Consider the following 57671-nt stretch of genomic DNA (forward strand, 5'->3'; position numbering starts at 1 on the left):
CAGCGACACCGCCAAGGACGCCAGGAAATAGTCACTCGGTCGCGGTCAGGCGTCCTCTTCGCGGGACGTCTCGGCCGCGATCGCCCGCTTTTCGTGCGGCGCGATCTGGTGATCGGGGGCGTGCTTGGCGGCCTTCTCGGCCTTGGACGCGGCCACCCGGGGTTCGGGCGGGGTCGGCGATGGGGTCTGGGGTTCGGACATGGCGATCAACCTCCGATCAAGCACAGCTTCGCAACACTCGAGTTCGGATCCGGTTCCACTCTGCATTGAAAATATCGCCGATTGACGAACGGCGATTGGAAGACTAGATCGCCGCAATCTGGTCAATCTTGGCGGTATCGTGTTCTGAATTGAACTGGACCGATACTTTGCGTCAATCGCGTACACACGCCGTTAACTAAAAAGTGCGGCGCTGAGTCACCCTTTTCACATGGCTTGAGGAGGCGCATATGAGCGATATGAGTAGCTCTACCGCTCCCAGCTTTCTGACCGGCCTCAAGCGTGGCGTCCTGCATCGTTGCCCCAACTGCGGCGAAGGCCGGCTTTATTCGCGCTACCTGAAGGTCGATCACGACTGCGAGGTCTGCGGCCACGAGCTGGCCCACTACCCGGCCGACGACGGCCCGGCCTATTTCACCATCCTGATCATCGGCCACCTGTTCGTGGCTCCGCTGCTGTTCTTCCCGTTCATCTGGAAGGCGCCGCCGCTGCTGGTGGTGCCGTTGACGATCATCCCGCTGGGAACCCTGACCCTGGTGCTGCTGCCGCGCGTCAAGGGCGCGGTGATCGGCGCGTTGTGGGCGCACAAACTCCGCAAGGCCGAGGATGTTCCCGGGCTATAGGCCCTGAACTTCACCGGAACCGACAAGCGGCGCCGCACATTCCCCTCCCGACACCGCGACCCTGGCCAAGCCTGGGACCGCGCACCACGGGAGAACGAAATGCTCGGTACGATCCTCATCATCATCCTGATCCTGGCCCTGATCGGCGCGCTGCCGACCTGGGGCCACAGCCGTTCGTGGGGCTACTTCCCCAGCGGCGGCCTGGGCCTGGTCCTGGTCATCCTGATCATCCTTGTGCTGATGGGTCGCCTCTAGAGCCGCGCGCCCTCGCCCGACCCTTGCGGTCGGGCGAGGCTTGCCGTCGAACCCCGTTCGCCTAAGGTGCGCGCCCAAGGGACATGGCGGGGACGACGGAATGACCAGCGACGCGGCGGCGAGCCCGCCCCAACTGACGTCGATCGCCCGGGCCAAGGCCATATTGGGCGGTTCGGCCGGCAACCTGGTCGAGTGGTACGACTGGTTCGCCTACGCCGCCTTCACCCTCTATTTTGCGCCGCAGTTCTTTCCCAAGGGCGACCAGACCGTGCAGCTGCTTCAGGCGGCGGCGGTGTTCTTCCTGGGCTTCGTGGCCCGCCCGATCGGCGCCTGGCTGATGGGCATGTACGCCGACCACGCCGGCCGCCGCGCGGCCCTGTCGGCCTCGGTCGCGCTGATGTGCGGCGGCGCCCTGATCATCGCCATCACCCCCGGCTACAAGGCCATCGGCCTGTGGGCTCCGGCCATCCTGCTGCTGGCCCGCGTGCTGCAAGGCCTGTCGGTGGGCGGAGAGTACGGCGCCAGCGCCACCTACATGTCCGAGATGGCCGGTCGTTCGCGGCGCGGTTTCTGGTCGTCCTTCCACTATGTGACGCTGATCGCCGGCCAGCTGCTGGCCCTGGGCGTGCTGATCGTCCTGCAGCGCACCCTGTCCGACACGGCCCTGAGCGACTGGGGCTGGCGCGTGCCGTTCGCCATCGGCGCCCTGCTGGCCGTGGTGGTGTTCTGGATCCGCCGGGGCCTGGACGAGAGCATCTCGTTCCAGTCCAAGACCCAGACGGGCGAGACCCTGTCCAAGACCCAGGCGGCCTGGGCCGGGCTGTTCCTGCTGCTGACCATCGCCGCGGGCGTGGCCGGCGTCATGCCGGGCGAGCACGCGAAGTTCGCCCAGATCGCCGGGGCGATCTTCCTGCTGGCCTTCTTCGTGTCGCTGATCGTGCCGCTGGTGCGCCTGCACCCGCGCGAGAGCCTGCTGATCATGGGTCTGACCGCCGGCGGCTCGCTGACCTTCTATGTCTACACCACCTACATGCAGAAGTTCCTGGTCAACACGGCCGGCTTCACCAAGGGCGTGGCCTCGGAGATCAGCGCGCTGAGCCTGATCGCCTTCATGCTGCTGCAGCCGGTGGCCGGCTGGCTGTCGGACAAGCTGGGCCGCAAGACCATGCTGCTGATCGCCTTCGGCGGCGGCGTCCTGACCATCTGGCCGATCATGACCGGCATCGCCAACACGACCTCGACCACCACGGCCCTGCTGCTGATCCTGGTCGGGATCACCTTCCAGTCGGCCTACACCTCGATCAGCGCCGTCGTGAAGGCCGAGCTCTTCCCCGCCCATGTCCGCGCCCTGGGCGTGGCCCTGCCCTACGCCCTGGCCAATGTCCTGTTCGGCGGCACCGCCGAGATGGCGGCCCTGGCGTTCAAGAAGGCCGGCATGGAGAGCAACTTCTATATCTACGTCGCTGGCGTGATGTCGCTGGGCCTGCTGTGCTCGATCCTGCTGAAGGACACCGGCAAGCACAGCCGGATCGTGGAAGACTGACGCCCCAAGAACGCGAATCCGCCTTAAGCTGTGACCATGCCGATCGTCGACATCCTCGCCCTCGCCCTCTTCGCCTTCGCCTGGCTGTTCTATGAACCGCTGCTCAAGCGCCTGGGCGAAGGCTCGAACCTGATCAACACCGACATGACCGTGATCCGGCGTCGGTGGATGCAGGAGATGGCGGTGCGCGAGATCGCCCTGCTGGACGGCCAGTTGCTGGGCCACGCCATCAACTCGGCCAGCTTCTTCGCCTCGTCCAACCTGATCCTGATCGCGGCGGCGGCCGGCGTTCTCTTCGGCGGCGACAGCGCCTGGAAGAGCATCGAGGGCCTGGCCGTGCTGGCCCCGGCCTCGGAGCTGATGTTCCAGGTCAAGCTGGGCATGGTGCTGGTGGCCCTGGCGCGCGGCCTGCTCGACTTCATCTGGTCGATCCGCCAGATGAACTACTGCCTGGCCGCCATCGGCGCGACGCCGATGTGGGCCCCGCCCGCCGTGCTCGCGGAATACGCCGAGGCCGCCGGCGGCATCCTCAACCCCGCCCTGTCGGCCTTCAACGCCGGGGTGCGCGGCTATTATTTCGCCCTGGCCGCGGCGGCCTGGCTGCTGGGTCCCTGGGCCTTCATGACCGCCACCCTGGGCGCTCTGGTCCTGCTGGTCTGGCGCCAGCGCCGCAGCCGCGCCTCGGCCGCCGTGCGCAAGGTGCGCCAGATCCTGGAACGCACCCCGGTGGCCCACGGCCCGCACCTGAACCACAACAAGTCGCTGCAGCCGCCGGTGGACACGCTTTAATCTGTCATCCCGGCCAAGCGCGCAGCGCGCCGAGCCGGGACCGCCGGAAGCGCGGGCGCATGCCGGGGTCCCGGGTCTGCGCTACGCTTCGCCCGGGATGACAGGAAGGGTTAGCCCAGCCCCAATTCAGCCCGCGCCTTCTTGGTCAGCTTGCCCGCGATCAGCGCATGGGCGTTCTTGAGCCAGTCGGTCGTCTCGTCGGCGTCGAGGGCCGAGAGGTCCTCGAACTTCACCCACTTGGCGCGCGCCAGATAGGGTGCGGGAATGCCTGGCCCCGACTCGGTCAGCGCCTCGAAGGCGATGTCCGAGACCTTGAACGACACCCCGTCCTGGCCGTTCTCGCCCATCACCGCGAACATCTTGCCGCCGACCTTGTAGACCTGGTCGGAGCCCCACTGGACGTCCATGGTCGCGCCGGGCAGAGCCCGGCACGCCTTGTCGAACGCGGCTGGCGTCACGCCTCGACGCCCACACCGATGGGGCAGGTCACGCCCGTGCCGCCAATGCCGCAATAGCCGCCCGGGTTCTTGGCCAGGTACTGCTGGTGATAGTCCTCGGCGAAGTAGAACGGACCGGCGGCGGCGATCTCGCTGGTGATCGTTCCCAGGCCCTTGGCCGACAGCGCCTGCTGGTAGGCTTCCTTCGAGGCCACGGCCTCGGCGGCCTGGGCGTCGTTCGTGACATAGATCCCCGAGCGGTACTGGGTGCCGATGTCGTTGCCCTGGCGCATGCCCTGGGTGGGGTCGTGGTTCTCCCAGAAGGTCTTGAGCAGGGTCGCGTAGCTGACCTGCTTGGGATCGAACACCACCAGCACCACCTCGGTGTGGCCGGTCTGGCCCGAGCACACCTCCTGATAGGTCGGGTTGGGCGTGACGCCCGCCGCGTAGCCGGCGGCGGTGACATAGACGCCCGGGACCTTCCAGAAGATGCGCTCGACGCCCCAGAAGCAGCCCATGGCGAAGATCGCGGTCTCCAGGCCGTCGGGATAGGGCCCCTTCAGCGGATGGCCGTTAACGAAGTGGGTTTCGGCGGTCGGGATCGGCGCCTCGCGGCCCGGTAGGGCGCTGTCGGCGGTCGGCAGGTCCAGGGATTTCTTGGCGAACAGCATGATGTGGCCTCGGCGATGAGTTGGCTCCACATATAGTTCGCCTTGGCGCGCGTTTCACCCCGTATGGCCGCTTGCTACCGGGCCGCGCCTGAGTATATTGCGCCCCTTCCTGCGTCGGGGGTCTCAACCGCCTTCCGCATCCGAGTGCGCATGGTGAGGTGGCCGAGTGGTTGAAGGCGCACGCCTGGAACGCGTGTATAGGGGAAACTCTATCGAGGGTTCGAATCCCTCTCTCACCGCCACGCACCCTTTCCTTTGAGATTTAGGATCACGAAGGATAGCAGAAAATCAACTACTTAGAGTTCTCAAGCTTCGCCTGGCTGTTGCTCTTCCTAGAGCGCGGCCCGCCATGCACAATACGGCGCATCGCCAGAGAAGCTCAGGTGCATTTTGGCGAGAGCTCGACGCCAAACCTTCCGAAAACACTGACATTTCCGAGGTCGAGAAGCGCTGCTTGAACGGCGAGCTGACGACTATCGGACGGCATCCCGAGGCGAGCAACCAGCAACACACATTGCCCGGCTTCGGGAATTTTTGCGATCAGACAACGAGCTCCATCGTTCCCCGGCACGACGGAAGCAACGAATGACTTTCGCGACGACAAGCGCTGCTCTACTGGGAGATGGACCGAACAGACGGATCGACGGAGGGGCGAGTGGTAAACAATGTCCAAGGCCTTCGGGCGCTGGCCGCCTACGCCGTTGTCATTTTCCATTGCCAGGTGTTGCTGTTCGGCGAGCCCAAGTTTCACTTCGGGTCTTGGGGCGTCGACATTTTCTTCGTCATCAGCGGCTTCGTGATGGCCTACACCGCGCCGAAGTACGTGCAAAAGGGATGGCTTTTTTTCCGCCACCGCTTGGCTCGAATTATACCACTCTATTGGCTCATGACGGTCGCGGTCTTCGCGGCATCCATCGCTTTACCCCAGCTCTTCAAGAGCAGCGCGACAGCGCCGATTGATCTGGTCAAATCGCTTCTTTTTGTCCCATTCATGAATCCGGGTGGGCTTGTGAAGCCCGTCCTCTTCCTAGGATGGACCCTTAACTACGAAATGTTCTTCTACACCGTATTCGCTATCGCTCTATTGATCAGGTCAGAGCTCAGGCGAACGCTGATCATTACCTGCGTATTCGGTGTGCTAGTGATCCTGGGTCTGATCTTTCGACCGACGGCGGTGATCCCGAAATTCTACACCGACCCAATCATGCTTGAGTTCGTGATCGGCGCATGGATCGCGGTTGCCGCGCGCGCCGAGGCCTTCAATCAGACGTCAAAACTGCTCGCGGTTTCAGTGGCTTTTGCGGCGCTTGTAGCTCTAACCGCTTCGGAGTTTGTCTTTCCCGACGGACCGGAAATTCTGGTCTGGGGAATCCCTTCAGCGCTGCTGATTGCCGCCGCCGTAGCTATCGAGGCCAGAGGTTGGCGGCTGGAAAACAAATGGGTGCTGCTGCAAGGAGCGACGAGCTACTCGCTCTATCTGACCCACTTTTTTGCCTACCAGATCTTTTCCAAGGTCATCTTCCGCATTGTGCGTCCTGACAGCGTCGGAATTCGCGTCGCTGCGTTTGTGGCGGCAGTCGTCGGCGCCGGTGTCGTTGCCTGGTTGGTATGGTTGCTAGTGGAAAAGCCGCTTAGCAAGCTGGCCAAGTACTTCTTGGAGACCAGATTTGAGCGCGAAGACCGCGCCAACAGGGCATGAATACGAACGAGGCGTACTCGTAGGGTTTCGAGACAAGTTTTCGCCGCCGGGAGACTTCGCTGGCGCGGGGATCGGGATCGTAACGATCGAAGGATAGAGCTGTCCCTTCTCCCCTTGCGGGAGAAGGTGGCGCGCAGCGCCGGATGAGGGGTCGACAGACCTACCCGGATGGGCGCGCGGCGTTGCGGGCAAGGCTTTGAGGCCGGTGCGACCCCTCATCCGTCAGCCCCGGCCTTCGCCGGGGCCGACACCTTCTCCCGCAAGGGGAGAAGGGGCAGAAGCGCCGTCTTATCCAACGCGCCCAACCCTCCCGTATTCTCTACTCACCTCGTCGCGAGGAAAGGGCGCATGGCCAGCGACCGTTGCGGCGACGAGGGGTGATCGAGCGGGGTCGGTCGGAGTCGCGCGAGCGGGGCCGGTCGGCGTTGAGGGCGGGGGACGCAAACCCGCCTATCGGAGGTCTCGCTGAAGACCTCCGCCCGTCCGAAGGTCCGCTCCGGGTCCCTCCGGAATCGGCGTGGCTTGCAGCCCCAGGGCTGGGTCCGTCGCGAGGAGGACTAGCCCGGGTGGGGCAAAAGGCTGAACAGGCCTGCGCGCCCCGGCCAGAGGGAAAACGGTCACGCGGAGCGGACGGCTTCGTCGAAACGGTACTTATCAAACTCACATCCGGACGTCGTCCGGACGCTCCGCGACCCTTTCCACCACCCTCGCAGCGCAAGCGCGAGGCCGCGAAACCACGCGCCCCGAAAGGGCTAAACCACCGCCTCGGGCTCGCGCTCGTCCAGCTGCATCGAGCCGGGGCTGGCGCTGGAGTCGTAATAGCCGACCACGCCCTCGGCGAAGTAGTGGCAGACGATAGACTTGCGGGAGATCGACAGGTCCTCGCGCATGGAGCCGGCATGCATCAGGTTCTCGTGCCAGATCAGCACCGTGCCGGCCTTGGGCCGGTACGTTTCCAGCTGGAAGCCGCCCTCGGCCAGCATGTCGCGCCAGCGCGGCACGACCTTGTCGCCGAAGTCGGTCCAGTCGGTTCCCACCGGGTCCAGGCCCACGGTCTGGCGATAGACGCGCTGCAGACGGTGGCTGCCCGGATAGACCACCAGCTCGCCCGACGACGGCTGGACGTCCTCCAGCGCGGTCCAGACGCCGCACATGTAGCCGGCCGGGAACGGGGTCAGGTGGATGGTGTCCTGGTGATGGTCCTGCTGCGAGCCGAAGACATAGCTCAGCGACTGGCACGGCCGGGCCGGCGCGCCGAAGATGATGTCGAGCATCTTCAGCACCTTGGGATGCAGCCACAGGCCGCGCACGGCGGGATAGACCTGGTGCAGGTTATGCAGGCGCTGGCTGGTCCCCCAGACATAGCCCTCGTGCTGGGTGGCGACGGCGTCGTCCATCGCCGCGTTCAGGGCGGTCAGCTCGGCGCCGTCCAGCAGGTCGGGCAGGATCAGGAAGCCGCGCTCGACGAAATGGCGCAGGGCGTCGGCCTCGTCGCCGTCCAGGGTTCCCTTGTCCTGCAGGGCGCGGATGTGAGCCTCGGCGTGCTCGGGGCCGCGATCGAACCAGGGCGCCAGGCTGGCGTCGGCATAGTCGTAGAGCGCGCTGCCGCACTCGTCGATCACCAGAGGCGTCTTGGCGGCGCGCAGGTTGGCGGTGACCGCGTCGGCCAGTTGGCCGCGATTGCGGGCGATCAGCCGAACGTCGTGGCGGGCCAGAACCTCGCCGTCGAGGCCTTGCAGTTCCAGCGTGAAGTCGTGCGGGCCGTCGCCCAGCAGGTGGCCGTGCAGAGCCAGCCAGGACTGCTGGTTGTCGGGCGTCAGGGCCACGCGGCGGCGATAGAGCGCCTCGCCCGCCTTGCGCTTCAGCACCAGGTCGGCGGCGTCCAGCGTCGGCGCGGACAGGGTGACGTAGACGGTGATCAGACCGGCGCGCGGCCCCTCGGGCGGGAAGACCTGGAACGACACCGCGGGCGCGACCGGAGCCTCGGCCGCCTTGGCCGCGGGACGCGACGTCGTGATCGCCCCGAGAAATTTACGCCACATAACCGTCCAGACTCCTGTCGCCGAGCCGTCTCATCGCCACGCCCCAGCCTCTTCCATATCCGCCACCCTGGGAGGTGTCATCACCCAGATGACCGTCAAAGCTTCACCGCGCGCGGAGGAGCTCCGGGCTTAGACGAACCGCGACGGCGTCGTGCGATGCCCCCTTACGTTGCGGGCGGGCTGGTCTAAGGTCCCGCCCATGCGCACCCAACTCCTCTCCGCCGCCGCCCTCGCCCTGGTCATCAGCGCCTGCGGCCCCGATCCCTCGGCCCAGGCCCAGCAGACCGGACCGGTCGAGACCCGTCCGGCCAACGGGCCCGACCAGAAGCCGGCCTTCGCCGGCCAGACCCGCGCGCCGCTGAAGGCCGCCGGCGTGGCCTACAAGGTCGAGACCATCGCCTCGGGCCTGGACCATCCCTGGGGCCTGGCCTTCCTGCCCGACGGCAGCCAGCTGGTGACCGAGCGCGCTGGACGGCTGCGGATCATCGGCAAGGACGGCAAGGTGTCGGAGGCCGCCGCCGGCCTGCCGGCCATCGACGCGCGCGGCCAGGGCGGGCTGCTGGGGATCGCGGTGGATCCCAACTTCGCCAAGACCGGCCTGATCTACTGGACCTTCGCCGAGGCCGGCGACGGCGGCAACGGCACGGCCGCCGCGCGCGGCCGGCTGGTCGTGGGCCCCTCCCCCCGCGTCCAGGACGCCCAGGTGATCTGGCGCCAGGCGCCGAAGCTGGACTCCACCCTGCACTTTGGCGGCCGCATCGTCTTCGCCAAGGACGGCGCCCTGTTCATCACCACCGGCGAGCGGTCGATCCTCGAGGGCCGCATGCAGGCCCAGCGCCTGGACGGCACGCTGGGCAAGGTGATCCGCATCAAGCCCGACGGGTCGATCCCCGCCGACAACCCTTTCGTCGGCAAGGCCGGCGTGAAGCCCGAGATCTGGTCGTACGGCCACCGCAACCTGCAGGCCGCCGCGATCAACCCGGCCACCGGCCAGCTATGGACCGTCGAGCACGGCGCCAAGGGCGGCGACGAGCTGAACCACCCGCAGGCCGGCAAGGACTATGGCTGGCCGACCATCACCTATGGCGAGGAATATTCCGGCAAGCCGATCGGCGACGGGATCACCGCCAAGGAGGGCATGGAGCAGCCGGTCTATTACTGGGATCCGGTGATCGCGCCCTCGGGCATGGCCTTTTATGACGCGAGCCTGTTTCCGGCCTGGAAGGGCAGCCTGCTGGTCGGCTCGCTGAAGGAGCAGCACGTGGCCCGGCTGACGCTGGACGGCGACAAGGTGGTCGGCGAGGAGCGCCTGTTCACCGAGATCGGCCAGCGCATCCGCGACGTCCGCGTGGGTCCCGACGGGGCCGTCTGGCTGCTGACCGACGACGACGACGGCAAGCTGCTGCGGGTTGTCCCCAAATAGGGTCCGGCGGTCGTCTCCGCGACGACAGGATCGCACCAAAAATGCTCGGGACGTTCAATAGAACGGACGGTCCCGAACGCATGGTGTCCCCGGGTGTCGCGATAGGGCGACGTTCGGAGGATGACCCCATGACCAAGACCGATCTTCACGCGCCACAGTCCAACGGCCTGGCGCGACGCGATGTCCTGGCCGGGGCCATGGCTCTGTCCGCCCTGTCCGTTGCCGCCTCGTCGGCGTCGGCCCAGGCGCCCGCCAAGTCAACCGCCCACCCGGGCCAGATCGCAGACAGCAAGACCATGAGCAGCGGCTTCATCACCACCAAGGATGGCACGCAGATCTACTACAAGGACTGGGGCCCCAAGACCGCCCAGCCCATCGTGTTCCACCACGGCTGGCCACTGTCGGCCGACGACTGGGACGCGCAGATGATGTTCTTCCTGGGCCAAGGCTTCCGGGTCATCGCCCATGACCGTCGCGGTCACGGCCGGTCCAGCCAGACCGACGTCGGCAACGAGATGGACACCTACGCCGCCGATGTCGCGGCCCTGACCGATCATCTGGACCTTAAGAACGCCGTCCATGTCGGCCACTCCACCGGCGGCGGCGAAGTCGCCCACTACGTGGCCCGCGCCAAGCCGGGCCGGGTCGCCAAGGCCGTGCTGATCGGCGCGGTGCCGCCCGTCATGGTCAAGTCGGACAAGAACCCCGGCGGCCTGCCCATCGAGGTGTTCGACGGCTTCCGCGCCGCCCTGGTCGCCAACCGCGCCCAGTTCTATCACGACGTCGCGGCCGGCCCCTTCTACGGCTTCAACCGTCCCGGCGCGAAGGTCTCGCCGGCCGTGGTCGACAACTGGTGGCGCCAGGGCATGGCCGGCGGCGCCAAGGCCCACTACGATTGCATCAAGGCCTTCTCGGAAACCGACTTCACCGACGATCTGAAGAAGATCGACGTCCCGGTGTTCCTGATGCACGGCGAGGACGACCAGATCGTCCCGATCGCCGACAGCGCCTTGATCGGCATCAAGCTGCTGAAGAGGGGCACGCTGAAAACCTATCCCGGCCTGCCCCACGGCATGTGCACGACCCATCCGGAGGTCGTGAACCCCGACCTGCTGGCCTTCATCAAGGCCTAAAGACAAAGGGCGGCGGACCATTGGTCGGCCGCCCTTTTCACGTCCGCTACGGCGCGATCGCCGCCGCGCCCGGCCGGCGCGGATCGGCTCCGCCCAGGAACAGGCCCTTCTCGATCATGATCGACTGGGCGCTGCCCATGGTCTCGTCCGACTTGATCGGGTGGCCCATGGCCTTCAGCGCCGCGACCGTGTCGGGATTGAAGTTGGGCTCGACCTCCAGGCCGTCGGTCGCCGCCTGGAAGATGCGCGGCTGATGGGTGGCCTCGGCCACGTTGAGCTTGAAGTCGACCACATTGACGATGACCTGCAGCACGGTGTCGATGATCGTGCTGCCGCCCGGCGTGCCGGTGATCAGCCAGAGCTTGCCGTCCTTGAAGATCATGGTCGGCATCATGGTGGAGAGGACGCGCTTGCCCGGCTCCAGCGCGTTGGGCGGCAACGGCCGGCCCGACTGCCTGGCCCGCCACGCGGCCTCGTGGGCGTAATTGTTCATCTGGTTGTTCAGCACGAAGCCCGCGCCGGCCACCATCACGCCCGAGCCGAAGTCGGCGCCCAGGGTGAAGGTGTTGCTGACCGCATTGCCCTCGGCGTCGGCGACCGAAAAGTGCGTCGTGTTGGGGCTCTCGAACGCCCACGGATCGCCCGCCCCCAGCGCCTTGGCCGGCTTGGCGTGATCGGGATCGATGAGCTTGGCCCGCTCGATCCCGTAGGCCTTCGAGGTGAAGCCGTTCAGCGGAACCTTCACGAAGTCGGTGTCGCCCAGATACTTGTAGCGGTCGGCATAGCCCAGCTTCATGGCCTCGGCCATGATGTGCAGCGACTTGGCCGAACCGGGGCCCGAGGCCTTCAGGTCGAACGGTTCGAGGATGTTGAGCATCTCGATCAGGGTCGCGCCGCCGGCGCTGGCGGGCGGCGAGGTCAGGACCTTCAGCCCGCGATAGTCGCCTTCCAGCGGCGCGCGGACGACGGCCTTGTAGGCGGCCAGGTCTTCCTCGGTGATCAGGCCGCCATGGGCCTTCATGTCGGCGGCGAAGCGCTTGGCGATCTCGCCACGATAGAAGGCGTCGGCGCCGTGGTCGGCGATCTGGCGCAGCGACCAGGCCAGGTCCGGTTGCTTGAGCACCTCGCCCGGCGCATAGAGCGCGCCGCCCGGCTTGTAGAAAGCGGCCTTGCCGGCCTCGCTGGTCGACAGGCGCTCCTTGCCCCAGCTGAACACGAAGGCCTCGTCCGGCGACAGGGCGACGCCCTCGCTCGCCAGGCGGAAGGCGGGTTCGACCACGGCCTTCCACGGCAGCTTGCCGTAGGTGCGCTGCGCCAGGTAGAGGCCCGCGACCGTGCCCGGCACGGTGGGCGCCTTGTAGCCGACCGAGGCCAGCTCAAGCTCCTGGCCCTTGTCGTCGACGAAGCCTTCCAGCTTGGCCGCCTTGGGGGCGATGCCGCGATAGTCGATGAAGACGGTCTTATCGGTCGCCGCCATGTGGACCATCATGAAGCCGTCGCCGCCGATATTGCCGGCGCGCGGCAGGGTCACGGCCAGGGCGAAGGCGGTGGCGACCGCGGCGTCCACGGCGTTGCCGCCCTGGCGCAGAATGTCGACTCCGACTTGGGTGGCGATGGCGTTCTGGCTGACCACCATCCCCTTCTGGCCAACCACCGGCGAATGGATGCTGGGATATTCGAGCAGCTGCTTGCGCTGGGCCCAGCCGCTGGTCGGCGCCAGCGCCGAGGTCGCCAGGGCGAAGGCCGAGAGGCCCAGGGCGAAAAGTCGGAAGGATTTCACGCGGGCCTCGTCTGCGGAGGAGAAGAAAGGGCGCGGGACGACGAGGGGGGTGTCGTCGTCCCGCTGAAGCCTTCACCGACCGCATGGAGACCGCGCGGCCGGGGCTGAGAAGGCTCGTCTCTAGAACTTCTTGCTGGCGTTCAGGTACCAGTAGCGGCCGGTCGCGTTGTGCAGCGCGCCGAGGTAGCCGAAGTTGGACGAGGTCACCGGCGGCTCCTTGTCGCCGATGTTGCGCACGCCCACCCGGACGGTCGAGCCGTCGAAGCGGCCTTCCTTGAAGGCGTACTGGCCGTAGAGGCTGACCGTGGTCCAGTCCGACACCGGGAAGTACTGGCCGGCCACCTGGGCCGGGCCGGTGTCGTAGACTTCGCCGACATAGCTGACAAAGGCGCCGGCGCCCCAGCCGTCCTTGCGCCAGGTGAAGCTGGCGGTGCCGCGGAACTCCGGGAAGCCGTCCATCTTGATCTGGTTGCCGGCCGACGAGATCGACAGGCCCGACAGCTCGCCCGACGCCACGGCCTGCTGCAGCAAGCTTTCGATCGGGCTGGCCGACTGGTCGTACTTCAGCATCTTGGCCACGTTCAGCGAGACGCCGAAATCGCCCCAGGCGGTGTCGTCCAGGTCGTAGTCGACACTGAAGTCGACGCCCTGGACCATGCGCGGCTGCAGATTCGAATAGGTGTCGTTGACATAGGCGATGGCGCCGACCGTGGCCGTGCCGACCGGCGCGTCCCGGACGACGTTCGGGTTCGAGGAGCCGTGCAGACGCAGATAGTAGTCATAGGCGATCTGGTTGTAGCCGCCCAGGATGCCGATGACGTTCTTCTCGCGGATCGACCAGAAGTCCGTCGTCAGGGTCAGCTTTCCGAACTGCGGCGGAATGAACATCGGCTGGTAGACAAAGCCAACCGTGGCGTTGTCGGCCTCTTCCGGCTTCAGGTTCTTGTTGCCGCTGCGCACCTCGATCGTGCTGACGCTCGAGCAGGTGGTGACATTGATCCGGCAGGCGGCGTAGTCGATGCGGCTGTTGGAGACGGTCGAGCCGTCGCTGTAGAACTGCGGCAGGTTCGGCGCGCGGAAGCTTTGCGAGACCGAGCCGCGGAACGCCAGGCCGTGGCCGACCTTCCAGTAGATCGCGCCCTTGGGCTTCAGGACGTTGCCGAAGTCGGAATAGTCCTCGTCGCGAGCGGCGATCTGCAGGCTGATTTCCTCGACGAACGGGATGTTCATCTCGGGCGAGATGATCGGCACGGCCAGTTCGAAGAAGGCCGAGACGATCGAGCGGTCGCCCTTCACGTCGCCCGCGCCCGAGGCGCCCATGACGTCCGTGCCGTAGGTCACGCCGGTGACGCTGTTGGTGTACTTGATCGTGCCGTCCAGGCGGTCGTCGCGATCGTCCTTGTAGGTCTCGCGACGCCACTCGACGCCGCCCGCGAAGCCGACGTCGCCGCCGGGCAGGCTGAACAGGTCCTTCTTGGAGACCTTGAAGTCGGCCAGGGCCAGCGAGGTCTTGCTGATCCGATAGACGTTGATCAGGAACGAGTTGATCGTGGCGCTGTCGTTGCCGGTGGCGTCGCCGACCGAATAGTTGTCCAGGCTGCCGCCGTTGAACGGGTTGTAGGCGCTCGCGTCGGTGCGGTTCACCGCCTGCTGGAACAGCGTGTTGCTGATCGCATTGTGGGTCATGTCCTTGGTGCGGGCGGCCGAGTACAGCATGGCCGAATCCCACTTCCAGCCATTCCACGAGCCCTTCAAGCCGCCCAGCAGGCGGTAGCTGTCGTCGGTCACGGTGTAGGTGCGCGGACCGGTGTCGACCGGGCGGTAGGTGGTGATGTTCAGCGCCAGGCCCGTGGTGGGCACGCCGGTCAGGCCGGCCAGCCGGTTGGGGCTGGTGGTCGGGCCGAAGGGGTTCCAGTAGGCGTTGGCCGCGATGCTGATCGGGGCCGTGCTCAGCGGAGCCGATTGCTCGCGGCTGCCGGTGAACAGGGCGTGGTAGTAGCCGCCTTCGCCATAGGCCGTGATGCCGCCGAAGTCGTGCTCGACGGTCGAGAACAGGTTGGTGCGCTCGACGCCGCCCTTCAGCGTGCGGTCGGGGTTCTCGTCATAGCGCAGCGCGCGGTCGGCCGTGCCGGTGATCACGCCCGACTTCAGGCAGAGATTGCCGCTCAGCACAGTGCTGGAGCAGCCGGCGGCCGTGTTGCTGGTCGGCTCGACGTGGAAGACGCCCGATGTGGTCAGCGCCGTCGTGCCCTGACGCACCACCGTCGATGACGGGATGACGGTGAACGAACCCCAGGGGCTGGAGGTCGAGCGGCTGTCGAAGGTGGTGTTGTCGGCCCACGGCGTGTCGGCGACTTGCGAGCGGTGATCCTCGCTGGCGGCGTAGTCGCGCTCGGTCGCCATCAGGCGGCTGCGGCCGGTGTAGTTGCCGAAGAAGGTCAGGCGCGTGCCGTCTTGCAGGCGCGTGCCGGCCTTCACGTTGAACGAGCCCTCGCGGTAGCCCGTGCCTTCCGAGCCGCCCAGCTGGGTCTCGACCTTCAGGCCGCGGAAGCGGGTGTCGAGCACGGTGTTGACCACGCCCGCCACGGCGTCGGTGCCATAGATGGCGGCGGCGCCGTCGCGCAGGACTTCCACCCGCTTGACGCCCGCGACCGGGAACGAGTTGGTGTTGACCGTCTGGACCGGCACGAGGTTCTCGGTCTGGCTGCCCGGCGCCAGCACGGCGCGACGGCCGTTCAGCAGGGCCAGGGTGTTGCCGGTGCCCAGGCTGCGCAGGTTCAGCGACGAGACGTCGCCGCGCGCGTCGTTCAGGTTGCCCGTCGTGCGGGCTTCCTGGAACTGGACGTCGCCGGCCTGAGGGATGGCGCGGAACAGCTCATCGCCCGACACGGCGCCGGTGGCGATGATCTCGTTCTCGCCGACCACGGTCACCGGCAGGGCTTCGGTGGTGCGAGCGCCTTCGATCTGCGAGCCGACGACCACGACGGTTTCGACGACGGAGGCTTCGTCATTGCTCGAGCCGTCCGCCGCGGCTTGGGGCTGGGGGCGGGAGGCCGCCGGACGCAGGGTGATGGTCTGGCCGTTGTCGGAAGCGATCTCCAGGCCGGCGGCCGAGATCAGGCGGGCCAGGGCGTCGCTGTCGGCGATGTCACCGACCACGGCCGGCGTCTTGCGACCCGAGGCGGCTTCGAAGGGGAACAGGACCTGCTTGCCCGACTGCTTGGCGAAGCTCTGCAAGGCCGAGACGGCGTCCTGGGCGGGAATGTTGAAGCTGTGGCTGGCAGCCTGGGCCATCGCCGGACCGGCGATCGACAGAATGGCGGCCGACGTCAGCAGCAGCCGCCGGACGGTCCGGAGACGGTTGGAATCTCGCATCTTTGGTAGTGCCCCTCGTATCCGCCCTGCCCCCTCGACATGGCGTCCTTTCCCTGTCCGACGGGCGATCGCGCGCGATCCGCCATTCAAGCCGGAAATATTTGTTTCTCCGCCGACGCGGCCCCGAAGGCGGGGCGGAGGGATCAGTCGCGAGCGGTCAGGTGGATGACGCCCTCGGCGTCGCGCTTGGCCCGCACCGGGAAGGCGTCGGTCACCGCATTGACGAAGCTGCCCGGCTCCGTGCTCTGGAAGTAGCCGGCCAGGCGCAGACCCGAGACCGACGCATCGTCGACCGAGATGTGCTGGCGGTTGTAGCGGTTGAACTCGGCCGCCGCCTGGTCCAGCGTCTGGCCGTTCAGGGCGATGGCGCCCTGGCGCCAGGCCAGGGCCCGGTCGATCTCGGCCGTCGAGACGCGCTGCATGCGGCCCGTCGACGAACCATAGACCGCCATCACCCCCGCCGATTGCTGGGCGTCCTTGGACGAGGCCTTCAGGTCGACGTCGACGACGCCGCTGGTGACCGTCACGGCCGCGACCTCGCCCTTCAGTCGCACCGCGACCTGGGCCGCCTTGGTGGCTTCCAGCTGGGTTCCGGCGGCGGTGACGATGAAGGGCCGTGCGTCCGGCGAGGCGGCGAACAGGGCCTCGCCGCGCACCAGCCGCACCTCGCGCGCACCCTTGCGATAGCGGACCACGACCTTGCTGTCGGTGTTCAACTCGATGCGGCTGTTGTCGCTGAGCACGATCACGCGCCGCTCGCCGATCGCGGTGGCGTAGGCGGTCGAGGCGGTGGCCGAGATCACGCCGACCGACAGCACGCCCACAGCGCCGACCACGGCGGCGGCGCGCGCCCAGGCGGCGGGTCCCCAGGTGAAGACCGGCGCGCGCGGCGGAGCCAGCAGGTCGGGATCGGGCCTGGCGGCGCGCGGCGACATCGCCCGCAGGCGGTTCAGCCGCTCCCAGGCATAGGCTTCGCGCTCATAGGCGGCTTCGTGCTCGGGCCCCTGGTCGCGCCAGGCCTCGAAGGCGGCGCGTTCGGCGGCGGAACACGAGGCGTCGTCAAGCCGGACCACCCATTGGGCGGCGGCCAGCCTTACCGCTTCGCGTTGTGATCCCGCTTCCCGACCCATGTACGCCCTTCGTCGACCTTCCTCGCCCGACCGTCTCCCCGGCCTAGTTTATCCGAACAATAGCGCAACCCCTTTACGAGGTGCTTCTCTACAGTGGAGACGGATAGTCCAAGCCTTTCCGCTATTTCCCGAGGCGAAAGATTATAGACCTTTCGCAGGGTGAAGACCTTGCGACACTGGGCCGGCAGTTCCTCGATCGCTTCGTTCAGCTGACGCAGCTCGTCGCGACCGACGGCGATGTCCTCCTGGGTCGGCGCCTCGTCGGCCAGGCCCAGCCGCTCGAAATCGGCGACGGCGGTGATGGTCAGCACCTTGCGGCGGCGCAGGGCGTCCAGGGCGGTGTTGCGCAGGATGCGGGCCGCGAAGGCGCCGGGATTGAGCACCTCGCGCCAGGCTTTGTAGGCGATGGCGCGCGCGAAGGCGTCGTGGACCAGATCCTCCGGATCGGTCTCGCCGTCGCGGCAGAACCGCCGCGCATAGGCCAGCAGATCGGCCTCGAGCGGCAGGATCTCTCGCCGGAACCAGGCGCGTCGCGCGTTGTCGTCTTGATCCATCCATGCCCCCTCGCCCAGCCAAGCGTGATCCGCAACCGATGGCAACCGACCTTGGCCGCATTTCTGGGAGACGCCGCCGGAGCGGGCGCCCGGCGCCGAGCTACAGCGCTGGAGGGCCGCGCGTCAGGCCGCTGGCAGGGTGAAGGAAAAGCGGGCTCCGGACGGTTCGACGACATTGGCCGCGTCCAGGCGGCCGCCATGGGCCTCGATGATCGAACGGCAGATCGGCAGGCCCATGCCCATGCCGTTCTCCTTGGTGGTGAAAAAGCTCTGGAACAGGCGCTCCAGGTTCTCACCCTCGACGCCGGGCCCGCTGTCGCGCACCGAGGCCTCCAGGGTCCCGTCGTCCAGCCGGCGGGTGGAGACCCAGATGTCGCGCTGCGGACTGCCCGCCTGCCCCATCGACTGGGCTGCGTTGACCACCAGATTGACCAGCACCTGCTGCAGCTGGGTGCGATCGGCCAGCACGGTCGGCAGATCCGGCGTCAGGTCCAGGGTCAGGGTCGCGCCCTGGGCTTGAAGCTCGTGGCGCAGGAACAGCATCGCCCCCTCGATCACCTCGTTCAGCGACAGGGCCTCGGGCTCGGGCGCGCGCTTGGCGGCCATGCCGCGCACCCGCGAGATGATTTCGGCGGCCCGGCGCGCGTCGGCCACCACCGCGTCGGTCAGCTCGCGGATTTCGGCCAGATCCGGCTCGGGACGCGACAGCCAACGCAGGCCGGCCGCGCCGTTGGTGGCGATGGCCGCCAGCGGCTGGTTGACCTCGTGGGCGATCGAGGCGGTCAGCTCGCCCAGCATCGACACCCGCGCGGCATGGGCGAAGTCGGCCTGCATTTTTCGCAAGGCCTCCTCCGCCTGAGTGCGGGCCGAGATGTCGATCACCCCGATCAACAGCGCGCCTTGAGCCACCGACTCCTGCGGGAAGCAGGCGGTGAACAGGGCGTCGAACTCGCGACCGTCGGCGTGGCGAAAACGGGTCTCGGCCGAATAGTTCGCCGCCCCGCTGACGGCCGCCACAACGCTGGCGGCATAGATCCCGTTCGAGGCTTCCGGCCAGAATGGCTCCAGCGATTCCGGGAACGCCTCACGCGGAAAGCCGAACAGCTTGACCGTCTCGTCGTTGACGTCGATCACCCGGCTGACCTTCATCATGCCGCGCACAAAGTCGGGATTGTCGGCGAAATACTGGGCCAGATCGGTGACGCCCGATTTGCGCAGCTTGTAGACCATGCCGCCGACGGCCTTGAAATCCAGCTCCCAGAACGAGGCGGCCATGGCCTGGAAGAGGTTGCGATAGCGATGGTCGGCGCGGGCCAGCGCCGCCTCGGCCAGCCGCTGGCGGGTGACGTCGCGCCCGGTCTCGATCACCACGGCCGGCCGGTCGGCGGACGCCGCGCGCAGGCGCCAGCGGGCCTCGATCCGCAGCCGCTCGCCGGAGGCCGTCCTGCGTTCCAGTTCACCGTCCCAGGCGCCGCTCGCCCGCAGCGCGGCGTCGGCCGCCGGCAGGCCGGTCTCGATCGCGGTCTTCAGCAGATCGTCGAGAAGCCGGCCCAGAGCGTCCTCGCGGGCCACGCCGTAGAGCTCGGCGGCGGCCTGATTCCAGCCGACGATCACGCCGTCGAGATCGCGCACCACGACGCTCTCATGGACCAGATCCAGATCGTCCGCCGCGTCCGCCACTCGTCCCCCGATGAAGTCGTTCAAGGCGAACCTAACCCGGCCCGCCCGACCGGAGAACCGCGTTCGTCCGCCTTCTATCGTTGCAACGCCTTCTCGACGCAGGCGATCAGGTCGTCGGCCTGGAAAGGCTTCTTCAGAAAGCAGTAGGCGCCGCTTTCCATGGCCCGGGCCTGCAAGGTCGGCTCGCCCCGCGCGGTGATCATGATGACCGGCGCCGCGCAGCCCGCCTTGGTCAGATGTTGCTTGAGCTCGATCCCGCTGGTCCCCGGCATCTGGATGTCGGTGACGATGCAGCCAAAGCGATCGGGATCGCCGGTCGCCAGGAACGCATCCGCCGAGGCGAAGCCGTCGACGTCGTGACCCAGCGAGCGGACGAGACCCATCAAAGCCCGGCGAAGCGAGTCATCGTCGTCGATGATCGCTATGAGCGGAACCTGGGACACGCGACTTCCTTTTCCGAGCGGTCAAACGACAACACACGTCCGCTCGCCTCCTATGTGGAGCGGGACGTCGCCGGACGGAATCATCCGAAGGTGTTAGGCGCGCTCCAGCTGCAGCGCCTGGGCCATGCGCACCAGGTCGGCCAGCGTCTTGGCCCCCATCTTTCGCATGGCCGAACGCCGGTGGATCTTGACGGTGACCTCGCTGAGCGAGAGGTCGCCGGCCACCTGCTTGTTCATCTTGCCGGCGGTGACCAGGGTCATCACCTGGCGCTCGCGGGGCGACAAGGTCGCGAACCGGGCCTGGGCCTCGTCGCCGACCTCGGCGCCGGCCCGGCGCTTGCGATCGTGCTCGATGGCCGCCGAGACCGCGTCCAGCATGTCCTGCTCGCGGAACGGCTTGGCCAGGAAGTCGACCGCACCGGCCTTCATCGCCCGCACGCACATCGGGATGTCGCCGTGACCGGTGATCAGCACGACCGGCAGACGCACGCCCAGGGCGGCCAGCTGGTCCTGGAACTCCAGGCCGTTCATGCCGGGCATGCGGATGTCGAGCACCAGACAGCCTGGCGCGTCCGACCGTTCGACGGCCAGGAAGTCATGCGCGGACCCGTAGAGCCGGGTCTCCAGCCCCACGGAACGGAACAGCCGCCCCAGCGCCGTGCGCAGGGACTCGTCGTCGTCGACGATGTGGATGATCGCGTCGCTCATGCGGTAACGATAACATCGGTCGCCCGCGGAATCTCCAACCCCAAAGTGGGGGCGGATAACACCAAAGGATGAGTGGACACGCTACGAGCGCGACCAAGCGACTCTTCGACGGTGGCGACCAGAACCGCATCACACCATCAGCGCGCGCCCGCCGATATCGCCCGTTGGGAGGGTCGCCTCATCCCTATGGATGATCCAGCTCCACCTCATGGCGAATAGCCCTGCGGCATGGCGCCGCTACCTTGGACTGCAGGTTTCGACCGGCAGAGCGAGGCGACGACATGACCCGGCAGCACATCCAGATCTCCCAGACCACGGCCCCGGAAGGCCTGCTGGCCGCCCAGGCCTCGCGCCTGCTGGACGAGGTGCGCAGCTTCCTGGATCACGACCTGGACGCAGCCCGGCAAGGCATGTCGCGGCTCACCGCCCTGCTCGCCGTCCGTCCGGTCGAGGCCCCGACCGCCCAGACCCCGCGCGGCGGTCTCGCGCCCTGGCAGAAACGCCGGGTCGAGCGCTTCGTGGAGGAGAACCTGGAAGGTTCGATCTCGCTGGACGACATGGCCGCCGTCGCCGCGCGCAGCGTCTGCTACTTCTCGCGGGCCTTCAAGGTCAGCTTCGGCGAGACGCCCCACGCCTATGTCATGCGCCAGCGCGTACTGCGGGCGCAGGACCTGATGCTGAGCTCGGACGAGCCGCTCAGCCACATCGCCCTGGCCTGCGGCTTCGCCGACCAGGCCCACCTGTCGCGCCTGTTCCGCCGCGAGGTGGGCGCGACCCCCAGCGCCTGGCGTCGCGCGGCCGAGCCGCGCCTGGCGGCCTGACCGGCGCGACGCCGAAGCGGCCTCAGGCCAGCTTCAGCTTGCCGTCGACCCGGCGGGCCAGGCCCAGCGGGTTCTCGGTCTTCAGTTCGTCCGGCAGCAGGGCCGCCGGCAGGTTCTGGTAGCTGACCGGACGCAGGAAGCGCGCGATCGCCAGAGTGCCGACCGAGGTCGCCTTGGCGTCCGAGGTGGCCGGGAACGGACCGCCGTGGACCATGGCGTGGGCCACCTCGACGCCGGTGCCGAAGCCGTTGACCAGGATGCGGCCGGCCTTCAGCTCCAGGTCCGGCAGCAGGTCGGCGACCAGGGGATGATCGGCCTCGTCCATATGGAGGGCGATGGTCAGCTGACCTTCCAGGGCCACGACCACCTGGCACAGCTCGGCCAGGTTGGCGCAGCGGACGACGACCGAGGCCGCGCCGAACACTTCTTCAGACAGATGCGGATGGGCGATGAAGTCCGCGCCCGACACGCTGAACAGCGCCGCCTGGCCGGTGTGGCCCTCGCCGGCGTGGCCGCGCGCCAGGGTGGTGACCTCGGGCGAGCTGCTCAGCGCCTGGACGCCGTGAGCGAAGGCCTTGCAGATGCCGGGCGTCAGCATGACGGCCGCAGCGCTGGCCTCGACCGCCTGGACGGCGGCCGCGACGAAGGCGTCCAACTCGGGGCCGTCGATGGCCAGGATCAGACCGGGGTTGGTGCAGAACTGGCCCGCGCCCAGGGTCAGGGCGGCCACGAAGTCCGGCGCGATCTGCGCGCCGCGCGCCTTGAGGGCGGCGGGCAGCAACAGCACCGGATTGATGCTGCTCATCTCGGCGTAGAACGGGATGGGCTCGGGGCGCTGCTGTGCGATGGCGGCCAGGGCGAGGCCGCCGCGACGCGAACCGGTGAAGCCCGCGGCCTTGATGCGACGGTCGGCGACCAGGGCTTGGCTGACCTCGTAGCCGCTGTCGTGGATCAGCGAGAACACGCCCGGATGCACGCCCACCGCCGCGGCGGCGGCCTGGATGGCGCGGCCGATCATCTCCGACGTGCCCGGATGGGCCGGATGCGCCTTGACCACCACGGGGCAGCCGGCCGCCAGGGCCGAGGCGGTGTCGCCGCCGGCCACCGAGAAGGCCAGCGGGAAGTTGCTGGCGCCGAACACGGCCACCGGGCCCAGCGGCACGTTGCGCAGGCGCAGGTCCGGACGCGGCAGCGGCTTGCGCTCGGGCAGGGCCGGATCGATGCGCGCCTCCAGGAAGCCGCCGTCGCGCAGCACGCTGGCGAACAGCCGCAGCTGGCCGGTGGTGCGTCCGCGTTCGCCTTCCAGGCGGGGACGCGGCAGGCCGGTCTCGGCCATGACGCGGACGATCAGGTCGTCGCCCAGCGCTTCGATGTGCTCGGCGATGGCTTCCAGGAAGGTCGCGCGGGTCTCGTACGGCAAGGCGCGGTAGGGCTGGAAGGCCGCCGCCGCCTGGGCGCAGGCCTCTTCCAGGTCGGCCAGGGTGGCGCCGCCGAAGGCCGGCTCCAGCGTCTCGCCCGTCGCCGGGTTCACGCCCTTGATCTCGCCCTGGAGTCCGCGCGTGGCGCCGCCCGCGATCAGCAGTTCACCCGTCAAATGCACGCTTGGCTTCCTTCAGTTGTCACGGGATCGCCCGTCGAGATACCGGTAACATAGGCATGTGACGGCTCGGGCGCCATGACGTCGGCGCGTCACGACGGATGGCAAGCCGTCCGGCCAATGCTAAGAGCGCGCCTTGCCTCAGGAGACAAGCGTGGCTCGCAATCTTTCCGGAAAAGTTGTCACCCCGGCGATCGATTTTACCGCCCAGGCGGACCAAGCCTGGTTCGACGCCAAGCCCGAGCGCGACTTCCAGCTGCGCGATCCTGCGCCGCTGGAATTCAAGGAGCCGCTGGGCGACGCCGGCGAGGGCTTCAGCTGGCGGGTGCTGGTGGTGCGGCTGGACGGCGGTTCACGCCTGCGCCTGCCCGTCTCCCTGGCCTGGGACCTGCACAATGAGCACGCCAAGGAACAGCACCTGGCGATGATCTTCGAGCAAGTCGCGCCCGATCAGGCCAAGGCGATGCGCGCCCAGGCCTTGGCCAAGCGTCCGCGGGCCTAGCCGAGGATCTTGCGGACGCTGAAGCGCACCGTACGGCCCAGCGAGTCCATGTAGTCGGGCTGGTAGGCCTGGGGCGTGATCCCCTGCGCGTCCCGCACGTCCTGCTTCTCGTCGAACAGGTTGTCGACATTGAGGGTGACGCGCGACCGGTTCAGCACGGGATGCTTCTTGACCCAGTCGCGATGGGTCGACAGGTCGGCGAACAGCGACAGGTTCAGCGTCGCCAGGTCCGAGAAGAACAGGTCCTGGCCGGTCAGGCCGCCGTCGACCCAGGTCTTGGACCGCCAGTTGCCGATCAGCCGCGCGCCGGCGCCGTTCTTCAGATAACCGCCCTGCATCTGCACCTCGTGGCGAGGCTGGCCGCCGCGTCGGTTGGTGGCCGAACCGTCCAGCAGGTCCAGCACTGGCAGGCCGTCGCGGATCTTGATCTCATCCTGCAGCCGCCAGGTGTGGTAGAATGAGAAAGTGACCAGGCCCTGGCTGGGACGCGCCGTCCCGCCCTGCCCTTGCCACGCGCCCGCCTGACGCGCGGCCGGCAGTTTGCCCAGGGCCCTGGAGTAGTTCATCCCCCAGCGCAGCTCCTGCCGCTCGGTGGCCTTGAAGTTCACCGGACGCACGTCGATCGACACCAGCCGGCCCGTCGCGTCGCGCGTGAAGCGCTCGGGCATCGCCGATTCCAGCTCGGGCGTGATGGTCGGGAACGAGGCGATCGAGTCGTCGGTCGTGTTGCGGGTGTAGTTGGCGTTCAGCGTCAGGTCGGTCTTGTCGAACGGCTTGTAGTTGGCGCCCAGCTTGAAGACCTTGCGGGTGTCGGACTTTAGGCTGGCGTTGCCGCCCTCGATACGCGTGATGCTGACGCTGGCGTTGGTGGCGAAGTCGAACACCGAAACATTGGGCGTGAACACCACCGGGTCGTTCAGCTGCTGGATCGACGGCGCGCCTTCCTCGGCCGTGAAGCTGGCCACCAGGCTCAACGGCTTGACCGGCGACCAGTTGAGGCCGCCGCCGACCGTGAATAGCCCGCCGAAGTCCGACAGCTCCTCGTAGCCGGCGTTGAGGTTCAACGACAGGTCGCCCACCGCGCCCAGGGCCTCGCGCCGCCGGCTGGTGATCGGCACGTTCAGGCTGCCCTCGGCCTCGCCGCGCCGGCGCGACAGCTCGCGGTCGGTGCGGACGCCAGAACGGACGCTCTGCGCATCCAAGGTGCGGATATCGAAGACCGCCTTGACCGTCAGCGACAATCCGCCGGCCGGCAGCGGGAACAGGTCGCCCCGCGCCACCAGCTCGCCGCTGGCGAAGCTGGTCAGCGAGTCGGCGGTGTCCGACGCCGCCAGCTTCAGCGAGGTCTTGGGCGGATCGACGAACGGATTGACCGACGGGTCCTTGGCGGCGACCGCCGCGCGGTAGGCGGCGGTGTCCAGACCTCTTCCAGTGCGGGTCGAGCTGTCGACGCGCTCATAGGCGCCCGTGAAGTTCCAGCGCCAATCGGCCACCAGGCCGGTCATGGCCAGGTTCACATTGACCTTCTGGTTGTCGGTGTCGCGGGTCAGGGACTCGGGCGCATTGATGTAGCGATAGAGCGTCACATTTCCGGCGAACGGCGAGAACGGGCTGCCGGCCGGCAGGGCGATGGCCACGCCCGGCAGGCCCAGATAGCTGGTGTTGCGGCTGTCATCGAGGCTGGCGGTGATCGTCGCCGAGGTCTGCCGGGTGATGTCGCGGGTCATCGCGCCCTTGATCACCGCCTGACGTCCCTTGGGCTGCAAGCTGCGATTGGCGGTCAGGTCGTCGTTGTTCAGCTTGCCAGCGCCGGCTACGAAGTCGGCCAGGCTGGGCGAAGCGCCCGAGGGATCGCGGACCGGCGCGCTGGCGGCCGTCACGGTCGATCCGACCAGGGCCGAGAGCCTGGGATCGATCTCATTGCCGCGCGTCGAACTCAGGATGTTGCCCGACAGCGAATAGGGCGAACTGTCCGAGGTGCGGAAGATGTCACGCTCGTCCTCGAACAGCGCGTCTTCGCCCTTCAGCTGCAGGTCGAAGGTCCAGCGGGTCCCGTCGTTGATCTTGAAGAAGTTGCCCGTCACCTGGTTGGTGGCCCGGCCGCCTTCGGTGGCGACCCGCGTTTCAGCTTCGCTGGTGATGGCCCGGAACGTCTTGCGGGTCTTAAAGGCCAGCACGCGCTGATCGGCCCGATAGCCGAACTTCAGCGCCTCCTCCTCGGAGAGCACCTGAGCCTTCATGAGCGCCTCGGTGGGAATGCCGCTGATCTCCTGGAAGCCAGTCACCCGCCGGCCGTTGAGCAGATAGACCGGCGGGCCGTCGCTGCGCCCGCGACCGCTGCGCAGCTGCGGCTCCAGAGCCTCGACCAGCTGGGCGATGTTGCCCGCGCCATAGGCTTTGATGTCGTCCTCGCCCAGGGTGAGTTCGGGCTCGATCTCGCTGTCCACCTCGCCCCGCGCGCGGCCGATGACCTGGACGCCCTCGACCTGCACCTCCTCCGCGGCGGGGGCGGCGGGCGGAGCCTCGATGAAAACGGGCGCTGGCGGACTGATGACCGAGAGTTCAAGCGCCGCGACGGCCGGCCCGGGAGGGAGCACGAAGAAAAGCGTCATCGAAAGACCGGCGGGACGGGGCGGAGGAGGCCTCGGCGCCGGACAGGCGCTTTCGGATACTGGGCTTTACTCTACTGGTCTGACCAAAGGCGCGCAACAGACGGATGATCGATCTCAACATGTAAGACCACCGCTGGTCGCTCGACTGGAGAGACGCCGATCTCCTTCCGTCTCACGGACTAAATATTTGCGCCGCGAGCCTTCGCCAGGCGTCGCTAGTGTGCGGGCGACCGGAATCGCCGCCTCAACGTCCGCGAGAGGCGAGCTGTCTCGCACCCGACTGTAAACCATTGTAAATTCCTTGCCTGGCCTAGCGCGGCGCAAGGGCGAACAAGGTATTCCCAATGGGCGGACGATCTTCTGAATCCCCCCCCACCGGACAGACGGCCGACCGCCGCGCGCCCCGCGACTAGCGGGGCGCGCGCATTAGCTTCTACAAGTGAGCGCATGAAAGTCGCCCTTCTCGACGACGACGATACGCACAACGCGCTGGTCGCCGGGCTGCTCGGGCCGGCGGGGTACGACTGCGCCAGCTTCACCCGTCCCGAGCGCCTGCTGGCCGAACTGCGCCGCCAAACCTTCGACCTGCTGATCATCGACTGGAACATGCCAGATCTCAGCGGGATCGAGACCCTGCGCCGCATCGACGAGATGCTGCCGACCGCTCCGCCCGTCCTGCTGCTGACCAGCCGCTCGATCGAGGCCGATCTGGTCGAGGGGCTGAACGCCGGCGCCGACGACTACATCGTCAAGCCGCTGCAGCCTCCGGTGCTGATCGCGCGGGTCAACGCCCTGGCCCGCCGCGTCTATCGCCCGCCGGTGACACCGCACGTCGAGCAGCACGGCCCTTATCGCATGGACCCCGCCGCCCAGACCGCCAGCTGGGCCGACCATGTCGAGACCCTGACGCCCAAGGAATTCCAACTGGCGATGATCCTGTTCAACAACCTCGCCAGGCCTTTGTCGCGCGAGTACCTGTTGCGCCGGGTCTGGGGCCAGCGCCCCGACCTGGAGACCCGCACGCTGGACGCCCACGTCTCGCGCCTGCGCTCGAAGCTTCAGCTTCGCCCCGCCAACGGCTTTCGCCTGACGACGGTCTATGGTTTCGGTTATCGTCTCGAAGCCTGCGATCCCCAGGGGGGGCCGAACGCAGACGCCGAAGCCGGAGCGACTCCAGGATGACGACTGCTCGCGATCTCGCGGTTCTCGCCGCCGCCATCGGCCTGACCGCCGCCACGACCGCCGTCGCCGCCCCGCCGGATGCTCCCGTGTCCTATGTGGTCAAGCCGGGCGACACCCTGATCGGCTTCGCCGCGTCCTATCTGAACAAGCCCAGCGACTATCTGGCCGTCCAGAAGGCCAACCAGGTCGCCAATCCGCGCTACCTCAAGGTCGGCTCAAGGCTGCTGATCGATCCGAACCTGCTCAAGAGCACGCCGATCGACGCCCGGCTCAGCGCCGTCAGCGGTCCGGTCGAGCTCGAAAACGGCGGCCAGCGCACCCCGGCCCGGGCCGGCATGGTGCTGGTCGAGGGCCACCGTCTGACCACCGGCGAGGGTGGGTTCGCCACCTTCGACATGGCCGACGACTCGCGCGTGACCCTGCCGTCCAACACCAGCCTGCGCATCGACCGCATGCGCCAGACCATCCTCAACAACGCCCCGCAGCGGGTGTTCCAGATGGACAAGGGCCGCGGCACAATCTCGGCCACGCCCAACAGCAATCCCAACGCCAAGTTCGAGGTCCGCACCCCGGTGTCGATCTCGGCCGTGCGCGGCACCGAGTTCCGGGTCGGCCAGGACCCTTCGGGCGCAAAGGCGCAGACCGAGGTCTTGAAGGGCGCGGTCGGCGTCGACCTGGCCTCGGCCACGACCTCGGGACCGCCCGTGCCGGCCGGCTTCGGCGTCAGTGCCACCTCCGCCGGCGTCGGCGCGCCCGTGAAGCTTCTGCCGCCGCCCAAGCTGGGCGACGGCGGCCAACGCCAGGGCGACAAGATCGTCCATTTCGCCGTGCAGCCGGTCGACAAGGCCGCCGCCTATCGCCTGGCCCTGTCGCGCGACGCCGGCTTCGTCGACATCTTCGCCGAGAAGACCACGGCCGAGCCGAACGCCGAGTTCGGAACAGTCGACAACGGCACCTATTTCATCCGCCTGACCGCCATCGACGGGGGTGGGCTGGAAGGCCTGCCCGCCGACTACAGCTTCGACCGCGATCTGGACGTGCTGGAGCCAGGCGCGCCGCCCAGCCCGCAGGCCTCGGGCAAGCATCGCAACTTCCTGTTCCGCTGGAGCGCGGCCGGCGACGGCGTGCGCAACTTCCGCTTCCAGCTGTTCGCGGAGGGCGACACAGAGACGCCGATCATCGACCAGCCCGGCCTGTCCGAACCGCAACTGACCCTTACCGACCTGCCGCCGGGGACCTATGGCTGGCGGGTCAGCGCCGTGCGTTTCAAGGGCGGCGCCTATAGCGAAAAGGTCGGTCAGATGCAGTCGTTGCAGATCGGTCGATAGGCCTTGATCTCGCCGTCGCGACTGTTGCGGCCGGAGTCCCCGGTCTCGCCTGGACGGCGTCTGTTGAACTGGCTGCTGGTCGCCACCCTGACCAGCCTGGCCCTGGCCCTGCTGACCGCCAGCCCGCTGACCGCGCGGCTGGACAATGTGCTCTACGACGCCCTGCAGCGCGCGGCGTCGCGTCCGGTCGATCCGTCGATCCTGATCGTCGAGGTCGACGAACAGAGCCTGCGCGACATGGGGGCCTGGCCGTGGCGGCGCACCGCCCACGCCAGGATGATCGACACCCTGACCCAGGCCGGGGCGCGGACCATCGTCTACGACGTGCTGTTCAGCCAGCCGGCCGCCGATCCCGCCGACGACAAGGCGCTGGCCGCCGCGATCAAGCGTTCGGGCCGGGTCTATCTGCCTCAGTTCATCGAGCCGGCCGCGCCGGGCGGCGTCGACCAACTGGTCGGTCCCTTGCCCGCCCTGGCCGAGGGCGCGGCCGGGCTTGGCCTGGTCCATGTCCGCTTCGACGCCGATGGGGTGGTCCGGCGGATGGCGCCGTTCGAGGCCCTGGGTCCGCACCTGACGCCGGACCTGATGACCGTCGTTCACCGCGCCACCCGCGCGCCCGGCGCGCCAGACATCACGCGCGGCGACGCGGAGACCCTGCTGATCCCGTTCGGCGGTGCGGCGGCGCGGTTCCCCAAGGTGTCGTTCTCCGAGGTGCTGCGCGGCGAGGTTCCTTCGGAGCTGATCGCCGACCGCACCGTCTTCGTGGGCATGACCGCCCCCGGCCTCGGCCCCGCCTTCCCGACCCCGGTCACGCCTGACGCGGCCACCATGACCGGCGTGCAGCTGCAGGCCAGCGTGCTGGACGGCCTGCGCAGCGGGGCGATGATCCATCCGGCGGGACTGCTCAGCCGCATCGCCTTCGCGCTCAGCCTCCTATGGTTGCTGCTGGCCGGCCTGCTGGTGCTGCCGCCCCGAGCAAACCTGGCCCTGGTGGTGGGACTGTCGAGCACCGCCCTGGCGCTCAGCGCGGCCTTCTTCTGGCGCGGCGAACTCTGGCTGTCGCCGGTGGCGACGATCATCGGCCTGGCGGCGGTGTCGCTGGTCTGGGGCTGGGGCCAGCTGGGCCGGGTCAGCGACCTGCTCGGCCGCGAACTGCGCCGCCTGCTGCCCGTCACCCAGACCCCAGCCGCCGAAGGCTTCGAAAGCGACCTTGTCGCCCGCCAGGCCCTCAGCCTGGGCGCCGCCATCAACCGGATCGAGGACCTGCGCCGGTTCTCGGCCGACGCCCTGTTCAGCCTGCCCGACGCCACGGTGGTGCTGGACGCCAAGCGCCGGGTTGTGGCCGCCAACGCCGCCGCCCAGACCCTGCTTCGCGCCACCCACCTGCCCCTCGCCGGCGCCTCGGTGGCCGGTTTGCTCAACGCCCTGGAGCCCTTGGGCCGCACCTTCGACGAGTCGTGGCCGCCCGAGGCCGAGCGCATCGATCCCGTCGACCTGCACCTGACCGACGGCCGCGCCTATCAGTCCCAGACGGTGTTTCGCCGCGACGACGCCGGCGAGAGCGCCGGCTGGATCGTGCGGCTGGCCGACATCACCACCCTGACGGCCGCCATGCGCCAGCGGGAACAGGCGCTGCAGCTGCTGACCCACGACATGCGCTCGCCGCAGACCTCGATCCTGGCCCTGCTGGCCACGACGCCGGACGTGCCGCCGGAGCTGGCCGATCGTCTGGCCGCCTGCGCGCGCCGCACCCTGGCGCTAGCCGACGGCTTCGTGCAGCTGGCCCGCGCCGAGGTGACGGCGGTGGCCATGGAGCCGGTCGACTTCTGCGACGTCGCCATCGAGGCCGTCGACGAGCTCTACCCGCAGTGCCGCCAGCGCGACATCGAGATCGAGCAGGAAGGTTGCGACAGCCCGCTGATGGTCATCGGCGATCGAGGCGTGCTGACCCGCGCCGTGGTCAACCTGCTGGGCAACGCCGTGAAATACAGCCCCGAGGGCTCATTGATCAAAGTCTCGGCCCGGGCGGTTCAGACCGAAGGCCGGTCGTTCGTCGACATCTCGATCAGCGACCAGGGTCCGGGCCTGTCGCCGGAGGAGGCGGCCATGGCCTTCCGCGCCTTCCAGCGTTTCGATCGTCCAGGCTCGGAAGCGGCCGGCGGCGTGGGCCTGGGCCTGGCCTTCGTCGACGCCGCCGCGGCGCGTCACGGCGGCGGCGTGCTGTGCGCCAGCGCGCCGGGCGCGGGCGCGACCTTCACCCTGCGCCTGCCGGAATATCGCGCCGCCTAGGGAGCCGGAGCCTCGAGCGCCCGCACCAGCCGCTCGGCCATCTGTTCGGGATCGGCGCGATCGGCGCGAACGCTGGCCCAGGCCGCCGGCTTGCCGGTGGCGACGTCCAGCACCACGGCGGTGGCGGTGTGGGCCTGGCCGCGACGCTGCCACCAGTGACGCCTGGTCGGAGCGCTGCGCCAGGCGGTCTGCTTCAGCGACGGACCGGCGACGTTGGAGATTCCCACCTTGGGCGGCGAGACCCCGACGCCGATCTGCAGCAGATAGGCCGGCGGCTTGCCGCTGGAGACGTCGGCGCCGTTGGCGGCCAAGCGCTTGAGCACGCCGGACTCGATCGACTTGGCCAGGGCTGCGTTGGCCAGCGAGCCCTGGCCGCTGAGCGGCGCCAGGCTCTTGCCCTTCAGGACCGCCGGGCTGCCGTCACGGGTGACGGTCGGCGTCGTCGCGCAACCGCTGACGGCCAGCGCCGTCGCCAGGGAGATGACCAAGATGCGCACGTTCGCTCGCCCCCTCATCCTGGCGCGAAGGCCAGGGTCCGAACTTTGGATTGAACTCTAGCGGGCTCGATGCTCGCGGTCACCCGCCGATGGAGCCTAGTGAGCCAGCCGCCACAGTCCCCACAGGAACGCCGTCCACAACAGCAGGCTCAGCACGCTGGCGGCCATGAACCGCATCAGCCACGGCGCGAGCTGGCCAAGCTGTTGAGGCTGGATCAGCGCGAGCGGCCTCATCGCGAGCCCGCCGGGCGGTCAAGCAGCATGGCGATGGCGCGATCGGTTAGGGCCCAGCGACGGCTGTGCGGACCGTAGGGGAGATATAGCAGTCGCTCGGACCGTGCGTCGCTGGCTCCGCCGCAATAGAGATCGAAGACGTCGTCTAGGGCGTCGGCCACCGACGGGGGAAGACCCTCCAGATCGTGGGCCTTGGCGATCTGCGCCGCGACGAGATCGCGATGCGCCGAACCGCCCAGCACCAGCAGGGCCTTGACGATGTCCTGCACGAAAGGATCGAGGATGACGAGTTCGCCGCGCGGCGCATCGCCAACCCGAACCTTCGCCTGCAACTGGACCATCACGCTCTCCGACACGTCTCACCTGTCAGTTAGACGTCGCCGACGACGGCGCCGCCAGCGGCGCCGGAGCGTTTTTACAATAGATTACAAAGTCCGGACGGCGCGGCGATCGTCCGGACCCGTATCAGGCGCGCTCGCCCAGGGCGCAGCGGATCAGCGCCCTGCCCGCCCTAGCCACCGCCCGCACCGGCCCTTCGGCGCCCAGAGTGACCCGCGCCGAGGAAGAGCCTTCCATCAGCAGCATCAGGCCGTCGGCCAGATCGTCGTCCTTGGCGCCGGCGCGTTTGCACAGGTCGATCAGCCGGGCGTGCAGGGTCTGCTTGTAGGCGACCGACACCTTCTGGGCGGGGTGATCCACCTCGTGCAGCTCGATCGCCGCGTTCGACAGCGGACAGCCATGGACGTCGCCGGTGCAGGCCTTGGCCTCGAAGGCGTCGAAGATCGCCTCCAGCTGGCCGCGCGGGTCGTCGCAGCAGCAGGCCGTAACCTGATCCCACCAGACCCAGTAGTCGCGCTCCTGCTCGCGCAGGATCTCGGCGACCAGCTCGTCCTTGGACGGGAAGTTCCGGTACAGCGTCATCTTGGTCGCATCGGCCTCGGCGGCGATGGTTTCGACCCCCACGGCGCGGATGCCGTGCTGATAGAACAGCTCGCGGGCCGTCTCGAAGATACGGTCCCGGGCCGGGCGCTTCGACGCGGGCGCGCAAACCGCGGCGTCCGCCCCGGCTTCCCCACCCCCATCAGAATTTCTCGCGGCCATTTCAATTACCTCATCTTGACGTGAGAGTTACCGGTCAGTATCTCTGCCCCGTGGCGATGATACCGAACGGTCTCGTCACATCCTAAATCGTCCTCGCGGGGACGAAGGTCAAGTGGCCCGCTCCGCGACATCCCATCCCATAAACCCTTTTGGAGGGCGCGCCATGCCCCAGGACACGAACACACACGCCGTCCCGCCCGCCAGCCGCCTGGGTTGGTTGGCCGCCGCGCGACTGCACGTCCGTCCAATTCGTCAGTGGATCGGACAAGCCGCGAGGACCGCGCCGGGCGATGACTGGACCGCATCCAAGTCCAGCCGCCGCACCCGCCGCCCGGTCTGGGAATGACCCCAGGCATGACCGCCACACTGCTTCCTCCCCGTTCTCCACGCCCTTCGGCAGGACACACCATGCGCATCCAACCCGTTCTCACCTCGCTCGCCGGCCTGGCCGCCATGGCCGTGCTGGCCGCCTGCGGCGCCCAGGCCAAGCAGGAAGCCGCCCCGCCGCCCGCCCAGGTCACCGTCACCGCCGTGTCCTTCAAGTCGCTGCGCCAGTGGGATGACTTCACCGGCCGCCTCGAGGCCATCGACACCGTAGAGATCCGCCCCCGCGTCGGCGGCTATGTCGACGGCGCTCGCTTCCAGGAAGGCGCTCGCGTCTCCAAGGGCCAGGTGCTGTTCCAGATCGACCCGCGCCCGTTCCAGGCCGAGGCCAACCGCGCCGCCGCAGAAGTCGCCCGCGCCAAGGCCCAATGGGATCTGACCATCGTCAACCGCGAGCGCGGTCGTCGCCTGATCGAGCAGAACGCCCTGGCGCAAAGCGAGTTCGACCGCCTGTCGTCGGAAGAAAAGGCCGCCCAGGCCAACCTCGCCGCCGCCAACGCCGCCTACCAGACCGCCAAGCTGAACCTGGAGTTCACCCGCGTGGTCTCGCCGATCGACGGCCGGGTCTCCAAGGCCCTGATCACCCGCGGCAATCTGGTGACCCAGGCCGACCTGCTGACGACCGTGGTGTCCGACACCCCGATCTACGCGGCCTTCAACGCCGACGAGCAGACCTTCCTGAAGTACGCGGCGGCCGAACGCGGCAAGCAGAGCCCGGTCTATATGGGCCTGATGACCGAGGACGGTTATCCGCACATGGGCAAGCTGGCCTTCATCGACAACGCCATGGACGCCAAGAGCGGCACCATCAGCGGCCGAGCCATCTTCGCCAATGGCGACGGCCGGTTCACGCCGGGCCTGTTCGCCCGCATCCGCCTGGTCAGCGACGCCTCGCAGACCGTGGCCCTGGCGCCTGACCGCGCGGTGGCCACCGACCTCGGTAAGCGCTTCGTCGTTGTGGTGGGCAAGGACAACAAGGCCGAGTACCGCCCCGTCGAGATCGGCCCTCTGGCCGGCAACCTGCGCATCATTCGCCAGGGCCTGAAACCCGGCGACCGGGTGATCGTCGGCGGCCTGCAGAAGGTCAAGCCGGGCGACACGGTCAACCCGGTGACCATCAAGACCGACATCACGAGCGACCTTGGCCAGCTGGAATCGGGGCCGCAACGGGTGGCCCTGGCCGACACCGTCCAGCAGCGCTGATCCCATCTCGGAAACCTCGTCCTTCGACAGGCTCAGGATGAGGTTTCCGACTGAACCGACCGAACAGTAGCCCTCATCCTGAGCTCGTCGAAGGACGAGGGCGGGCCCCGTGCGGCCCAATGCTTACCCCCTCTTCGCCTCCTCCCCGGACGCCTCCCATGAATTTCTCCAAGTTCTTCGTGAGCAGACCGCGCTTCGCCGCCGTGCTCTCGATCGTCATCTTCATCGCCGGGCTGGTGGCGCTGCCGCGCCTGCCGATCTCGGAATATCCAGAAGTGGTGCCGCCGACCGTGGTCGTGCGCGCCGCCTATCCGGGCGCCAACCCTTCCGTCATCGGCCAGACCGTCGCCGCTCCGCTGGAGCAGGCGATCAACGGCGTCGAAGGCATGCTGTATCAGTCGTCGGCCTCGGCCGCCGACGGCGCGATGGTGCTGACCGTCACCTTCGCCCTCGGCACCGATCTCGATAAGGCCCAGGTGCAGGTGCAGAACCGCGTCGCCCAGGCCCTGCCGAAACTGCCCCAGGAGGTGCAGCGCATCGGCGTGACCACGGACAAGGCCTCGCCCGACCTGACCATGGTCGTGCACATGACCTCGCCGAACAATCGCTACGACATGCTGTACCTCAGCAACTACGCCCAGCTGAACATCAAGGACCGAATCAAGCGCGTCGACGGCGTGGGCGACGTGCAGATCTTCGGCGCTGGCGCCTACTCGATGCGCGTGTGGCTGGACCCGGAAAAGCTGTCCTCGCTGAACATGACTGCTGGCGACGTGGTCAAGGCCCTGCGCGAGCAGAACGTCCAGGTGGCTGCCGGCCAACTCGGCGCGCCGCCCACTGACATGGGCTCGGACTTCCAGCTGTCGATCAACGCGCCTGGCCGCCTGACCGACGAGGAGCAGTTCCGCGACGTGATCATCCGCTCGGGCGACAACGGCGAGATCACCCGCCTGGGCGAAGTGGCCCGCGTGGAGCTGGGCGCCAACAACTACGCCCTGCGATCCTTGCTCGACAACAAGTCGGCCGTGGCCATGCCGATCTTCCAGCGCCCCGGCTCCAACGCCCTGGCCATGGCCGCCGAGGTCAAGAAGACGATGCAGGAGCTCAAGAAGGAGTTCCCTGAAGGCGTCGACTACGAGATCGTCTACGACACCACCGCCTTCGTCCATGAGAGCATCGACTCGGTGGTCCACACCCTGATCGAGGCCATCATCCTGGTGGTCCTGGTTGTGGTGCTGTTCCTGCAAGGCTGGCGCGCTTCGATCATTCCGCTGATCGCTGTGCCCGTGTCTCTGGTGGGCACCTTCGCGGTGCTGCTGATGCTGGGCTTTGGCCTCAACGCCCTGACGCTGTTTGGCCTGGTGCTGGCCATCGGGATCGTCGTCGACGACGCCATCGTCGTGGTGGAGAACGTCGAGCGCAATATCTCCAATGGCCTCGAACCGGCCGCGGCCACCCGCAAGGCCATGAGCGAGGTCACCGGACCGATCATCTCCACGGCGCTGGTGCTGTGCGCGGTGTTCATCCCGACCGCCTTCATCACCGGCCTGTCGGGCCAGTTCTACCGTCAGTTCGCCCTGACCATCGCCATCTCGACGGTGATCTCGGCCTTCAACTCCCTGACCCTGTCGCCGGCCCTGGCCGCCGTGCTCCTCAAGAGCCACGACGCGCCTAAGGACCGCTTCCAGAAGATGATCGACGCGGCCTTGGGCTGGCTCTTCAACCCGTTCAACCGCTTCTTCGCCAAGGCTTCCAACGGCTACGTCAACGGCGTGGCCAAGAGCCTGGGCCGGTCGACCGCCGGCCTGATCATCTATGGCGTGCTGCTGCTGCTGACGATCGGCGCCTTCGCCAAGACCCCGGGCGGCTTCGTGCCGCAGCAGGACAAGGCCTATGTCGTCGCCGTGGTGCAACTGCCCGACGCGGCCTCGCTGAACCGCACCGAAGCCGTTGTCCGCGAGATGGGCGACATCGCCCTGAAGGTGCCGGGCGTCAAACACGCCATCGCCTTCCCCGGCCTGTCGGTGAACGGCCTGATCAACAGCCCCAACTCGGGCGCGATCTTCTTCGCCCTCGACGACTTCAAGGATCGTAAGGGCAAGGACACCTCGGCCGGCGCCATCGTCGGCGCGCTGAACCAGAAGTTCGGCGCCATCCCCGACGCCCAGATCGCGGTCTTCCCGCCGCCTTCGGTTCAGGGCCTGGGCACCATCGGCGGCTTCCGCATGCAGATCGTCGACAAGGCGGGCCTGGGTTCGGACGAGCTGTACAAGGCGACCCAGAACCTGATGGACAAGGCCCGCCAGGACCCCGCCCTGACCGGCGTGTTCTCGAGTTATCAAGTGGGCGTGCCGAAGATCCAGGCCGACATCGACCGCGAAAAGGCGCGAGCCTCGGGCGTGTCGCTGACTGACCTCTTCGAGACCATGCAGGTCTATCTGGGCTCGCTGTACGTCAACGACTTCAACCGTTTTGGCCGCACCTACGAGGTCAACGTCCAGGCCGACCAGAAATTCCGCCTGCAACCGGAACAGATGCTGCGCCTGCAGACCCGCAACGGCTCGGGTCAGATGATCCCGCTGGGCAGCTTCGTCAGCTTCAAGGAGGCCACCGGTCCCGACCGCGAAAGCCACTACAACGGCATGCTGACCGCCGAGATCAACGGCGGCCCCTCGCCCGGCTTCTCGTCCGGCCAGGCCCAGAAGGCGCTGGAAGACCTGGCCAAGCAGGAACTGCCCAACGGCATGGGCTATGAGTGGACCGAGCTGACCTACCAGCAGATCCTGGCCGGCAATTCTGCGGTCTACATCTTCCCGCTCTGCGTGCTGCTGGCCTTCCTGGTGCTGGTCGCCCAGTACGAAAGCTGGACCCTGCCGCTGGTCGTCATCCTGATCGTGCCGATGACCCTGCTGTCCGCCCTGGCCGGCGTCCTGCTGACCCATGGCGACAACAACATCTTCACCCAGATCGGGCTGATCGTGCTGGTGGGCCTGGCCTGCAAGAACGCCATCCTGATCGTCGAATTCGCCAAGGAGCGAGAGGAGCATGGCGACACGCCGCTGCAAGCGGTGCTGGAAGCCTGTCGCCTTCGCCTGCGGCCGATCCTGATGACCTCGATCGCCTTCATCATGGGCGTGTGGCCGCTGGTCGTCAGCCATGGCGCGGGTTCGGAGATGCGCAAGGCGATGGGCGTGGCGGTGTTCTCCGGCATGCTGGGCGTCACGGTCTTCGGCCTGATCCTGACCCCGATCTTCTACTTCGTCATCCGTCGCAACGCCGCCCGTCGGGTGGTCAAGGCGGCCCCGACCCCGACGTCCGACGTCGTGGCCTCGCACTGAGGATTTGTCCGATGAACACCTCGACCACTCGCCCCCTCCTGGCTGCTGCGCAGCCGTCCTCCCCCATAGGGGGAAGAGGAAAGGCGCCGACCTTCATCTTCCCCCTATGGGGGAGGAGCGCCGCAGGCGCGGAGGGGGCTAGTCGCACCGCTCGCGCCCTCCTGATCGCCGGCGTCTCCCTCCTCGCCGCCGCCTGCGCCGTCGGGCCCGACTACAAGACCCCGGCCACGCCGCCGGCGGTGTTCCAGAACGCCGCCGCCGACACCTTCATCACCGCCACGCCCGAAGCCGACTGGTGGAAGAGCTTCGGCGACCCGGTGCTGGATCAGCTGGTGACCAAGGCCCTGGGCGACAACCTGGACATCCGCATCGCGGTCGCCCGGGTTGACGAGGCCCGCGCCCTGTTCAAGGACGCGCGCCTGGACCAGCTGCCCCGCGTCACCGCCAGCGGCGCCTATCAGAAGAGCGACCAGCAACAGCCCGGCTCAAACGGTCAGCGGGTCGAGAGCGAGACCTACCAGGCCGGCTTCGACGCCGGCTGGGAGATCGATCTCTTCGGCCGGGTGCGTCGCGGCGTCGAGGCCGCTCGCGCTGAAAGCGGAGCGGCCAAGGCCGACCTGCGCGACGCCCAGGTGACCATCGCCGCGGAGGTGGCCCGGAACTATCTGGAACTGCGCGGCGCCCAGGCCCGCCTGGCCGTCGCCCAGCGCAACCTGGGCACCCAGCGCGAGACCGTGCGCTTGACCCGCGTCCGGTTCGACGCCGGGGCCGGCAGCCCGATCGACGTCGCCTCGGCCCAGGCCCGCCTGAACGCCACCGAGGCGGTCATCCCGGCGCTTGTCACCGCCGAGAAGATCTACAACCACCGCCTGGCCGTGCTGACCGGCCAGCGCCCCGGCGCGCTGGACCCCCTGCTGGTCGCCCGCGAGACCGAGATCCGTCCCCGAGTCGCGGCCCTGCCGATCGGCGACGCCGGCGAGCTGCTGCGCCGCCGCCCCGACGTCCAGGCCGCCGAGCGCCGCCTGGCCGCCCAGACCGCCAAGGTGGGGGTGGCCACGGCCGACCTCTTCCCACGCGTTCGGGTGACCGGCTTCGTCGGCTTCCTGTCGGGCACGACCTCGGGCTTCGGCAACAGCGCGAGCCAGGCCTGGTCGGTCGCGCCCAGCGTCAGCTGGCCGGCCCTGGACCTCGGCGGCGCCCATGCGCGGCTGAAGGCGGCCGAGGCGCGCGGCGACGCCAGCCTGGCGTCCTATGACCAGACGGTGCTGCGCGCGCTGGAAGACCTGGAAAACGCCCTGGTCTCCTATCGCCAGCAACAGGCCCAGCTGAAGAGCCTGACCGATCAGGCCTCGGCCTCGCGCCGCGCCGCCGAGCTGGCCCGCATCCAGTACAAGGAAGGCGGCATCGACTTCCTGGTGCTGCTGGACGCCGAACGCACCCTGCTGGCCGCCGAGGACGCCCTCAGCGTCGCCGAGACCGGCGTTAACACCGACGTCGTGGCCATCTACAAGGCGCTCGGCGGCGGCTGGACGCCCGCTACGAAGGGGGCCGCCTGAGGAACATCCGCCACGCTGGCGGCTTCATCTCACAGGGAAAGCGGTTTCGCTGTTAAGCTCCCGTTTTCACTAAAGCTTTACTGTTGCAGGCGCGTCCAAAGGCCGCGCCTGTCGCAGATTGTGACGGCCCGGTCGGACACCTAGGTTCCGATCCGGGTCGGGGGACCCTTGTCCTTGTGAGAAGTCGCCATGGCGTATGATGCTTCGCTGCAGTCGGATCGGCTGTCTTCCCAGCAATCGGATGACCCGCAATTCTACCTGAACGCTGACGCGCGGGCCGATACGACGGCGGGCGGCAAGCCCAGCCTGTCGGTCGAAGCCGCCGGATTCAAGCTGATCGGCGGCGATCCCGGCTGGTCCGGCGCCCTGGGTGTCGGGTTCACGGTGACCTACGCCTTCCGCGCCAGCGCCCCGTCCTCGTATCCGGACGACACCGGCGGCTTCTCGCGGTTCAACGCCGCCCAGATCCAGCAGGCCGAACTGGCCCTGACGGCCTGGTCGGACGTGGCCAACATCAAGTTCACGCGCGTGGGCGCCGGGACGTCGGGCGAAGCCGCCTATTCGGACCAGGCCACGATCCTGTTCAGCAACTACGCCACCGGCAACGATGGCGCCGCGGCCTTCGGCTACTATCCGGGCAGCACGGCGAGCTCGTCGCGCAGCGGTGACATCTGGGTCAACAGCACCCTCGGCTACAACGTTACGCCCACCGCCAGCAACTATGGCGGCATGGTGCTGGTCCACGAACTGGGTCACGCCATCGGCCTGGCCCACCCCTCGGAATACGACGCCGACAGCGCAACCTCGCCGACCTACGCGGCCGACGCCGACTATTATGAAGACTCTCGCCAGTACACGGTGATGAGCTACTTCAGCGAGCGGAACACCGGCGCCAACTACAACGGCGCTTATGCCTCCTCGCCCCTGCTCGACGACATCTCGGCCGCGCAGCAGGAGTACGGCGCCAACATGACGACGCGGACCGGCGACACAGTCTACGGCTTCAACTCGACCGCCGGCCGGGCCTGGTTCGAGGCGACTTCGGCCAGCACCAAGCTGGTGTTCGCCGTCTGGGACGCCGGCGGCAAGGACACCCTCGACTTCTCGGGCTATTCCAGCAACCAGCTGATCAACCTGCAGCAGGGCTTCTTCTCGGACGTCGGCGGTTTGGTGGGCAATGTCGCCATCGCCATGGGCGCCGATATCGAGGACGCGCGCGGCGGGTCGGGCGCCGACACCCTCAACGGCAACGCGCTGGGCAACTGGCTGCGCGGCGAGGCCGGCGCCGACACGATCAACGGCCTGGCCGGCGACGATCGTCTGGACGGCAACGACGGCAACGACACCATCTATGGCGGCGCCGGCTTCGACCAGATCAACGGCAATGTCGGCAACGACGTCGAGTACGGCGGCGAAGGCGGCGACTGGGTGGTCGGCGGCCAGAACAACGATCTGCTGTACGGCGAGAACGGCGACGATGTCGTCTATGGCAACCTGGGCAACGACACCTGCTACGGCGGCGCGGGCGCTGACTGGGTGCGCGGCGGCCAGGGCGACGACGTCCTGTACGGCGACGACGGCAACGACTGGATGGCGGGCGACCGTGGCAGCGACACCCTCACCGGCGGCGCGGGCGCGGACATCTTCTACAGCTTCGCCGGCGCGGGCCAGGACCTGATCACCGACTTCAACCGCGCCCAGGGCGACCGCATCCAGCTGGATCCCGGCCAGGCCCACACCGTCTATCAGAGCGGGGCCAACACGATCATCGACCTGGGCAACGGCGACCAGATCATCCTGGCCAACGTCACCTCCACCAGCCTGACCGGCGACTGGCTGATCGGCGGGTAAGGCCTACCCTCAATAGGGCGCGTCGCCGACGATGGTGACGCGCTCGACGATCCGCTCCTGCGGCCAGTAGTCGAGGATCGCGTAGTGCTGGGTCGCGCGGTTGTCCCAAAAGACGATCGCGTTCGGCGTCCAGCGGAAGCGCACCTGGTATTCAGGCGTCTTCACGCGATCCAGCAGGTCGGCCAACAGAGTCTTGGCCTCGTCCTCCGGCAGACCCAGGATCTTGGTGGTGAAGACCTTGTTGACGAACAGGTGCTTGTCGCCGGTCTCAGGATGGGTGCGGATAACCGGATGGATCATCGGCGGATAGGCGGCGCGCAGCTCCTGGCGCTTGGCCTCGTCAACGCGATAGCCGTAACTCTGCAGGATGTCGTGCTCGGCAGTCAGGGTCGCCAGCTTGTCCTTCAGCGCCTGGGGAAGATCCCGATAGATGGCGGCGGTGTCGGCGAACAAGGTGTCGCCGCCCAGAGGCGGCATATCGCGCATACGCAGCACTCCGCCCATGGACGGCGCGGCGCGGAAGGTGACGTCGGTGTGCCACTTGTTGGCGACACGGACCAGCGGCACGATCTCCTCGCGCAGCTTCATGCCGTCAGCGGCCTCGATATGCAGGATCTCGGGGAAGCCCGGCACGTGGCTGGTGACCGGATGGCCCTCCAGGTCGCCGAAATAGCGCCCGAAACGGACATGGTCTTCGTGGCTGATGTCCTGGTCGCGGAAGAACACCACCTTGTGGCGCAGGAGGGCCGCGCGGATCGCCGCGACAGTCTCCGGAGACAGCGGCTGACGCAGGTCCAGCCCCGAGATCTCAGCCCCCAGCACCGTGCTGACGGGCGTGACGGTCAGGCCGGCATAGTCGAGCGCATCGGCGACGATCGGCGCGTGGGCGTTCATGGCGTCCTCCCGGATGCCGCCCGTCCGCGCGAGCGGCTTTTATAACGCTACCCTACGCGCGGTCCTGCCGGGCTCAACGGAGTTTTTCTGGTCACAACCCCAGAACCAGCCGTCCAATGATGTCGCGCTGGATCTCGTTCGAGCCGCCATAGATCGAGGCCGCGCGGTTGTTGAGGTAGCGGGCCATCAGCACCATGGCGTGCTCGGGCCCGACGATCGGCAGGTTCGAGCCCGGCTCGCGCGCCGACAGCTGATGCACGGCAGCGTAGTGACCCGCGGCCTCGACGCCGATCTCGTCCAGCTTCTGCATGGCCTCGGCGCCCTGCACCTTCAGCATCGAAGACACCGGTCCGGGATTGCGCCCCGTGGACACCGCCGACAGCACCCGGTGCTCGCCCATCTCGACGGCCTGCACCGTGACCTCGGCTTCCGAGAGAAGGCGGCGGAAGGCCGGATCGTCGATCAGCCGCACGCCGTCCTCGGCCTCCAGGGCGGCGATCTCGCGCAGGCGCTTGAGGCAGACCTTCAGCCCTGCCGCCGCGCCGCCGCCGCGCTCGAACTCCAGCAGATACTTGGCCACCGTCCAGCCGTCGTTCTCCGGCCCCACTCGACCCGACATCGGCACGCGGACGTCGTCGAAGAACACCTGATTGACCTCGTGTTCGCCGGCCAGGGTGATGATCGGCTCGACCCGCACGCCCGGCGTGGTCATGTCCAGCAACAGGAAGGTGATCCCCGCCTGGGGCTTGCCCTCGGCCCGCGTGCGCACCAGGCAGAACATGTGCGTCGCCCATTGGGCGTGGGTGGTCCAGATCTTCGAGCCGTTCAGCACATAATCGTCGCCATCGGCCACGGCCTTCATCTGCAAGGAGGCCAGGTCCGAGCCCGAGCCCGGCTCGGAATAGCCCTGGCACCAGTAGTCCTCCCCCGACAGGATGCGCGGCAGGTAGCGGGCTTTCTGCTCGGGCGTGCCGAACCGCATGATCACCGGCCCGACCATCTTCAGGCCCATGGGCGCGAGGTTGGGCGCGCCCGCCGCCGCGCATTCGGCCGCGAAGATGTGGCGACGCACCTCGTTCCAGCCCGTCCCGCCATGCTCGACCGGCCAGGCAGGCGCCACCCAGCCCTGCTGATGAAGGATCCTCTGCCAAGCCAGGCTGTGGCGCTTGTCGGTGAAGACGCTGGTCGCCCGCTGACCCACCTCGCGCAGGCTGGGCGTCAGGGCGCGATCCAGAAAGGCCCGCACGTCGTCACGGAAGCGCAGGTCCTCCGCGCCGAGGTCTAGGTTCACGAGAAGCTCCGAAAAGACCGGCCGACGGGCGAGCCGCCGGCCGAGTTACCGAGATGGCGAGGTCTAGAAATTCAGCCGCAGGCGCAGCGCCATCGAACGCGGACGCTCGGTGGTGGCGAAGTACGACCCGGTCGCCAACGGTACGTCGTTGGCGGTCTGGAAGGTCCGTTCATTGGTCAGGTTGCGACCGACGAACTCCACCGCCCAGGCCCGGCTTTCGGGACCGAAGCCGACCAGCAGGTTGATCTTGGTCGCCGCCTTCTGGAGCGTGTTCGGATCCAGGTCCTGGGCGCCGTAGTAGTCGTCGACATAGTTGGCCTGACCGTCGAACGTCAGGCGGTAGGACCCGATCGGCGCCACGTAGCGCGCGCCCAGGCTGGCGGTGACCTTCGGGGTGATCTGGTTGGTCCGCCCCGTGAGATCGTTGACGCCCGCCGCCGAGCACAGGGCGCCGTTTGCGAAGCCGCCCGCCGCGATCTGGGCCACAGTGCAGCCGGCGTTTTTGTAGTCGGTGTACTGGAAGTCGATGTATCCGACGGCGGCGTTGAAGCTCAGCGCCTCACTGGCCCGCCAGCGGCCGTCCAGCTCCAACCCCTTGGCCTCGGCTGCGGCGGCGTTGCCGACGACATAGGACGTGCCGCCGGTGAACTGCGAGGTCTGGATGTCGCCGTAGGTGACGTGGAACGCCGCGAGGTTCAGGTCGGCGCTGGCCCCGAACTTCAGCTTGGCCCCGATCTCGTACGAGGTCGCCTTTTCGGGCTTGTAGGCGATCTCCTTCAGCATCCGGGACTGATACTGCTCGGCCGTCTCGCCGACGCGCGCGCCGCCGGTGCCGAAATAGGCCGCGTTGAAACCGCCGCCCAGGGTGCTGTGGGCGGCGCTGACATAGAGGCTGGCGTCCTGCGTCGGGCTCCAGCGCAGATTGGCCGACCACGAGACGTCATCCTCCTTACTGCTGGGACGCAGGTCGTGCGGCGTGGCCTCCAGCACCGCATTGGCCAGCACCGCCAGCACCGGCGCCGGCAGCGCCCCGCCGGTCACGGCGTTGGTCAGGGTGATCAGCTGGTGGGCGTCCTTCTTCTCGGACGCGTAACGCAGCCCCCCGGTGGCCTCGAGCTTGTCGGTGATCTCCCAGGTCGCCTGGCCGAACACGGCCCACAGCTTGCTCTCCTGATCGAAGACCCCGAAGCGGTTCAGCGGCGGGAACGGCACGCCCAACGGCACGGTGTTGGCGTAGGTCCAGCCGTCGTTGTCGAGGTTCGATTCCTGCAGATAGATCCCGGCCAGCGACCGCAGCGCGCCGACCTGCTTGAAGTTGATCCGGCTTTCCAGACTGACCTGGCTGTACTGCTCGACCTGCTTGACCTGCAGCACGTCCAGCGGACCCAGGTCGGCGTCGAAGGCGCGGGTGAAGCCATAGGCCGACCAGGCGGCGATGGTGGTCCAGTCGCCGATGGGCAGACGCAGATCGAGGCGACCCATCACCTCGTCGGAATCGCCCTTCATCAGATAGGCCGAGCCCAGGTCGAGGAAGGCGGAGCTGTTGCCGATGCGGGTGCGGCCGTCGATCTTGCCGTCCGAGCCCAGGCTGGTCAGCAGCGGGGCCAGCGCGCCGCCCAGCTTGATGATCTCGATCGGGCTGCCCTTGATGTCGAAATCGCCGTGATCGTAGCGGGCGAAGAACTTGGCGTCGGGGCCCAGGTCCGCTTCGGCCGACAGGCGCGCGCCCCAGTTGGTGTAGCGGGGTTGGGCCTCGTCGTAATAGCTGTTGTCGACCCAGCCGTCGGACATCTTGTTGTACTGGACGGCTGCCCGCAGGCGCAGGCTGTCGTTTACCGGGCCGGAGACGAAGCCCAGAGCCTCGGTCTCGCCCTGCTCGAACTCCCGGCTGACAGAGGCCGCGCCGTCGAACTCGCTGGTCGGCTTGGCGGAGCTGATGTTCAGGGCCCCGCCGACGGTGTTCTTGCCGAACAGCGTGCCTTGCGGGCCGCGCACCACTTCCAGCATGCCCATGTCCAGGAAGGCGAACCGCGACTGCACGCCCCGGCCGCGATAGACGCCGTCGACGAAGGTGGCCACCGCCTGCTCGCCAGCCGCCTGCAGGTCCGAATTGATGCCGCGCATGGCGATCACGTCGGAGATCGGGCTCTGCGAGACGGTGAAGTTGGGGATCGTTCCGGTCAGGTCCTGGAACTTGGTGACGCCTTGGGCCTGCAGCGTCTCGCCACGCACGGCGGTGATCGACAGCGGCACGTTGCGCAGGGTGACCGAACTCTTGGTCGCGGTGACGATCACCTCTTCCAGTTGCTCCTGGGCCAAGGCCGATCCCCCCGTGGCCAACGCAGCCAGGACGGCGGCCGACGCGGCCCACAGCGAATGTCTCATTCAAAACCTCCCCAACCGCCCTTTTCCGGCGGTGCATGCGACGTCGCTTCATCGAGCGACGTTCGATGTCAGGTTGCGAAACCCTCGGGGTCGGAACAAGCTAGTGGAAATGACAGGGGGAACGGATGAGCCTGGAGGACGTCGAAAGCCTGGCGCGTGACGCCGCCGCGCTGGGCGTCGAAACCGGCCTGCCGTACATCGCCGCCAGCGCCGACATCGGCAGCCCCAAGCCCATGCTGGGAACGGATGGCCGCCCCCTGGCCGAGAGCGTGTTTCGCTGGATCGATCCGGAACTGCAGTACTGGCGCGACACCAGCTTCGCCCTGCGCGCGCCGTTCGTGTTCGCCACGCGCTTCACCGCAGAGCCCTTCTATTTCCAGAACGGGCAATTGGCGACCTGGCGCGAGGCGGCCTGGACCCGGACCCTGGGCGCGATCGAACAGGCCGACAGCTTCGGCGTCGGCGCGGCGATCATCGCCCCGGCCTACCTGCCGCGCGGCGTGATCGGGGCCGTGGTCTGGGCGACACCCGACGCCGCCACCGACGTGAAGAGCGTGTTCGAGGCCCGCGCCAGCCAGTTTCACGCCCTGGCCCTGAAGCTGACCGGCGCCTACCAGGATCTGGACCTGAAGTCGGCCGGCGAGCAGGCTCGCCTGACCCGACGCGAGATTCAGGTCCTGAAATGGGCCGCCGCCGGCAAGACCGACGGCGAGATCGGCTCGATCGTCCGGATCGCCACGCCGACCGTGCGCTTCCACATCGTCAACGCCGCCGGAAAGCTGGGTGTGGCGGGACGGTCCCAGGCCGTTCACCGGGCCGCGACCCTGGGCTATATTGGGGCGGTGCCCACTGCCTAGGCCGCGCGTCTTCGTCAGCTCATCGGCCACCGAACCTTTCGCCGCCGCGCCCCTGTCGCGCCTGCTGGAGCCGCTGCGCGGGTCGGCGAGCTTCGAGGGCGGCTTCCTGCCGGGCGTGAACAACTTCGACTGGAGCAGCCTGGGTCCCGACGCCCGGATGTCCGGCCCATTCATGTCGCCGGCCTGGCGCGCGATCGCGGCGGCGGGACGGTTCGAGAAGTTGCCCCTGACCTATAACGGCTTCGCCCGACGGGTGGCCGGCATGCGCTATGCGGCGGGCCTGTTCATGGTCACGCCGCCAGACGACCGGGGCCTGTGCTCATTCGGGCCGACCACCGACTTCGCCCCGACGGCGCTGGACCGCTGCGCGGTGAAGATCGCAATCCTCAACCCGTCCCTGCCCCGTCTGCCCGGTTCGCTGACCGTCCGCCTTGAGAGTTTCGACGAGATCATCGAGCACGACAGCCCCTTGGCCGAATACGCCGTGCGCGCGCCGGGACCGATCGAGCGTCGGATCGTCGAACACATCGTCGCGCTGATCCCCAACGGCGCGGCGGTGCAGAGCGGCCTGGGCCGGATCGGCGACGCGCTGTGGACCGGGTTGGCCGGCCGCGAGGGCCTCAGCGCCCACAGCGGCATGGTCTGCGATCCGATCGCCGACCTGATCCGCCAGGGCGTGCTGAGCCGGGTGACGACGGGCAGTTTCCTGGGCTCGCGCGCCTTCTACGACCAGGCGCCCGGCCTGCCGAACGTGCTGATGGACACGGCTTTGCGCACTCACGACCTGGAGCGGCTGGCGGCGATCCCGAACTTCGTGGCGGTCAACTCGGCCATCGAGGTTGATCTGCTGGGACAGGTGAACGCCGAGTGGGTGGACGGCGAGGCGGTTTCAGGGCCCGGCGGCCTGCCCGACTTCATTCGCGGCGCGCAACGCTCGCCGGGCGGCGTGCCGATCATTGCCCTGGGCTCCAGCGCCAAGGGCGGCGCGGTCAGCCGTATCGTCCCGCGCCTGGACGTTTCGCCCACCTTGCCGGCGTCCGAGATCGGCGTGGTGGTCACCGAGCATGGCGCGGTCGACCTGCGACCGCTTGAGGGCGAGGTGCGGGCCATGGCCCTGATCGCGATCGCCGCGCCCGACCACCGCCCCGCCCTGCTCCAGGCCTGGCGACGCGGGATCCAGGCCTGACTACATGTCGATGACGAAGGCGTCATCGTCTTCGGCGTCTTCCGGTTCGTCGACCGGCGTCGGGACCAGCGGCGTGCGCTTGGCGCAGTGCAGGTCGGCCAGGGCCAGGTCGGTGTCGCCGAGATCGACCTCGCGCAGGTCGGCATAGCGCAGGCTGGCGTGTTCCAGCGTGGTGGCCTTCTCGCGATCGATCTTGAACGGCAGAGCCGCCAGCATCGATCGGCGCAGATCGGCCTGGCCCAGATTGGCGCCGCTGAGGTTGGCGCCGCGCAGATCGGCCTGACGCAGGCTGACGCCGCGCAAGTCGGCCCCCTCCAGCAGGGCGCCCTGCAGCGAGATGCGGCTGAGGTCCATGCCGGCCAGGCAGGCGTTCTTGGCGCTGACGGCGGTCAGGAAGGCCCCGACCAGATGGCCGATCGGACGTAGGTCCTCGCCGTCCAGCACCGCCGGCTCGCCCGACTTGCCGCCGGTCGTCACCCATTCGCGGTGCGCGGCCAGCTTGGTGAAGATGATCGCCGCCCGGGCGGTCGCCTCGGTCGAGGGATCGCACAGCGCGCCGGTCATCACCGATCCCATCGTCCTGGCCGCCTTGGCCAGATCGACCTTGGTGACCACCGCGTTGGTGAAGTCGGCGCTTTCCAGATTGGCGCCGGTGACGTCGACATTGTCGATCACCGCGCCGCGCAGGCTGGCGTTCTTGAGGTTGGCGCCGGTCAGCTTGGCGCCGCGCATTGAGCATTCGGAGAAGTCCGCGGCGGCGGCCGAGACGTCGTCCAGGCGCGAGCGGTCCAGCACCGCGCCGGAGATGTTGGCGCCGTCCAGCTGGCCGGCCGACACCTTGTGGCGCAGCACAGCGAACTTGGTGTCCTCGTCGGAGATGGCGATACGGCCGGCCCGCAGGTCGGCCTGGGTCAGGTTGGCGTGCGAGAGGTTGGCGCCCTTGAAGCGCGCGCCGCGCAGGTCGGCGCGGACGAACGACGCGCCCACGAAGCTGCTGGCCTGCAGGTCGGCCCCGAACAGGCAGGCGCGCGAGAACCGCGAGCGGTCGAACTTGCAATTGATCAGGGTCGAGCCGGTCAGGTCGGCGTCCGACAGGTCGCGCGTCGACAGGTCTACCCCGTCCATCAACGCGAACCGCAGCACCAGTCGGCGGCCGCCCGGCGTGCGTTTCACGAACCGCTCATGGGCCGCGACCAGAAGCTCGGCTTCGCGCTGCTTGATGCGGACCCGTTCGGGCTGTCGCGCCGCCTTCAATGCCACTCGTCGGTCCTTGCGAAAGCGTGACGCCGGGTTGATCCCCGCGCCACGCTTAAGCTGCAACCGTTTATTTTCGGTCGATGACCTTAGGTCAGCCTCGACTAATCGACGCCAGGATCGCTGTCGCCGATCGGCATGCCGGGCGGGGTTTCAGGCTTCAGCTTGGCGTCGCCCAGCACCTTGCTCAGCGCCTCGTCGTCGCGCAGCAACGCCGCAAGACGCAGGTTCAGGGCCCGATCCGCAGCGTCGGCGCCCGGCGCGGCCTTCAGGCGGGTCGCCAGCTCCGAGAGCTTCAGGTCGATCTCGGCGGCGGCCTGGGGCGAGCGTTTCACGTCGCGGGCGGCGGCGGCGAGGTCCAGCACGGCGCGCCAGCGGACCCGCCGGGCGATCTCGGCCTGACGCCCCGTGGCCGGGGCGAACACCGTAGCCAGGAGGGTGTCGGTCAGCTCGCCCACGCCCAGCTGGGCCGGATCGCGGCGCTTCTGGTCGACCAGACGCGCCAGGCGCTCGGGCGCCAGCAGCGGGTCCAGCGCCACGCCGGCCCCGACATCGGCCGCCACCAGCGGATCAAAGACCGGCCCGCCCATGCCGCCGAACACCTCGATGACGTGCTGGCGGTCGGACTCGCCTGACTGGCCGCCCGACAGCAGCGGGACCAGCTTCTCGGGCGTGTCCAGCTCGGCGGGCGACAGGGCCGACATCAGCACGGCCAGGGCCGCGCGCTGCTTGTCGGGTGCGACCACCGGGGCGACCTGCCCAGCGTCGCCCTTGACCGCATAGCTGAACTCGACGCCGCCGACCTGCTTGACCGTCGCCTCGAGCTGGTAGCGGTGCAGCAGATAGATCGGCACGTATTTGCGCTTGAGCGTTTCGACCGTCTCGCCGGTCTTCAAGGCGTTCAGGCCGAACTGGTCGATAGCCACGCGGCGCACGGCCAGCATCCGCTTGAGCTCGGCGACCGAGTCCGCCCCGTCGTCCCACAGCGCGCCCCACGGCTGGCCCGAAGCCGCGCCGCGCGAGTCGCCATCGGTGATGTATCGCAGCTTGTTGTTGGCGGCCTTCGTCGCCAGGACCTGCTTGCCCGCCGCGCCGGCCGGGACGTCGCCATACAGCCAGTCGACCGTGAACCTGTCCCACGCGCCGATGCCCACGCCATAGGCGTCGGAGAGGTCGATCTTGCCGTTCGTCAACTTCACCCGCGGCGCGGGGTAGTCCATCACCGAAGCGCGGTCCTGGGTGGAAGCGGCGAAGTTGTGGGCGAAGCCCAGTGAGTGGCCGACCTCGTGCGCCGCCAGCTGGCGCAGACGTGACAACGACACCTGGATCGGATCGTTGGGACCGCCCTTGCCGTTCTGGTCGGCGCCGACCAGGCCTTCGAAGATCAGCATGTCCTGGCGTACGCGCAGCGCGCCCAGCAGCACCGAGCCCTTGAGGATCTCGCCGGTGCGCGGGTCGGAGACCGACTGGCCCATCGACCAGCCCCGCGTGGCGCGGTCGACCCAGTTGATCATGCTGTAGCGGATATCGAGCGGATCGACGCCCTCAGGCAGCACCTCGACGCGATAGGCGTCCTTGAAGCCGGCGGCCTCGAAGGCGGCGGTCCACCAGCGCGCCCCGTCGACCAGGGCGCTGCGGATCGGCTCCGGCGCGGCGCGATCCACGTAGAAGACGATAGGCTTCTTCACCGTCGAGACGGCGGCCGTCGGATCGGTCTTTTCCAGGCGGAACCGGCGAGCCATGCGGCTGACGATGTCCTCGCCCAGCGGCACGGCGTAGTCGAGACCGACCACGCCCCAGGTGCCCGTACGCGGATCGAAGGCGCGCGGCACGAAGCCCGGCTCCGGCAGCTTCACCAGCGAGTGGCGGACGATCACCGTCATCAGCTTGGGATCGGGCGAAATGTTGCGGCTCTCGGGCCCGGGGGTGTCGGAAGCGAAGGTCTCGCGAGCCTCGAACTCGATGTTTTCGGGGAACACCTTCACCGCCGACGGGTCGGCGATCGACAGCTCCATCACCTGCTTGAAGCCGGGCTCGCCGGCCTGCTTCAACGCGTCGGCGGCGCCGATCACGTCGCGAGTCAGGAAGCTGGAGATATCCACCAGGATGCGGCCGTCTGCGGTCTCCGACACCACGTCGCCGGCCCACACCGTCGAGACGGCGAAGGCCTCGCGGGCGGCGGCCTGCTCGGCGGCGGGCGCGCCGGCGGCGGTGAACTTGGGGTTCTCGTACTCGGCGACCACCTTCTTGCCGATACGGCGGAAGACCAGAATTTGCGTGTCGCCTAAGGCGGCGCGGTCCAGGCCGACGGGCGCCGAACCCATGCCGGTCTTCAGGGCGGTGACATAGATGAAGCGACCGCTGACGCCGTCGGCGTCGGCCGGCGGCAGGGATAGCAGGATGCGGCCCTTGGCCTTGTCGACATGGACCGGCAACAGGCCGTCCATCCTCGTGGTTCCGGCCAGGGCGGTCTCTGACGCCGAGGCGGGCGGCGAGGCCTTCTCGGCCGCCAGGACCGGCGTCGCCGCCGACAAGAGCAGAGCGGCCGCAAGCGCGGCGCGGCTGACGGTTCCAAGCATGTGATACGCCCCCAAAGACTGACTGGCCGATCGCGCGAGCAAACCCCGCGCTCCTCGGCGGAACGGACCCTGTCACCGGCGCCCGGTCAGCGCCAAGGGGTCCGGCGATTTTAGGCGGCGCGCCGGAGCGATCGCCGCCTAACCGGGCACGCCCCTACTGCTGCGTGTCGGCCCGGCGGGCCCGCACGGCCCTCTGGCCGTCGATGTTCATGAAATAGCTGCCCATCGAGGCCTTGCGGACCTCGACCTTGCTGCCCTTGCGCGGACTCTTGCCCAGCATCTGGTCGTCGACCTGCTTCCACACCGCGCCGTCGGCCAGCACCACCGTCCAGCGGCCGTCGGGACCTTGGCGGGCGCTGACGGCTTCGCCGAGCACGCGGTCGACCTCGGTCTTTTCCTCGCTGCGGTCCAGGATCGACAGAGCCGACAGGTCCAGGCCGAAGGCCTGCCGGCGCGCGGCGCGGGCTTCCTGGCGGTCGACGATGATCACCTCGCCGGTCTTCTCGGCGGTGTTCACCACCCCGACGGCCTTGTCATAACAAGCCAGCCGCTCGGCATCGACGGTGATGGACCGACAGTCGAAGAGGGCCTTCAGCGAGGCCGGCGTGGCGGACTTGTCGGCGGCGCTCGCGGCGGCCGGCGCCGCCAGAGCCGCGACGGCCAGACAGTTAATCCAGATTTTCATGCGACCCCGCGACGCGATTTGAACTCGCGCATAGAAGGCGGGGTCGGCGTCAGCGGCAAGGGGCCTCGTGCGCTCAGGCCGGGTCGCGCACCAGCCAGCCGGTCAGGGACAGCCGCTTGACCGCAGCGTACGAGGCGACCTGCGCCACCGAGTGAGCGCGCGGCACCTTGAACAGGGTCAGCAGGTTGAAGCCCGGCGTGAAGCCGCGCTCGACCTGCCCCTCGGCGTCATGGAACAGCAGCTGGCCGCCCCAGTCGGGCCGCCAGTCGCGGGTGAAGCCCAGGGTGAAGGCGGCCAGGCGATCGTCGCGCTTGTGGCTGTCGTCGTGCAGGGTCAGGAAATCGCCGGGCCGGTAGTTCGACGCCTGGACGCGCACGCCGTCGACACGCTCGCCGCCGATCACCGCCGCCCCGAAATCCAGGAACGCCCGGCTCTGCAGGAATTCCGTCGCCCGGTGGATCGGCGGCTTGGGATCGCGGCCGTACTCATCCTGCAGCGCGTAGGAGAGGTGGATGAACGAGAAGCCCTTGGAAGCGCGCTTGAGCGCGCCCTGCAAGAACTGGCGGACCTGGGCCTCGCCGAACTTCTGGATGGCCTGGGGCGTGATCACCAGGGTCTCGGACGTCTCGTCGGGCGCCACGACGTTCCAGGTCAGGCCGTTCAGGGCCACCGCCACCGATTCCGCGTCGGTCGGTTCGAGGAAGACCGGGATCTGCACGACCCCGTCCCGCTGAAAAATCGCGGCGAACGGCGCGGGATCCAAATTTGGATTGAGGCGCAGGCCCATCGAGTCCGTCATCTATTGGAGGAGGGCGTTTTCGCGCCTTGGTGGTCAGTCCGCCATCGAGCGCGAGTGGTACAGATCGTCGTTCGGCCGTTCAATACCGAGGGCGGAAAGCGTCCAAACAGCCGGCCACAAAGTTAATATCGCAGGCGACCGCACTCGGTCGGGCTCCCGACCCAAGTTTTCGGCAACGCCTTACTCGGATAACGCAGTAATCCGAAATCGTCGCGTCTCTTCGCGGAGGTAGCGCGCCTCGCAATCCAGTCAATTGAGCCAAGAACGGCCCAAATGACGGGAAAGCAGGCAAAGATCTTTTTCAACGCCCACCGTTTCATCATTGAAACACTATGGTCCATGGGCGGAATGTTGATCCCCAAAAATCTCTTTCAATGAGCAAAAAATCGCCTGCGCGCGCCCAAAGTGGGCCGACATGCGTCTCTTTTGCTACAGTATGTACAAATTGTAATCGGAACATCGCGGGAATTATTGACCCGCGGTCATCAACCGTCACTTTTCAGCAATTGGCCCGCGTCGAGTACGGCGCGGGTGGGGGCGTCTCGCGTTCGGCTCGACCCGAAGGCGACGCAAAGAATGAAGTTGGAGGTTTAATGTTTAACGCCATGTCCACCCGGAAGCGCCTGCTGGCGACGTCCGTGCTGTGCGGCGCGCTGCTGCCCGCGGCCGGCGCTTTCGCCCAAACAGCTCCTGCCGCCGAGTCGGCTCAGGTTGAAGAAATCGTCGTCACCGGTTCGCGCATCGCGCGTCCCGACCTGGTTTCGTCCAGCCCCGTCGCCTCCGTCGGCGAAAAGGAACTGCAGCAATCGGGCGTCGTGAACACCGAAAACCTGCTCAACACCCTGCCCCAAGCCGTCCCCGGCATCACCTCGACGGTGAACAACGGCAGCAACGGCACCGCCACGGTCAACCTGCGCGGCCTCGGCTCGAACCGCACCCTGGTGCTGGTCGACGGCAAGCGTCAGACCCCGACCACCCAAGCCGGCAGCGTCGACCTGAACCTGATCCCGCCCGCCCTGATCAAGCGCATCGAAGTGCTGTCGGGCGGCGGTTCGGCCGTTTACGGTTCGGACGCCATCTCGGGCGTCGTCAACTTCATCATGAAGACCGACTTCGAGGGCCTGGAGTTCTCGGCCGGCTATCAAGCCACCGACGACGGCGAAGCCCCGATCTACTCGTCCAGCCTGACCATGGGCGCCAACTTCGCCGATCGTAAGGGCAACGTCGTCCTGAGCCTCGGCTACAACAAGCGCGAAGCCCTGACGCAAGGCGAGCGCGGCGGCATGCTGAGCACGGCCTGGGGCGACAACGCCACCAAGACCGGCTTCGTGCCCAGCGGCTCGGGCTCGAACGAGCAAGGCCGCGTGAACCCGTTCGTGGCCGGCCGCTTCGCGACCCTGCCGGGCGTGGCCAACAACGCCGCCAACTCGGCGCTGTTCCTGCCGGACGGCAACGTCCGCCTCTATAACGACGCGACCGACACCTACAACTTCGCGCCGGTCAACTACCTGCAGACCCCGCAAGAGCGCTTCTCGGTCACCACCCTCGGCAACTACGAAATCAAGCCGGGCCTGACCGCCTACGCTAAGGGCAACTTCGTCAGCAGCCGCATCGTCACCCAGCTGGCCCCGACCCCGATCGGCACGCGGACGTTCCGCTTCACGCTGGACAACAACCCGTTCCTGACCGCGGCCGCCAAGCAAGCCCTCAACACCCTGGGCTCGTCGACCGCCTACACCATCCCGGCCAGCAGCAGCTGGACCGCCGGCACCTTCACCGACGTCGACACCGACGGCGACGGCCTCTACGACACCGTCACCGGCTCGTTCAACCGCCGCCTGACGGAAGTCGGTCCGCGTATCTCGAAGTTCAACTTCACCGGCTTCCAGATGCAACTGGGCCTGAAGGGCGACATCGAGGCCATCAACGGCGGCTTCGACATCTACTACCAATACGGCAACACCCACGGCAGCAACTCGCTGCTGGGCGACACCAGCCTGGCCCGCATCCAGCAAGCCCTGCTGCTGAACAGCACCGGCACGGCCTGCGCCGACACCTCGAACGGCTGCGTTCCCATCAACCTGTTCGGCCAAGGCAACATCTCGGCCGCCGCCGCCAACTTCATCAAGACCCGCATCAACTCGGCTCAGGACTACGAGCAGGAGTACGGCGGCTTCAACATCAACGGTGACACGAGCAACTTCTTCTCGCTGCCCGCCGGCCCGATCGGCTTCTCGGTCGGCGGCGAATACCGCGCCGAGAACTTTGCCTTCGAGCCCAGCCAGGATCTGGCCGTCGGCAACCTGACCGGCTTCAACGCCAGCCCGCCCGTCTCCGGCCGCTTCGACGTCTACGAAGCCTACGGCGAACTGGGCGTTCCGCTGCTGAAGGACCTGCCGCTGGTCAAGTCTCTGGACCTGGAACTGGCTGGTCGTTCGTCGGACTACACCGGCCAACCCAAGCCCGTTTACACCTACAAGGTCGCCGGCACCTGGAAGATCTATGACGATCTGCTGCTGCGCGCGTCGTACAACAAGGCCATCCGCGCTCCGTCGGTCGGCGAACTGTACGCTCCGCAAAGCAACGGCTTCCCGACCGCGACCGACAACTGCTCGGCTCGCGCCAACCCGAACGCCGCCACCCGCCAAGCCTGTATCAACTCGGGCGTCGCGGCCAGCCTGGTCGGCGTGATCAACGCCAACCAGCAGACCCAGACCCTGTCGGGCGGCAACCCGAACCTGCGTCCGGAAGAAGGCAAGACCTATACCGCCGGCTTCGCCTATACGCCGTCGTTCCTGCCTTCGTTCTCGATCACCGGTGACTACTTCAACATCGAGATTTCGGACGCCATCGCCTCGTTCGGCGGTTCGGCTTCGAACGTCATGAACGTCTGCTACGGCTCGGTCGTGAACGGCAACCCGAACTCGCCGTACTGCCAAGCGATCATCCGCCTGGCCAACGGCTCGATCGACTACGTCTCGCTGACCAACCAGAACGTCGCCACGATCAAGACCGAAGGCTTCGACATCGGCGTCGCCTACCGCGTGGCGCTCGAGGACATGGGTCTGCCGGATTGGGGTACGGTGCAGCTGCGCTCGCTGTACACCAACACCTGGGAATCCACGACGATCCCGGACGACATCTCGTCTCCGATCAAGTGCGCCGACAAGTTCGGCACGCGTTGCGGCAACCCGACCCCGCGTCACAAGATCCACACCGCGGCCAACTGGAAGCTGAACCAGTTCGGCATCAACGTGGTCTGGAACCACCTGGATGACGTGAAGGACGACAACCCCACGACCCTCTACACCGTCGAGCGTATCGGCGCGAAGAACTACTGGGACCTGTCGGGCGACTGGGACGTGAGCGACAACGTCGCCTTCACCGCCGGCGTCAAGAACCTGACCCAGGAAGCCTATCCGATCCTGGGCGGCAACGCCTCGCCGTCGAACAGCGGCTATCCGGCCACGTACGACGTCCTGGGCCGCGTGTTCTTCATCAACGCACGCCTGCGCTACTAAGAGACAGCCCCTCCAGGCCTTTCGAGGTCTGGAGGGGTCATCGCTGGAGAACGATGAGATCAAGCCCGTCCCGGTCCGCCGGGGCGGGCTTTTTCGCGCCCTGGCGCCGACCGGAGGAAAATTTCACCTGATTGATTGCACGGACGGCGGATTCGCGATCTGGCTGCGTCTTACATCTAGAGCCGGCGTGGGATCGGCCACTGTACTGTTGGGGCGCCTTTCGATGACGAAGCACAAAGCAATGGCCGGCGCGGCCGTGGCCCTGGTTCTGGCCTTCAGCGGCGCGCACGCCGCCGAGATCACCCCGCCCGACAAGGCCTTCGCCCAACCGGTCGGCAGCGACTACTTCCTGGCCGACTACACCGCCTACGAGGCCTATCTGAAGACCCTGGCCGGCCAGTCGGACCGCATGAAGCTGGTCGACATCGGCAAGACCGAGGAAGGCCGCACGATGTGGACGGCGATCGTCTCGTCGCCCGCCAACCTGGCCAAGCTGGACCACTACAAGGACATCGCCAGGAAACTGGCCAAGGCCGAGGGCGTAAGCAAGGACGAGGCGACCAAGCTGGCCGCCGAGGGCAAGGCCGTGGTCTGGATCGACGCCGGCCTGCACGCCAGCGAGACCATCACTTCGCAGGGCCAGATCCAGGTGCTCTACCGGATGCTGACCCAGAACGATCCGGAGACCCTGCGCCTGCTGGACGACGTGATCATCCTGTTCGGCCAGGACAATCCGGACGGCATGGAGATGATCTCCGACTGGTACATGCGCAACCAGGACCCGAAGAAGCGCGAGTTCAACTCGCTTCCGCGCCTGTACCACAAGTATATCGGCCACGATAACAACCGCGACAGCTTCATGTCGGCCATGGCCGAGACGACCAACGTCAACAAGATGCTTTTCCGCGAGTGGTATCCGCAGATCGTCTACAACCAGCACCAGACCGGCCCCAACGGCATGGTGGTGTTCGTGCCGCCGTTCCGCGACCCGTTCAATTTCAACTACGACCCGCTGGTCATGACCGAGCTGCAGGAAGTCGGCATGGCCATGCACAGCCGCCTGGTGGCCGAGGACAAGAAGGGTTCGGGCGCGCGCAGCGCCGCCCCCTACTCCACCTGGCACAACGGCATGGAGCGGTCGGTCGCCTATTTCCACAACTCGATCGGCCTCTTGACCGAGATCATCGGCGGCCCGACCCCGACCACGGTCAATCTGGTGCC

Annotated in this window: 44 protein-coding genes, 1 tRNA gene and 1 pseudogene (2 of these 46 running past the window's edge); 22 read left to right on the forward strand and 24 right to left on the reverse strand. The window is 67.8% G+C overall.

The window, feature by feature from the left end; all coding sequences use genetic code 11:
* A protein-coding gene (locus AC1RUS_RS16560) for an entericidin A/B family lipoprotein (protein WP_492917686.1) crosses the window boundary here: on the forward strand, positions 1-31 show its 3' end. It extends 107 nt beyond the left edge of the window; the window shows 31 of its 138 coding nt (coding positions 108-138); its start codon lies off the left edge, out of view; its stop codon occupies positions 29-31.
* Between the two features lie 14 nt (positions 32-45).
* Here AC1RUS_RS16560 and AC1RUS_RS16565 read toward each other — a convergent pair whose 3' ends face one another.
* Positions 46-201, reverse strand: a complete 156-nt coding sequence (locus AC1RUS_RS16565; RefSeq protein ID WP_492917687.1) for a hypothetical protein — start codon at positions 199-201, stop codon at positions 46-48.
* A 257-nt stretch (positions 202-458) separates the two neighbouring features.
* On the opposite strand from AC1RUS_RS16565, the gene AC1RUS_RS16570 reads away from it, so the two are divergent.
* The 4 genes from AC1RUS_RS16570 (at position 459) to AC1RUS_RS16585 (ending at position 3429) form a co-directional block, all read left to right on the forward strand.
* Positions 459-842 (forward strand): DUF983 domain-containing protein, encoded by a 384-nt coding sequence (locus AC1RUS_RS16570; protein ID WP_492917688.1) that lies wholly within the window; start codon positions 459-461, stop codon positions 840-842.
* A gap of 99 nt (positions 843-941) precedes the next feature.
* Entirely contained in the window at positions 942-1097 is a 156-nt protein-coding gene (locus tag AC1RUS_RS16575; RefSeq protein ID WP_492917690.1) for a DUF3309 family protein, read from the forward strand.
* A 100-nt stretch (positions 1098-1197) separates the two neighbouring features.
* Positions 1198-2640 (forward strand): MFS transporter, encoded by a 1443-nt coding sequence (locus AC1RUS_RS16580; RefSeq protein WP_492917691.1) that lies wholly within the window; start codon positions 1198-1200, stop codon positions 2638-2640.
* Between the two features lie 36 nt (positions 2641-2676).
* Positions 2677-3429: a DUF599 domain-containing protein gene (locus tag AC1RUS_RS16585; RefSeq protein WP_492917692.1), complete on the forward strand. Its 753-nt coding sequence runs from the start codon at positions 2677-2679 to the stop codon at positions 3427-3429.
* 110 nt (positions 3430-3539) lie between these two features.
* Here AC1RUS_RS16585 and AC1RUS_RS16590 read toward each other — a convergent pair whose 3' ends face one another.
* Positions 3540-3887 (reverse strand): MmcQ/YjbR family DNA-binding protein, encoded by a 348-nt coding sequence (locus tag AC1RUS_RS16590; RefSeq protein ID WP_492917693.1) that lies wholly within the window; start codon positions 3885-3887, stop codon positions 3540-3542.
* Positions 3884-4537, reverse strand: a complete 654-nt coding sequence (gene msrA, locus AC1RUS_RS16595) for a peptide-methionine (S)-S-oxide reductase MsrA (protein WP_492917694.1) — start codon at positions 4535-4537, stop codon at positions 3884-3886. The genes AC1RUS_RS16590 and msrA overlap by 4 nt, the downstream gene beginning before the upstream one ends.
* Before the next feature lie 152 nt (positions 4538-4689).
* Between msrA and AC1RUS_RS16600 the strand changes: the two genes are divergently transcribed.
* Both AC1RUS_RS16600 and AC1RUS_RS16605 read left to right on the forward strand, forming a co-directional pair.
* A tRNA-Ser gene (locus tag AC1RUS_RS16600) sits at positions 4690-4779 on the forward strand.
* Between the two features lie 413 nt (positions 4780-5192).
* Entirely contained in the window at positions 5193-6236 is a 1044-nt protein-coding gene (locus tag AC1RUS_RS16605) for an acyltransferase family protein (protein WP_492917695.1), read from the forward strand.
* 752 nt (positions 6237-6988) lie between these two features.
* Here AC1RUS_RS16605 and AC1RUS_RS16610 read toward each other — a convergent pair.
* A complete protein-coding gene (locus AC1RUS_RS16610; protein ID WP_492917696.1) occupies positions 6989-8278 on the reverse strand; it encodes a phytanoyl-CoA dioxygenase family protein in 1290 nt (429 codons plus the stop codon).
* 199 nt (positions 8279-8477) lie between these two features.
* Here AC1RUS_RS16610 and AC1RUS_RS16615 point away from each other — a divergent pair, with 199 nt between their 5' ends.
* Positions 8478-9701, forward strand: coding sequence for a PQQ-dependent sugar dehydrogenase (locus AC1RUS_RS16615; RefSeq protein ID WP_492917697.1), 1224 nt, complete (start codon positions 8478-8480; stop codon positions 9699-9701).
* A gap of 296 nt (positions 9702-9997) precedes the next feature.
* Complete coding sequence (locus tag AC1RUS_RS16620; protein WP_492917864.1) at positions 9998-10834, forward strand: alpha/beta fold hydrolase; 837 nt, start codon at positions 9998-10000, stop codon at positions 10832-10834.
* Between the two features lie 46 nt (positions 10835-10880).
* On the opposite strand, the gene ggt is transcribed toward AC1RUS_RS16620, so the two are convergent.
* The 7 genes from ggt to AC1RUS_RS16655 all read right to left on the reverse strand — a co-directional run bounded on the left by ggt (position 10881) and on the right by AC1RUS_RS16655 (position 20504).
* Positions 10881-12614 carry a gamma-glutamyltransferase gene (gene ggt / locus AC1RUS_RS16625; RefSeq protein WP_492917698.1) on the reverse strand — a complete coding sequence of 578 codons (1734 nt, stop codon included), beginning with the start codon at positions 12612-12614 and terminating at the stop codon, positions 10881-10883.
* 120 nt (positions 12615-12734) lie between these two features.
* Positions 12735-15989, reverse strand: a complete 3255-nt coding sequence (locus tag AC1RUS_RS16630) for a TonB-dependent receptor (RefSeq protein ID WP_492917699.1) — start codon at positions 15987-15989, stop codon at positions 12735-12737.
* Between the two features lie 143 nt (positions 15990-16132).
* Entirely contained in the window at positions 16133-17119 is a 987-nt protein-coding gene (locus tag AC1RUS_RS16635) for a FecR family protein (protein WP_492917700.1), read from the reverse strand.
* The gene (locus AC1RUS_RS16640) at positions 17083-17673 is read right to left on the reverse strand and encodes an RNA polymerase sigma factor (RefSeq protein ID WP_492917701.1); all 591 of its coding nucleotides are present in this window, start codon (positions 17671-17673) and stop codon (positions 17083-17085) included. The genes AC1RUS_RS16635 and AC1RUS_RS16640 overlap by 37 nt, the downstream gene beginning before the upstream one ends.
* Before the next feature lie 123 nt (positions 17674-17796).
* Positions 17797-19377: a PAS domain-containing sensor histidine kinase gene (locus tag AC1RUS_RS16645; protein WP_492917703.1), complete on the reverse strand. Its 1581-nt coding sequence runs from the start codon at positions 19375-19377 to the stop codon at positions 17797-17799.
* Positions 19378-19427: 50 nt separating this feature from the next.
* Entirely contained in the window at positions 19428-19796 is a 369-nt protein-coding gene (locus AC1RUS_RS16650; protein ID WP_492917705.1) for a response regulator transcription factor, read from the reverse strand.
* A 93-nt stretch (positions 19797-19889) separates the two neighbouring features.
* Positions 19890-20504 carry a response regulator transcription factor gene (locus AC1RUS_RS16655; protein ID WP_492917706.1) on the reverse strand — a complete coding sequence of 205 codons (615 nt, stop codon included), beginning with the start codon at positions 20502-20504 and terminating at the stop codon, positions 19890-19892.
* Between the two features lie 281 nt (positions 20505-20785).
* Between AC1RUS_RS16655 and AC1RUS_RS16660 the strand changes: the two genes are divergently transcribed.
* Entirely contained in the window at positions 20786-21325 is a 540-nt protein-coding gene (locus tag AC1RUS_RS16660; RefSeq protein WP_492917707.1) for a helix-turn-helix domain-containing protein, read from the forward strand.
* 22 nt (positions 21326-21347) lie between these two features.
* Here AC1RUS_RS16660 and AC1RUS_RS16665 read toward each other — a convergent pair whose 3' ends face one another.
* A complete protein-coding gene (locus AC1RUS_RS16665; RefSeq protein WP_492917708.1) occupies positions 21348-22925 on the reverse strand; it encodes an aldehyde dehydrogenase (NADP(+)) in 1578 nt (525 codons plus the stop codon).
* A 151-nt stretch (positions 22926-23076) separates the two neighbouring features.
* On the opposite strand from AC1RUS_RS16665, the gene AC1RUS_RS16670 reads away from it, so the two are divergent.
* Positions 23077-23424 carry a hypothetical protein gene (locus AC1RUS_RS16670; RefSeq protein WP_492917710.1) on the forward strand — a complete coding sequence of 116 codons (348 nt, stop codon included), beginning with the start codon at positions 23077-23079 and terminating at the stop codon, positions 23422-23424.
* Here the strand turns inward: AC1RUS_RS16670 and AC1RUS_RS16675 are convergent.
* Positions 23421-26036, reverse strand: coding sequence for a TonB-dependent receptor (locus AC1RUS_RS16675; protein WP_492917711.1), 2616 nt, complete (start codon positions 26034-26036; stop codon positions 23421-23423). The two genes, AC1RUS_RS16670 and AC1RUS_RS16675, sit on opposite strands and share 4 nt — an antisense overlap.
* 447 nt (positions 26037-26483) lie before the next feature.
* On the opposite strand from AC1RUS_RS16675, the gene AC1RUS_RS16680 reads away from it, so the two are divergent.
* From AC1RUS_RS16680 to AC1RUS_RS16690, 3 genes are all read left to right on the forward strand, one after another.
* Entirely contained in the window at positions 26484-27218 is a 735-nt protein-coding gene (locus AC1RUS_RS16680; protein ID WP_492917712.1) for a response regulator transcription factor, read from the forward strand.
* Positions 27215-28546, forward strand: coding sequence for a FecR family protein (locus AC1RUS_RS16685; protein ID WP_492917713.1), 1332 nt, complete (start codon positions 27215-27217; stop codon positions 28544-28546). Before AC1RUS_RS16680 ends, AC1RUS_RS16685 begins: the two co-directional genes overlap by 4 nt.
* A gap of 63 nt (positions 28547-28609) precedes the next feature.
* Positions 28610-30835, forward strand: coding sequence for a CHASE2 domain-containing protein (locus tag AC1RUS_RS16690; RefSeq protein ID WP_492917714.1), 2226 nt, complete (start codon positions 28610-28612; stop codon positions 30833-30835).
* Here the strand turns inward: AC1RUS_RS16690 and AC1RUS_RS16695 are convergent.
* The 4 genes from AC1RUS_RS16695 to AC1RUS_RS16710 form a co-directional block, all read right to left on the reverse strand.
* A complete protein-coding gene (locus tag AC1RUS_RS16695; protein WP_492917715.1) occupies positions 30832-31332 on the reverse strand; it encodes a hypothetical protein in 501 nt (166 codons plus the stop codon). The genes AC1RUS_RS16690 and AC1RUS_RS16695 overlap by 4 nt on opposite strands.
* Positions 31333-31428: 96 nt before the next feature.
* Positions 31429-31566, reverse strand: coding sequence for a hypothetical protein (locus AC1RUS_RS16700; RefSeq protein WP_492917716.1), 138 nt, complete (start codon positions 31564-31566; stop codon positions 31429-31431).
* Entirely contained in the window at positions 31563-31907 is a 345-nt protein-coding gene (locus AC1RUS_RS16705; protein WP_492917717.1) for a hypothetical protein, read from the reverse strand. Before AC1RUS_RS16705 ends, AC1RUS_RS16700 begins: the two co-directional genes overlap by 4 nt.
* 124 nt (positions 31908-32031) lie before the next feature.
* Complete coding sequence (locus AC1RUS_RS16710; RefSeq protein ID WP_492917718.1) at positions 32032-32667, reverse strand: TetR/AcrR family transcriptional regulator; 636 nt, start codon at positions 32665-32667, stop codon at positions 32032-32034.
* 408 nt (positions 32668-33075) lie between these two features.
* On the opposite strand from AC1RUS_RS16710, the gene AC1RUS_RS16715 reads away from it, so the two are divergent.
* The 4 genes from AC1RUS_RS16715 (at position 33076) to AC1RUS_RS16730 (ending at position 40999) form a co-directional block, all read left to right on the forward strand.
* Entirely contained in the window at positions 33076-34254 is a 1179-nt protein-coding gene (locus AC1RUS_RS16715) for an efflux RND transporter periplasmic adaptor subunit (RefSeq protein ID WP_492917720.1), read from the forward strand.
* A 158-nt stretch (positions 34255-34412) separates the two neighbouring features.
* Positions 34413-37592: an efflux RND transporter permease subunit gene (locus AC1RUS_RS16720; RefSeq protein ID WP_492917721.1), complete on the forward strand. Its 3180-nt coding sequence runs from the start codon at positions 34413-34415 to the stop codon at positions 37590-37592.
* Positions 37593-37603: 11 nt separating this feature from the next.
* On the forward strand, positions 37604-39148 hold the full coding sequence (locus AC1RUS_RS16725; protein WP_492917722.1) for an efflux transporter outer membrane subunit: 1545 nt from the start codon (positions 37604-37606) through the stop codon (positions 39146-39148).
* Positions 39149-39337: 189 nt separating this feature from the next.
* Positions 39338-40999, forward strand: coding sequence for a M10 family metallopeptidase C-terminal domain-containing protein (locus AC1RUS_RS16730; RefSeq protein ID WP_492917723.1), 1662 nt, complete (start codon positions 39338-39340; stop codon positions 40997-40999).
* Positions 41000-41008: 9 nt separating this feature from the next.
* Here AC1RUS_RS16730 and AC1RUS_RS16735 read toward each other — a convergent pair whose 3' ends face one another.
* The 3 genes from AC1RUS_RS16735 to AC1RUS_RS16745 form a co-directional block, all read right to left on the reverse strand.
* Positions 41009-41893, reverse strand: a complete 885-nt coding sequence (locus AC1RUS_RS16735) for a TauD/TfdA dioxygenase family protein (protein WP_492917724.1) — start codon at positions 41891-41893, stop codon at positions 41009-41011.
* Between the two features lie 91 nt (positions 41894-41984).
* Complete coding sequence (locus AC1RUS_RS16740) at positions 41985-43184, reverse strand: acyl-CoA dehydrogenase family protein (RefSeq protein WP_492917725.1); 1200 nt, start codon at positions 43182-43184, stop codon at positions 41985-41987.
* Positions 43185-43247: 63 nt separating this feature from the next.
* Positions 43248-45569 (reverse strand): TonB-dependent receptor, encoded by a 2322-nt coding sequence (locus AC1RUS_RS16745; protein WP_492917726.1) that lies wholly within the window; start codon positions 45567-45569, stop codon positions 43248-43250.
* 125 nt (positions 45570-45694) lie between these two features.
* On the opposite strand from AC1RUS_RS16745, the gene AC1RUS_RS16750 reads away from it, so the two are divergent.
* Both AC1RUS_RS16750 and AC1RUS_RS16755 read left to right on the forward strand, forming a co-directional pair.
* Positions 45695-46426: a helix-turn-helix transcriptional regulator gene (locus AC1RUS_RS16750; RefSeq protein WP_492917727.1), complete on the forward strand. Its 732-nt coding sequence runs from the start codon at positions 45695-45697 to the stop codon at positions 46424-46426.
* A complete protein-coding gene (locus AC1RUS_RS16755; protein WP_492917728.1) occupies positions 46404-47612 on the forward strand; it encodes an acetyl-CoA hydrolase/transferase family protein in 1209 nt (402 codons plus the stop codon). The genes AC1RUS_RS16750 and AC1RUS_RS16755 overlap by 23 nt, the downstream gene beginning before the upstream one ends.
* On the opposite strand, the gene AC1RUS_RS16760 is transcribed toward AC1RUS_RS16755, so the two are convergent.
* From AC1RUS_RS16760 to AC1RUS_RS16775, 4 genes are all read right to left on the reverse strand, one after another.
* The gene (locus AC1RUS_RS16760) at positions 47613-48872 is read right to left on the reverse strand and encodes a pentapeptide repeat-containing protein (protein WP_492917729.1); all 1260 of its coding nucleotides are present in this window, start codon (positions 48870-48872) and stop codon (positions 47613-47615) included.
* Between the two features lie 98 nt (positions 48873-48970).
* A complete protein-coding gene (locus AC1RUS_RS16765) occupies positions 48971-51445 on the reverse strand; it encodes a zinc-dependent metalloprotease (protein ID WP_492917730.1) in 2475 nt (824 codons plus the stop codon).
* A 154-nt stretch (positions 51446-51599) separates the two neighbouring features.
* Complete coding sequence (locus tag AC1RUS_RS16770) at positions 51600-52130, reverse strand: hypothetical protein (RefSeq protein WP_492917731.1); 531 nt, start codon at positions 52128-52130, stop codon at positions 51600-51602.
* Positions 52131-52203: 73 nt separating this feature from the next.
* Positions 52204-52929, reverse strand: a complete 726-nt coding sequence (locus AC1RUS_RS16775; protein ID WP_492917732.1) for a 2OG-Fe(II) oxygenase family protein — start codon at positions 52927-52929, stop codon at positions 52204-52206.
* A gap of 593 nt (positions 52930-53522) precedes the next feature.
* Between AC1RUS_RS16775 and AC1RUS_RS16780 the strand changes: the two genes are divergently transcribed.
* Both AC1RUS_RS16780 and AC1RUS_RS16785 read left to right on the forward strand, forming a co-directional pair.
* Positions 53523-56450: a TonB-dependent receptor plug domain-containing protein gene (locus AC1RUS_RS16780; protein WP_492917733.1), complete on the forward strand. Its 2928-nt coding sequence runs from the start codon at positions 53523-53525 to the stop codon at positions 56448-56450.
* A gap of 211 nt (positions 56451-56661) precedes the next feature.
* Positions 56662-57671 (forward strand): annotated as a pseudogene (locus AC1RUS_RS16785) (M14 family metallopeptidase); its annotated part runs 1750 nt beyond the window's last position; the annotation flags it as partial.

Source organism: Caulobacter sp. GW821-FHT10F06 (assembly GCF_058809215.1).

Excerpts from the sequence above, each read along its gene's own strand:
- AC1RUS_RS16565 (WP_492917687.1), bottom strand. The coding sequence starts at position 201 with ATGTCCGAACCCCAGACCCCATCGCCGACCCCGCCCGAACCCCGGGTG.
- AC1RUS_RS16570 (WP_492917688.1), top strand. The coding sequence starts at position 459 with ATGAGTAGCTCTACCGCTCCCAGCTTTCTGACCGGCCTCAAGCGTGGC.
- AC1RUS_RS16575 (WP_492917690.1), top strand. The coding sequence starts at position 942 with ATGCTCGGTACGATCCTCATCATCATCCTGATCCTGGCCCTGATCGGC.
- AC1RUS_RS16580 (WP_492917691.1), top strand. The coding sequence starts at position 1,198 with ATGACCAGCGACGCGGCGGCGAGCCCGCCCCAACTGACGTCGATCGCC.
- AC1RUS_RS16585 (WP_492917692.1), top strand. The coding sequence starts at position 2,677 with ATGCCGATCGTCGACATCCTCGCCCTCGCCCTCTTCGCCTTCGCCTGG.
- msrA (WP_492917694.1), bottom strand. The coding sequence starts at position 4,537 with ATGCTGTTCGCCAAGAAATCCCTGGACCTGCCGACCGCCGACAGCGCC.
- AC1RUS_RS16610 (WP_492917696.1), bottom strand. The coding sequence starts at position 8,278 with ATGTGGCGTAAATTTCTCGGGGCGATCACGACGTCGCGTCCCGCGGCC.
- AC1RUS_RS16615 (WP_492917697.1), top strand. The coding sequence starts at position 8,478 with ATGCGCACCCAACTCCTCTCCGCCGCCGCCCTCGCCCTGGTCATCAGC.
- AC1RUS_RS16620 (WP_492917864.1), top strand. The coding sequence starts at position 9,998 with ATGAGCAGCGGCTTCATCACCACCAAGGATGGCACGCAGATCTACTAC.
- AC1RUS_RS16630 (WP_492917699.1), bottom strand. The coding sequence starts at position 15,989 with ATGCGAGATTCCAACCGTCTCCGGACCGTCCGGCGGCTGCTGCTGACG.
- AC1RUS_RS16635 (WP_492917700.1), bottom strand. The coding sequence starts at position 17,119 with ATGGGTCGGGAAGCGGGATCACAACGCGAAGCGGTAAGGCTGGCCGCC.
- AC1RUS_RS16640 (WP_492917701.1), bottom strand. The coding sequence starts at position 17,673 with ATGGATCAAGACGACAACGCGCGACGCGCCTGGTTCCGGCGAGAGATC.
- AC1RUS_RS16655 (WP_492917706.1), bottom strand. The coding sequence starts at position 20,504 with ATGAGCGACGCGATCATCCACATCGTCGACGACGACGAGTCCCTGCGC.
- AC1RUS_RS16660 (WP_492917707.1), top strand. The coding sequence starts at position 20,786 with ATGACCCGGCAGCACATCCAGATCTCCCAGACCACGGCCCCGGAAGGC.
- AC1RUS_RS16675 (WP_492917711.1), bottom strand. The coding sequence starts at position 26,036 with ATGACGCTTTTCTTCGTGCTCCCTCCCGGGCCGGCCGTCGCGGCGCTT.
- AC1RUS_RS16680 (WP_492917712.1), top strand. The coding sequence starts at position 26,484 with ATGAAAGTCGCCCTTCTCGACGACGACGATACGCACAACGCGCTGGTC.
- AC1RUS_RS16685 (WP_492917713.1), top strand. The coding sequence starts at position 27,215 with ATGACGACTGCTCGCGATCTCGCGGTTCTCGCCGCCGCCATCGGCCTG.
- AC1RUS_RS16700 (WP_492917716.1), bottom strand. The coding sequence starts at position 31,566 with ATGAGGCCGCTCGCGCTGATCCAGCCTCAACAGCTTGGCCAGCTCGCG.
- AC1RUS_RS16705 (WP_492917717.1), bottom strand. The coding sequence starts at position 31,907 with ATGGTCCAGTTGCAGGCGAAGGTTCGGGTTGGCGATGCGCCGCGCGGC.
- AC1RUS_RS16710 (WP_492917718.1), bottom strand. The coding sequence starts at position 32,667 with ATGGCCGCGAGAAATTCTGATGGGGGTGGGGAAGCCGGGGCGGACGCC.
- AC1RUS_RS16715 (WP_492917720.1), top strand. The coding sequence starts at position 33,076 with ATGCGCATCCAACCCGTTCTCACCTCGCTCGCCGGCCTGGCCGCCATG.
- AC1RUS_RS16720 (WP_492917721.1), top strand. The coding sequence starts at position 34,413 with ATGAATTTCTCCAAGTTCTTCGTGAGCAGACCGCGCTTCGCCGCCGTG.
- AC1RUS_RS16725 (WP_492917722.1), top strand. The coding sequence starts at position 37,604 with ATGAACACCTCGACCACTCGCCCCCTCCTGGCTGCTGCGCAGCCGTCC.
- AC1RUS_RS16730 (WP_492917723.1), top strand. The coding sequence starts at position 39,338 with ATGGCGTATGATGCTTCGCTGCAGTCGGATCGGCTGTCTTCCCAGCAA.
- AC1RUS_RS16735 (WP_492917724.1), bottom strand. The coding sequence starts at position 41,893 with ATGAACGCCCACGCGCCGATCGTCGCCGATGCGCTCGACTATGCCGGC.
- AC1RUS_RS16745 (WP_492917726.1), bottom strand. The coding sequence starts at position 45,569 with ATGAGACATTCGCTGTGGGCCGCGTCGGCCGCCGTCCTGGCTGCGTTG.
- AC1RUS_RS16750 (WP_492917727.1), top strand. The coding sequence starts at position 45,695 with ATGAGCCTGGAGGACGTCGAAAGCCTGGCGCGTGACGCCGCCGCGCTG.
- AC1RUS_RS16765 (WP_492917730.1), bottom strand. The coding sequence starts at position 51,445 with ATGCTTGGAACCGTCAGCCGCGCCGCGCTTGCGGCCGCTCTGCTCTTG.
- AC1RUS_RS16770 (WP_492917731.1), bottom strand. The coding sequence starts at position 52,130 with ATGAAAATCTGGATTAACTGTCTGGCCGTCGCGGCTCTGGCGGCGCCG.
- AC1RUS_RS16775 (WP_492917732.1), bottom strand. The coding sequence starts at position 52,929 with ATGACGGACTCGATGGGCCTGCGCCTCAATCCAAATTTGGATCCCGCG.
- AC1RUS_RS16780 (WP_492917733.1), top strand. The coding sequence starts at position 53,523 with ATGTTTAACGCCATGTCCACCCGGAAGCGCCTGCTGGCGACGTCCGTG.